This is a genomic window from Alteribacillus persepolensis, assembly GCF_900099605.1.
Lineage (GTDB): Bacteria > Bacillota > Bacilli > Bacillales > Marinococcaceae > Alteribacillus > Alteribacillus persepolensis.
In genome coordinates, this window is the sequence record NZ_FNDK01000001.1 from 403,699 (window position 1) to 461,369 (window position 57,671).

Annotated in this window: 49 protein-coding genes and 2 riboswitches (1 of these 51 running past the window's edge); of the genes, 10 read left to right on the forward strand and 39 right to left on the reverse strand. The window is 41.7% G+C overall.

The window, feature by feature from the left end; all coding sequences use genetic code 11:
• The 14 genes from BLT18_RS01980 to BLT18_RS02045 form a co-directional block, all read right to left on the reverse strand.
• Nucleotides 1–1,045: the 5' portion of a cobalt-precorrin 5A hydrolase gene (locus BLT18_RS01980; protein ID WP_091270696.1), read on the reverse strand. It extends 41 nt beyond the left edge of the window; only the first 1,045 of its 1,086 coding nucleotides appear in the window; the start codon lies at nt 1,043–1,045; its stop codon lies beyond the left edge, outside the window.
• Nucleotides 1,038–1,829: a precorrin-4 C(11)-methyltransferase gene (cobM, locus tag BLT18_RS01985; protein WP_091270698.1), complete on the reverse strand. Its 792-nt coding sequence runs from the start codon at nt 1,827–1,829 to the stop codon at nt 1,038–1,040. Before cobM ends, BLT18_RS01980 begins: the two co-directional genes overlap by 8 nt.
• Nucleotides 1,826–2,554: a precorrin-2 C(20)-methyltransferase gene (cobI, locus tag BLT18_RS01990; protein ID WP_091270699.1), complete on the reverse strand. Its 729-nt coding sequence runs from the start codon at nt 2,552–2,554 to the stop codon at nt 1,826–1,828. The genes cobM and cobI overlap by 4 nt, the downstream gene beginning before the upstream one ends.
• Complete coding sequence (gene cbiE / locus BLT18_RS01995) at nt 2,551–3,759, reverse strand: precorrin-6y C5,15-methyltransferase (decarboxylating) subunit CbiE (protein ID WP_091270701.1); 1,209 nt, start codon at nt 3,757–3,759, stop codon at nt 2,551–2,553. The genes cobI and cbiE overlap by 4 nt, the downstream gene beginning before the upstream one ends.
• Nucleotides 3,756–4,886 (reverse strand): cobalt-precorrin-5B (C(1))-methyltransferase, encoded by a 1,131-nt coding sequence (locus BLT18_RS02000; RefSeq protein WP_091270702.1) that lies wholly within the window; start codon nt 4,884–4,886, stop codon nt 3,756–3,758. The genes cbiE and BLT18_RS02000 overlap by 4 nt, the downstream gene beginning before the upstream one ends.
• Nucleotides 4,864–5,538, reverse strand: coding sequence for a precorrin-8X methylmutase (locus BLT18_RS02005; RefSeq protein ID WP_091270704.1), 675 nt, complete (start codon nt 5,536–5,538; stop codon nt 4,864–4,866). The genes BLT18_RS02000 and BLT18_RS02005 overlap by 23 nt, the downstream gene beginning before the upstream one ends.
• A complete protein-coding gene (gene cobK / locus BLT18_RS02010; protein ID WP_175487355.1) occupies nt 5,539–6,315 on the reverse strand; it encodes a precorrin-6A reductase in 777 nt (258 codons plus the stop codon). It abuts the gene before it with no gap.
• A gap of 17 nt (nt 6,316–6,332) precedes the next feature.
• Nucleotides 6,333–7,169 carry a sirohydrochlorin chelatase gene (locus tag BLT18_RS02015; protein ID WP_091270707.1) on the reverse strand — a complete coding sequence of 279 codons (837 nt, stop codon included), beginning with the start codon at nt 7,167–7,169 and terminating at the stop codon, nt 6,333–6,335.
• Nucleotides 7,170–7,181: 12 nt separating this feature from the next.
• Nucleotides 7,182–8,789 carry a precorrin-3B C(17)-methyltransferase gene (gene cobJ / locus BLT18_RS02020; RefSeq protein WP_281242322.1) on the reverse strand — a complete coding sequence of 536 codons (1,608 nt, stop codon included), beginning with the start codon at nt 8,787–8,789 and terminating at the stop codon, nt 7,182–7,184.
• A 194-nt stretch (nt 8,790–8,983) separates the two neighbouring features.
• A riboswitch (cobalamin riboswitch) is annotated at nt 8,984–9,181 on the reverse strand.
• A gap of 110 nt (nt 9,182–9,291) precedes the next feature.
• Entirely contained in the window at nt 9,292–10,155 is an 864-nt protein-coding gene (locus BLT18_RS02025; protein WP_091270709.1) for a 5'-3' exonuclease, read from the reverse strand.
• A 174-nt stretch (nt 10,156–10,329) separates the two neighbouring features.
• Entirely contained in the window at nt 10,330–10,527 is a 198-nt protein-coding gene (locus BLT18_RS02030; RefSeq protein WP_091270710.1) for a cold-shock protein, read from the reverse strand.
• Between the two features lie 452 nt (nt 10,528–10,979).
• Nucleotides 10,980–11,225 (reverse strand): YkuS family protein, encoded by a 246-nt coding sequence (locus tag BLT18_RS02035; protein WP_091270712.1) that lies wholly within the window; start codon nt 11,223–11,225, stop codon nt 10,980–10,982.
• Between the two features lie 65 nt (nt 11,226–11,290).
• Nucleotides 11,291–12,580 (reverse strand): glycosyl hydrolase family 18 protein, encoded by a 1,290-nt coding sequence (locus BLT18_RS02040; RefSeq protein ID WP_091270713.1) that lies wholly within the window; start codon nt 12,578–12,580, stop codon nt 11,291–11,293.
• Between the two features lie 102 nt (nt 12,581–12,682).
• Nucleotides 12,683–13,867 carry a helix-hairpin-helix domain-containing protein gene (locus BLT18_RS02045; protein WP_175487334.1) on the reverse strand — a complete coding sequence of 395 codons (1,185 nt, stop codon included), beginning with the start codon at nt 13,865–13,867 and terminating at the stop codon, nt 12,683–12,685.
• Between the two features lie 129 nt (nt 13,868–13,996).
• Between BLT18_RS02045 and BLT18_RS02050 the strand changes: the two genes are divergently transcribed.
• Nucleotides 13,997–14,287 (forward strand): hypothetical protein, encoded by a 291-nt coding sequence (locus BLT18_RS02050; protein ID WP_091270716.1) that lies wholly within the window; start codon nt 13,997–13,999, stop codon nt 14,285–14,287.
• Nucleotides 14,284–15,243: a UV DNA damage repair endonuclease UvsE gene (gene uvsE / locus BLT18_RS02055; protein WP_091270718.1), complete on the forward strand. Its 960-nt coding sequence runs from the start codon at nt 14,284–14,286 to the stop codon at nt 15,241–15,243. The genes BLT18_RS02050 and uvsE overlap by 4 nt, the downstream gene beginning before the upstream one ends.
• A 413-nt stretch (nt 15,244–15,656) precedes the next feature.
• On the opposite strand, the gene BLT18_RS02060 is transcribed toward uvsE, so the two are convergent.
• Both BLT18_RS02060 and BLT18_RS02065 read right to left on the reverse strand, forming a co-directional pair.
• Nucleotides 15,657–15,791 (reverse strand): anti-repressor SinI family protein, encoded by a 135-nt coding sequence (locus BLT18_RS02060; RefSeq protein ID WP_091270720.1) that lies wholly within the window; start codon nt 15,789–15,791, stop codon nt 15,657–15,659.
• Between the two features lie 122 nt (nt 15,792–15,913).
• Complete coding sequence (locus BLT18_RS02065) at nt 15,914–16,618, reverse strand: response regulator transcription factor (protein WP_091270721.1); 705 nt, start codon at nt 16,616–16,618, stop codon at nt 15,914–15,916.
• Nucleotides 16,619–17,030: 412 nt separating this feature from the next.
• On the opposite strand from BLT18_RS02065, the gene fdhD reads away from it, so the two are divergent.
• Nucleotides 17,031–17,819: a formate dehydrogenase accessory sulfurtransferase FdhD gene (gene fdhD / locus BLT18_RS02070; protein WP_091270723.1), complete on the forward strand. Its 789-nt coding sequence runs from the start codon at nt 17,031–17,033 to the stop codon at nt 17,817–17,819.
• Nucleotides 17,820–17,912: 93 nt separating this feature from the next.
• Nucleotides 17,913–18,518, forward strand: coding sequence for a molybdenum cofactor guanylyltransferase (locus tag BLT18_RS02075; RefSeq protein WP_091270725.1), 606 nt, complete (start codon nt 17,913–17,915; stop codon nt 18,516–18,518).
• Here the strand turns inward: BLT18_RS02075 and BLT18_RS02080 are convergent.
• From BLT18_RS02080 to BLT18_RS02090, 3 genes are all read right to left on the reverse strand, one after another.
• Entirely contained in the window at nt 18,506–19,309 is an 804-nt protein-coding gene (locus BLT18_RS02080; RefSeq protein WP_091270726.1) for a uroporphyrinogen-III synthase, read from the reverse strand. The genes BLT18_RS02075 and BLT18_RS02080 overlap by 13 nt on opposite strands.
• Before the next feature lie 353 nt (nt 19,310–19,662).
• Nucleotides 19,663–21,063 carry an MDR family MFS transporter gene (locus BLT18_RS02085; RefSeq protein ID WP_091270728.1) on the reverse strand — a complete coding sequence of 467 codons (1,401 nt, stop codon included), beginning with the start codon at nt 21,061–21,063 and terminating at the stop codon, nt 19,663–19,665.
• Nucleotides 21,060–21,965, reverse strand: coding sequence for a TetR/AcrR family transcriptional regulator (locus tag BLT18_RS02090; protein ID WP_091270730.1), 906 nt, complete (start codon nt 21,963–21,965; stop codon nt 21,060–21,062). The genes BLT18_RS02085 and BLT18_RS02090 overlap by 4 nt, the downstream gene beginning before the upstream one ends.
• Nucleotides 21,966–22,133: 168 nt before the next feature.
• Here BLT18_RS02090 and BLT18_RS02095 point away from each other — a divergent pair, with 168 nt between their 5' ends.
• On the forward strand, nt 22,134–23,735 hold the full coding sequence (locus BLT18_RS02095) for an ABC-F family ATP-binding cassette domain-containing protein (RefSeq protein ID WP_091270732.1): 1,602 nt from the start codon (nt 22,134–22,136) through the stop codon (nt 23,733–23,735).
• Nucleotides 23,736–24,030: 295 nt separating this feature from the next.
• On the opposite strand, the gene BLT18_RS02100 is transcribed toward BLT18_RS02095, so the two are convergent.
• Nucleotides 24,031–24,852, reverse strand: a complete 822-nt coding sequence (locus tag BLT18_RS02100; protein ID WP_091270734.1) for a S1 family peptidase — start codon at nt 24,850–24,852, stop codon at nt 24,031–24,033.
• A gap of 113 nt (nt 24,853–24,965) precedes the next feature.
• On the opposite strand from BLT18_RS02100, the gene BLT18_RS02105 reads away from it, so the two are divergent.
• Nucleotides 24,966–25,769: a YihY/virulence factor BrkB family protein gene (locus BLT18_RS02105; protein ID WP_175487335.1), complete on the forward strand. Its 804-nt coding sequence runs from the start codon at nt 24,966–24,968 to the stop codon at nt 25,767–25,769.
• Between the two features lie 504 nt (nt 25,770–26,273).
• On the opposite strand, the gene BLT18_RS02110 is transcribed toward BLT18_RS02105, so the two are convergent.
• The 6 genes from BLT18_RS02110 to BLT18_RS02135 all read right to left on the reverse strand — a co-directional run bounded on the left by BLT18_RS02110 (nt 26,274) and on the right by BLT18_RS02135 (nt 31,374).
• Nucleotides 26,274–26,477 (reverse strand): DUF6501 family protein, encoded by a 204-nt coding sequence (locus BLT18_RS02110; protein ID WP_091270737.1) that lies wholly within the window; start codon nt 26,475–26,477, stop codon nt 26,274–26,276.
• A 114-nt stretch (nt 26,478–26,591) separates the two neighbouring features.
• Nucleotides 26,592–27,803 (reverse strand): NupC/NupG family nucleoside CNT transporter, encoded by a 1,212-nt coding sequence (locus BLT18_RS02115; protein ID WP_091271147.1) that lies wholly within the window; start codon nt 27,801–27,803, stop codon nt 26,592–26,594.
• 847 nt (nt 27,804–28,650) lie between these two features.
• Complete coding sequence (locus tag BLT18_RS02120; RefSeq protein WP_091270738.1) at nt 28,651–29,139, reverse strand: hypothetical protein; 489 nt, start codon at nt 29,137–29,139, stop codon at nt 28,651–28,653.
• Nucleotides 29,140–29,251: 112 nt separating this feature from the next.
• On the reverse strand, nt 29,252–29,926 hold the full coding sequence (locus tag BLT18_RS02125; protein WP_245705145.1) for a type 1 glutamine amidotransferase domain-containing protein: 675 nt from the start codon (nt 29,924–29,926) through the stop codon (nt 29,252–29,254).
• An 86-nt stretch (nt 29,927–30,012) separates the two neighbouring features.
• Nucleotides 30,013–30,747 (reverse strand): SDR family oxidoreductase, encoded by a 735-nt coding sequence (locus BLT18_RS02130; protein WP_091270740.1) that lies wholly within the window; start codon nt 30,745–30,747, stop codon nt 30,013–30,015.
• A gap of 156 nt (nt 30,748–30,903) precedes the next feature.
• A complete protein-coding gene (locus BLT18_RS02135) occupies nt 30,904–31,374 on the reverse strand; it encodes a hypothetical protein (RefSeq protein WP_091270741.1) in 471 nt (156 codons plus the stop codon).
• A 321-nt stretch (nt 31,375–31,695) separates the two neighbouring features.
• On the opposite strand from BLT18_RS02135, the gene BLT18_RS02140 reads away from it, so the two are divergent.
• Nucleotides 31,696–32,031, forward strand: coding sequence for a CHY zinc finger protein (locus BLT18_RS02140; RefSeq protein WP_091270743.1), 336 nt, complete (start codon nt 31,696–31,698; stop codon nt 32,029–32,031).
• A 62-nt stretch (nt 32,032–32,093) separates the two neighbouring features.
• Here BLT18_RS02140 and BLT18_RS02145 read toward each other — a convergent pair whose 3' ends face one another.
• From BLT18_RS02145 to BLT18_RS02180, 8 genes are all read right to left on the reverse strand, one after another.
• A complete protein-coding gene (locus tag BLT18_RS02145; RefSeq protein WP_091270745.1) occupies nt 32,094–32,837 on the reverse strand; it encodes a ZIP family metal transporter in 744 nt (247 codons plus the stop codon).
• Nucleotides 32,838–33,240: 403 nt separating this feature from the next.
• Nucleotides 33,241–36,642 carry an AAA family ATPase gene (locus tag BLT18_RS02150; protein ID WP_091270746.1) on the reverse strand — a complete coding sequence of 1,134 codons (3,402 nt, stop codon included), beginning with the start codon at nt 36,640–36,642 and terminating at the stop codon, nt 33,241–33,243.
• Nucleotides 36,643–37,800: an exonuclease SbcCD subunit D gene (locus BLT18_RS02155; RefSeq protein ID WP_091270748.1), complete on the reverse strand. Its 1,158-nt coding sequence runs from the start codon at nt 37,798–37,800 to the stop codon at nt 36,643–36,645.
• A 12-nt stretch (nt 37,801–37,812) separates the two neighbouring features.
• The gene (gene addA / locus BLT18_RS02160) at nt 37,813–41,484 is read right to left on the reverse strand and encodes a helicase-exonuclease AddAB subunit AddA (protein WP_091270749.1); all 3,672 of its coding nucleotides are present in this window, start codon (nt 41,482–41,484) and stop codon (nt 37,813–37,815) included.
• Nucleotides 41,481–44,984 carry a helicase-exonuclease AddAB subunit AddB gene (gene addB, locus BLT18_RS02165; protein ID WP_091270751.1) on the reverse strand — a complete coding sequence of 1,168 codons (3,504 nt, stop codon included), beginning with the start codon at nt 44,982–44,984 and terminating at the stop codon, nt 41,481–41,483. The genes addA and addB overlap by 4 nt, the downstream gene beginning before the upstream one ends.
• A gap of 229 nt (nt 44,985–45,213) precedes the next feature.
• Nucleotides 45,214–45,522, reverse strand: coding sequence for a hypothetical protein (locus BLT18_RS02170; RefSeq protein ID WP_091270753.1), 309 nt, complete (start codon nt 45,520–45,522; stop codon nt 45,214–45,216).
• A gap of 328 nt (nt 45,523–45,850) precedes the next feature.
• Entirely contained in the window at nt 45,851–47,119 is a 1,269-nt protein-coding gene (gene odhB / locus BLT18_RS02175) for a 2-oxoglutarate dehydrogenase complex dihydrolipoyllysine-residue succinyltransferase (RefSeq protein WP_091270755.1), read from the reverse strand.
• A gap of 16 nt (nt 47,120–47,135) precedes the next feature.
• Complete coding sequence (locus tag BLT18_RS02180; RefSeq protein WP_091270756.1) at nt 47,136–49,979, reverse strand: 2-oxoglutarate dehydrogenase E1 component; 2,844 nt, start codon at nt 49,977–49,979, stop codon at nt 47,136–47,138.
• A 436-nt stretch (nt 49,980–50,415) separates the two neighbouring features.
• On the opposite strand from BLT18_RS02180, the gene BLT18_RS02185 reads away from it, so the two are divergent.
• Both BLT18_RS02185 and BLT18_RS02190 read left to right on the forward strand, forming a co-directional pair.
• Nucleotides 50,416–51,204, forward strand: a complete 789-nt coding sequence (locus BLT18_RS02185; protein ID WP_091270758.1) for an HAD family hydrolase — start codon at nt 50,416–50,418, stop codon at nt 51,202–51,204.
• A 215-nt stretch (nt 51,205–51,419) separates the two neighbouring features.
• Nucleotides 51,420–52,760, forward strand: coding sequence for a YjiH family protein (locus BLT18_RS02190; protein ID WP_091270759.1), 1,341 nt, complete (start codon nt 51,420–51,422; stop codon nt 52,758–52,760).
• Nucleotides 52,761–52,796: 36 nt separating this feature from the next.
• Here BLT18_RS02190 and BLT18_RS02195 read toward each other — a convergent pair whose 3' ends face one another.
• The 5 genes from BLT18_RS02195 to BLT18_RS02215 all read right to left on the reverse strand — a co-directional run bounded on the left by BLT18_RS02195 (nt 52,797) and on the right by BLT18_RS02215 (nt 56,575).
• Entirely contained in the window at nt 52,797–53,108 is a 312-nt protein-coding gene (locus BLT18_RS02195; protein ID WP_091270761.1) for a hypothetical protein, read from the reverse strand.
• Between the two features lie 146 nt (nt 53,109–53,254).
• Nucleotides 53,255–53,947, reverse strand: a complete 693-nt coding sequence (locus tag BLT18_RS02200) for a hypothetical protein (protein ID WP_091270763.1) — start codon at nt 53,945–53,947, stop codon at nt 53,255–53,257.
• A gap of 408 nt (nt 53,948–54,355) precedes the next feature.
• Nucleotides 54,356–55,522 (reverse strand): alpha/beta hydrolase, encoded by a 1,167-nt coding sequence (locus BLT18_RS02205; protein WP_245705146.1) that lies wholly within the window; start codon nt 55,520–55,522, stop codon nt 54,356–54,358.
• A 338-nt stretch (nt 55,523–55,860) separates the two neighbouring features.
• Entirely contained in the window at nt 55,861–56,253 is a 393-nt protein-coding gene (locus tag BLT18_RS02210; protein WP_091270767.1) for a type II toxin-antitoxin system PemK/MazF family toxin, read from the reverse strand.
• A 55-nt stretch (nt 56,254–56,308) separates the two neighbouring features.
• Complete coding sequence (locus BLT18_RS02215; protein WP_091270769.1) at nt 56,309–56,575, reverse strand: hypothetical protein; 267 nt, start codon at nt 56,573–56,575, stop codon at nt 56,309–56,311.
• A 209-nt stretch (nt 56,576–56,784) separates the two neighbouring features.
• On the opposite strand from BLT18_RS02215, the gene BLT18_RS02220 reads away from it, so the two are divergent.
• A complete protein-coding gene (locus BLT18_RS02220) occupies nt 56,785–57,294 on the forward strand; it encodes a hypothetical protein (RefSeq protein ID WP_091270770.1) in 510 nt (169 codons plus the stop codon).
• Between the two features lie 110 nt (nt 57,295–57,404).
• Nucleotides 57,405–57,592: riboswitch (Lysine riboswitch) on the forward strand.
• Nucleotides 57,593–57,671: the final 79 nt, after the last annotated feature.

Genomic DNA, 57,671 nt, shown 5'->3' on the forward strand with positions numbered 1-57,671 from the left:
CTTGCTTTTCTTTTTCAATCAAGAGTGTTTCATTCCCTGATGACAAAACCGCGGCCGGCTCGCTGACACCATAAGCACCAGTGTACTTATAAACCACATCTGATGGGTGCGGGATCGACACACGATTGAGTTCGTTGGGCGTGTAATAAACAAAAGGCCACTCGTTTTTCTCGCAAACTTCCAACAGGCCTTTCTCGTCTTTTTTCAAATCAATCGTGGCTATTTTTTTAATAGAAGCTGGACTGAGCTTCCACTTTTCCAGCGTTTTCCGAATCACAGCTTCGATTTCTCCCGCTTCTGTGCCGCGATTACAGCCAATCCCAATATGAATAACTTTCGGACGATATACGACATGGATATGCGGCAATTTATTTCGATCGCTGTCCGAAAGCATTCGATGTGTAATTACAAGAGCGCAGTGAGCCTCTTGCAACGCTTCTTCTTCCATCGAAGACACTACGCGCATCTGCGCTGGTAATGGTTTAGCAGAAGGCCACCAGCTTTTTTCCCCTGACTCCTGCAAGATGAGCAGCGGCTCTTCGTTGACCACTGCCGCACTGGCTCTTGTGACATGTGTAAAATCTTCAATGGTCCACCCGAAGGATTGACCAAAAATATCAACAGGAATCGTCCCTTGAACGTCTGAGGCGGTTGTAATGACGGGGGTTGCGTCAAGTTTAGAAGCCACTTGCCGTGTTAAATGATTGGCACCTCCTAAATGCCCGGAGAGAACACTAATGGCAAAGTCCCCATTGTCATCAATAACAACAACTGCTGGATCTATCTTTTTATCTTTTAATAGTGGACTGATCATACGCACAACAGCACCTAACGAAATGATTAAAACAATGCCGTCGTATTGTTCAAACCAAGTCGGCAGCTGTTTTCTCACAGATCCTTCAAATAAGGTAAATCCCTTTTCATCTTCATCTCCACGTGCAAATTTTTGCATGTAGAACACGTCTGCCGGCAGGCCTTCATGATAAAGCCTGCGCGCTAATTGTGTGCCATGTTTGGTAATGGCAGCAACAGCAATTTTATTCATAAGAAGGCACCCCTTTTCGGTAGCCGTGTGTGAATGTTTTATCATACAGCTTTGATTGATACTTGCCACTTTGTAACACACGCTCGTCAGCAGCTTTGCTGATAATAACCATGGCTTGTTTGGTAATTCGGTTTTTCCGCATGTCTTCATGGAGATTTCCAAGAGTTGTTCGTACGATTTTTTCGTCCGGCCAACTCGCCTTGTATACAACTACACAAGCATCATCTGCACTCCAGCCTGCTGTAAAAAACGCATCAACCACTTTTTTTATTAGTGCTGCACTTAAAAAGAGCGCCGTACTGCATTGGTGTCGGGCAAGATCCACTAATTTTTCTTTATCCGGCATTGGCGTGCGGCCTTCGGCTCTGGTCAAAATGACGGTTTGTGTTAACTCCGGGACGGTTAGTTCCAAACCAGCACTTGCGGCAGCGGCAAATGCGGAGCTGACACCGGGAATGATTTCCGTTTCAATCTGCTGTTCATGAAGCATTCTCATTTGTTCTAACACAGCACCGTAAACGGTTGGGTCCCCCGTATGCACTCGTGCTACATTTTTTCCCGCTTTCACTGCTTCAACCATGAAGGAAACGATCTCTTCTAATGCCATTCCCGCACTTTTTTGAACGACGGCCCCTTGCTTGATATGTTTAAAAAGAGCAGGATTGACGAGTGAATCGGTGTACAAAATGAGGTCTGCTTCTTCTATAATACGCTGTCCTTTCACTGTAATAAGTTCTGGATCCCCTGGTCCTGCTCCAACAATGTAAACAGTTGGCACACTCATTGCAGCACCCCCTCTTTCTGTTTTCGCACCATCAATAACGTTAAATATTCCAGCTCCGCCGTCTTTAATTCAGCGACATCTTTCCATATCCACTCGTCGCGTGAAGTTACTTTTGTCGCCACAGCTGCGGTATCAAGAAGGTTCAGCTCCTCTAATAGATCAATTATCATCGGGAGTACTTTTGCCACTTTGATAAAGACGACTCCGTCATGATCAAGCAATGCTTGTTTCATGCTGGCGCGATTATCTGTTGCGGGAACAACCGCCGTCCACTCATCCCCATCGGCAAGCGGCACCATCATTGTTGAGGCAATTGCTGTCATAGAAGAAATTCCAGGAATAGAGGCTACTTCTACTTCTGGATAATGTTTTTTCATTGTTTTCCACAAATGGATAAACGTACTGTAAAGCATAGGATCGCCTTCGGTAACAAAGACAATATCTTTACCTTGTTTGGCATGTTCAAACAACGTAAAAGCAATATGATTCCACTCTTTTTCTAATACTTCCTTGTCCTTTGTCATCGGAAAAACGAGACCGATTTTTTCTTTTATGACATTTTCATAAGGTTCTATAATTTGATAGGCATAGCTTTTGGCACCTTTTCGCTTACGCGGATACGCAACGACATCTGCTTCTTTCAACGCTCGGTATGCTTTAATCGTCAACAATTCTGGATCTCCTGGCCCAACACCAGTCCCAATGATTTTCCCAAAACGTGTCATGTCTTCCTCTCCTTTGGCCTAGCTGTCACAATATAAACAGGATTTAACCCTTCAAAGCGCGTCATATGTAAAATCGGTTTACTGCGCGCCAGCTGCGTCATGGTAATATCAACTTCACAGCCAAGTTGATGCAGCAAGTGTTTTGCTGTCGATAATGTCTCTATGGTAGCTGCATTTAACACGATGCGGCCACCAGGGTTTAATTTTTTTACACATAACAGGAGTAATTCCTCCATATCTCCACCAGTGCCACCGATGAAAACAGCATCGGGGGCCGGCCACTCTTCCAAGTAATCCGGCGCTTTGCCGTGATAAAAATGGATGTCACTTCGCAGCCGGGCAGCATTTTCTTTAGCATAGGCGATATCTTGTTCGTTTTTTTCGATCGCATATACTTGCCCTTGTTCGCAAAGGTGTGCCGCTTCAATAGCAACCGAACCCGTACACGTTCCAATGTCCCACACCGTACTATTTTTTTGCACGTTCAAAGCCGATAAACTTAACACACGCACTTCTTGTTTTGTAATTAACCCTTTATCAGGCTTTCTTTGTATAAACATATCATCTGGTATCCCAATAGAAGGCTTTGTTTGTGGCTTTTCCGCTTTTAAAATAACGACATTCAGCGAGTCAGCCTGGTAACCAGCTGCTTCTTCAAGAGAAAGCCACTGTACATGTTCTTTTTTCGTACCAAGCTGTTCTCCGATGCACATCTTGTATTCACTCATTCCAAAATAAAGCAGGTATCGGGCAATACGTGCTGGATTGTTGTGCTCATCGGTTAATAAACATACCTTTTTCTTTCCTGAAACTTTTTGAGCCAGCCCGTCCATCTTTCTGCCATGTACGCTAATAAACGCTGCATCTTGCCAGCTTTCATTTATTCTTGCAAACGCAAGTTGAATGGAGCTTAATGCTGGATGAATACTGACATCCTTTCGTTTTTTAGCTAGATATGCTCCAATCCCAAAAAAGAGCGGATCCCCGGAGGCAAGAACAATTGTTTCCTTTGATTCTTCCCCCCAGCTGTCAATCGTTTGTTTTAAACCACGTTCAAGAACGACTTTCTCTCCTTGGTAATCAGGAAAATATGCTAATTGCCGCTTTCCTCCCGCTAATCGTTCACTGTTATTAATCCAATCTTTATAAAGCGGCAACAGCCCTGACGGCCCGTCTTCTCCCATCCCAATCACTCTAATCGTCATATTTCACACCTCGCATTCTCTTTCCCCGGCCCTTTATAGACGGTTTGTGCCAACAATTCATTTTTCATTGTCATTAATACGACTTCTACTTCGATTCCACCGCCTATATGTTCGTAACCAGCTATGGCTGCGCGTTGAGCGAGCAACGTGAAAAATTCATCCAATTCTGCATCTTTCATCACGTTACCAGCTTCTGTCGCTGTATTTGCTTGCTCTACCTTTTCCAAGAGCACCTCATCTGCACCAGCTTGTTTTGCGATATCTTTTAAAAAACCAAAATCAACCGGTGCACTTTTGGAATGTACCATCATAATTCCTTGTGCCACTTTTGAAAACTTCCCCATCATCCCAACCAGTGTTGCTCTTTTGCATTTTTTCGCCTTCACTTGCTTTAAACTAAAACCTACAAAATCACCCATTTCTACAAATGCTTCTTGCTGCAGGTCAGGAAATAGTGTCATGGCATACTTTTCGCTGCGGCCGCCAGTGGAGAGAATAATGTGATCACAGCTGCTTGTTGAAGCCACACTGACAGCTTGTGCAATGCTTGCTTTAAATGCCGCTGTTGAAAACGGAACGACAGTGCCGCGTGTACCAAGAATAGAAATGCCCCCAACGATGCCAAGTCTTGCATTCATCGTTTGCTCAGCAATGGTCTCGCCTTCTGGAACGGAAATAATAATTTCTGCTCCATGATGTTTTGTTTCTCCTAATACATCCTTCACTGCTTCTGTAATCATTTTGCGCGGCACTGGATTAATCGCCGCTTCTCCAACAGGTACAGGCAAGCCGGTTTTTGTTACCCGTCCAACCCCGATACCGCCGTCTATTCGTAAGTCATCATGCCATTTTACCGTGGCAATAATTTCTGCCAGGTGTGTCGCATCTGGATCATCACCTGCATCTTTAACAATGCTTGCTTGTGCTGATTGCGTATCAAACGTAATATCTTTCATTTGAAACGATACCCGTTTTCCAATTGGCAAGGTGATGTCTACTTGCATCACTTTCGACTGTGTCGCCAAACTCAGTACAGCCGCTTTCGCAGCCGCTGCTGCATTGGCTCCGGTTGTGTAACCATATCGTAAATCTTTTGGATCTTTTTTAGGTGTTTGCTTGTTCTTCATAAGCCACCTGTTGTTCGGCAATGCGAATCAGCGCATTAACAGCCGCGACGGTTACCGGGCTTCCGCCTTTTCTTCCTAGGTTCGTAATATATGGGATGTCAAGCTTGGCGAGTTCCTCTTTGGACTCTTGAGCTGATACAAATCCAACCGGCATGCCAACGACAAGGCCTGGCTTCGCTTCCCCGCTTTTGACTAGCCGAATGAGTTCGAGTAAAGCGGTTGGAGCATTTCCTATTGCAAAAACAGCACCATCTGCTTCTCGAATCGCTTTACGTGTCGACACAATCGCACGCGTTGTGTTCAAACGCTTCGCCTCTTCCATGACATCAGGATCAGAAATGTACACGCGAACGTCCCCGCCGAACTGCTGCAGTTTCGGCTTGCTAATACCTGCTTGAATCATCTGCACATCTGCGACAATTCCTTTGCCGGAGCGAACAGCGTGAACACCTGCCCGTACGGCATCAGGGTGAAATTGAACACTTTTTCCTAATTCAAAGTCAGCAGAAGCATGAATAATGCGCTGTACAACAGGGTATTGCTCCGTTGTAAAAGAATGATGGCCAATTTCTTCTGTTATCAGTTCAAAACTTTTCCCTTCGATTTCGGCCGGCTGGACCGTCAAAGGCTTAAATTCAGTTGAAAAATCCATCTATTTCTCCTCCTTCATGTAAACTCCTTGTAAATAATCAAGCACACCGTGTACACCATGAGTCACCTTTTCATAAGCGACAGTCGGTCGTTTAATTAAAATAACGTCTAAACCTAAATCCAAAGCCGCCGTCACTTTCTCATCAAAAGAACCTTGTTTTCCGCTTTCTTTGGTTACTACCACATCGACATGAAATTGTTTATAAAGGGCTTGGTTCAATTCTTTGGAAAACGGTCCTTGCATCGCCACAATATCTTTTTGTTCAATGCCAAGTTCCTTACACTTTTCCATGTTTTCCATTCGCGGCAGCATTCTGCAAATCATTCGAACGTTTTTGTCATCCAGCAGTTCTTTGGCAAATACATGCAACGTTTTGCTTCCTGTTGTTAAAAAAACAGTGCCGCTCTTTTTTTTCGCTTTGACTGCCGCTTCTTCGTACGAATCTACCTTGAAAAGGTGAGAATCATATGTATGAATCGAGCTGCGTTCATAGCGAATATAAGGAACGTTCGCGTCATTCGCTGCTTGTATCGCATGTTTTGAAGCGTCTTCAGCAAAAGGATGAGAAGCATCCACAACAATACTTACGGCTTCATCTTTTATCACATTTACCATCTCTTGGGCGCTTAAACGCCCCACTCTCGTTGAAATACGATTTTTTTCCAGCTTCACAGCTGCTTCTTCTGTCACCACCGAGGCCAATACGCGGTAGCCGTTTTGCTGCACCGCTTCTGCCAGTTCTTTTGCATCACTCGTCCCAGCCAGCATAAAAATCATCATATCCTTCCTTTCTATTAGTGCTCGTGGTCATGGTGGTGATGTATGTCCATGTGCTCCAGTGCAAATAATCGGTACTGGCACACATCACAATTTAAGCTGGCTTTACCTTGAAGTGCTTCTTCTGCTCGTTCTCTTAAAATGATTTCAAGACGTGGATGAAATCCTATCGGCTCGGTCATCGAAAAAGCAATGTCTGGATATTCTTTTTCAAAGTCTGCTAGTTTTTCATCCGAGCGGTCGACTAAGATTCCGCTGAAAAAGAAATACGGAACGAGGATAATTCTTTTTTTGCGAAGAAGAGACAAGCGAGAAACAGCCTCTTCGACCGTAGGTGTTGTCACACCAATATAAGACGTTTCTACTAATTGATGGTCTAATTGTTCCGACAAAAGCCGTGCTAACTTATATAATTCACTATTTGCATCGGCGTCACTGCTGCCTCGTCCTACAAGAAGGATAGCTGTTTCTGAAGGCTCTTCACTCCGTAAGTTCGTCTCTGTTGTTAGTTTTTCTACGAGGATATGAACGATTTCTGGATGAATGCCAATTGGTCGTCCATAACGAAAGCGTACCCAAGGGTATGCTGCTTTTGCTTTATCTATCGCTTGCGGAATATGAATTTTGGAATGTCCGGCCGGAAAAAACATAATAGGAACAATCGCTACCTCATCAGCGCCTCTTCGCACACACGCTTCTATTCCGTCAGTAATGGCTGGTGCTGCAAATTCTAGAAAAGCTGTTTCTACAATTGGCACCTCTATGCTTTGTTTCATCGTTTCTACAAAATCGATAATATCTTGATTTCCTTTTTGCTTACGGCTTCCATGGCCGATAAATAGTACAGCTTTCATTGCTTCCTCCTTCTATTCACAAGGGTTGTTCACTTCGACAGGTTCAGGCATCTTTTGATACGCAAAGCCTTGGATTGTTTGTACACGTTTGAAAAATTTATGGAAACGTTCATTTGGCATTCCTTTTTCTTGATACTCTTCCACAATGGCTGTCATCGTTTCTACTAACTTTTCCGGCGGCAAACCTTCTTGGACGGGCTGGCCGGTATGTGCATTTCTTCCGGTTGTTTTGGCGCCTAAAAACAAATCAAAAGCACCTTTTCGATAAATAATGCCGATATCATCTGTTACAGCACCGTAGCAAGCCATTCCGCAGCCATTAAATCCAATGTTCAACACTTTTGGGACTTTTAAGCCGCCAAGTTTTTCTTGCAGCTCTTTGGCATAAGGAATGCCTCCAGTTTTTTCTCCATCACAAAAATCACACGCTTTCACATGAATCACATCCCCAACCGGTGTTACCAGCCAGCCGTCTTCTTCAAGCTTTGCTGTGATAGTAGTCGGATTATCTGTTTCTAGAGACACTTGCAAGTAATGACTTGTCGTATAGGAAACCTCTCCTTGATCGCCAATTATCTCGGCTAAAGAAGCAAGCTGTCTGGCATTGACCTTTTTGTTCCACACACCTGGGGAGACAGCGAATTCAAAAACAGCTTTCTGTTGGAATTCTGTTTGTACCAGCTGCTGTGTTTCTGCGCTTTCTCCTGTTACAGCTGCTAAGGCTTCCTCTGCTGTGTCAACGGCAGACTGCAGACGCGGTTTTGCTGCCGCGGCATCTTCGCTCTGCCCGCCATGCAGCGCCCACGGTTCTGCTTCACGTTTTAAACGCTGAGCCGGTTTTAATGGCTGCTTTTCTTCTCCTAACGTATACTTGCGTTGATATCCCCTCGGTGTAATCATTTTGCCGTCATAGTAAAACGTAGAATTATTCCCAATAATTACTGTAGTCAGCATCCCTATTTCGTAGTTGAGCATATTCTCTAAATCAGTCATCACAATGTGCTGTCTTTGCCGGTACGCACTTTTCACGAGACCAACGGGTGTATTGGGGTCCCGGTGCTGCAGTAAAATACGCTGGGTTTCTTCAATTTGTCGGGTGCGCTTTCCGCTTTTCGGATTGTAAAGAGCAATGACAAAGTCCGCTTGTGCTGCGGCTTCTACCCTTTTCATAATAAGGTTCCAAGGCGTTAAATGATCACTTAGGCTGATTGTACAGGCATCATGCATCACTGGAGCACCTAATAAGGATGCACAGGAGTTCAGCGCCGAGATACCTGGAATAATTTCAACTGCTATGCCTTCTTCCTCATGCCAGTCTTGCTCCATCAGCACTTCATATACAAGGCCTGCCATACCGTATAAACCAGCATCTCCGCTGGAAATGACCGATACCTTTTTACCAGCTTGTGCCTGCTTGACTGCTTCTTGTGCCCGGCTGACTTCCTCTGTCATACCGGTTCGAACAATTTCTTTTCCTTGAATTAAATGCTTTACTAAATCCATGTATGTTTTGTAGCCAATCACACTATCGGATTCCACCAGTGCCTCTTTAGCACGATGTGTCATATGCGCCTCATCACCAGGACCAAAACCGACAACAAAAACCTTTCCATCCGCCACACGCCTCATCCTTTCTTTCATCAACGTTTTAAGAAAAGCGCAGTATTTTCCTGCCAAGCATAAAAAAAGCATCTTCAACACTCCATAGCGAGTGTTAAAGATGCTTACCTTTTTCTGTCTTATCTGTCAGGTAGAGTCCAATGGATAAAAAAAGACCCACGCACTTTAACACCTCCCTATGACCCGTAGGTTGAACGGTGTTGTTGAAAAAGGCAGGTCTCCTGGCTTCTGGTTTTCCGTTTGCTGTCCTTCCCTTCGATTTTTCAATCCGAAAGTGGCTTGTTCAGCAAACAACCCAGTTACAGTGGCGGGACCGCGCCGGTCTTTCACCGGACTTCCCTTTTAAGAAAACAGCTGCAGCAACTGCTTCCACCTTTTCCCCATCTATGCATTTTTTTATTATCTTGCTTTCTTTATTATAACTTAAGAGTAGAGGATAATTTTTCATCTGTCAACAATGTTTTCTCTGTATGTACATGATTCATAATCACCTATTGATGTATCAAACAGATAGTGTGATATTGATGCCAAAGTGCTTCAAAGTGTTTACTGCTCGTTCTTTTTCCCATCGCCACATCGCATCAGACAACGAATATGTTAATGGGGCATCGAGCCTTATTTTGGCTAACTCTCTTGAAATATACAGCATCTCAAGATTATTTTCTATTTTTTTCTTTACCCCTTTTGGCAGCTCATCCAAGTGTTGAAGGATAGTTTCGACGGTTCCATATTGCCGTAGCAATGCACACGCTGTTTTCTCGCCGATGCCTTTGACACCCGGATAATTATCACTGCTGTCTCCCATCAGTCCCTTCATGTCAATGACTTGGTCAGGACGATAACCTTTTTTCTCAATAAAGGTCTGCTCTGTATGCATCTCATAATTTCCTATTCCTTTTTTCATTAATGCCACGTGTATGTGCGATTCAATAAGCTGCAGCATATCTTGATCTGCCGTTAATATAACAACATCATGCTCTGGCGTAAGCGCTTTGGCAATGGTGCCAATACAATCGTCTGCCTCTAAATCTTCTATGCCGATATTTGGCACCGCAAATGCTTCATCCATCACTGTTTTCGCCATAGCAAATTGAGGCAGCAATTCTTCCGGCGGTTCTGGACGTTTGGCTTTATATGCTGGATAGAGTCTGGTACGAAATGTGTGGCTAGACGTATCCCAACAGCACATTACATGCGTCGGCTGAAACGTATCAATAGCAGAAAGGAAATGCTTTATCATTCCGTACACACCGTTGGTCGGTACTCCTTGCTGATTGTACATATAATTGCCATACACAGATGTAGCAAAAAAACCCCGAAATAATAATCCCATGCCATCCATCAATAAAACCTTTGGCTGTGTCAACGCTTTATCTCTCCTTTTTGTTAAAGAAAACTTGACTAATCCCCTTTTGATACAAGCAATAGCTTTGCTGTTATTGTCCTAGCTATCATCATGATTTCACTGTCCTTTCAAGAATTAGAAAAAGCCGCCAAACACTTGGTTTGGCGGCTCCACTTATTTATTTGCCTGTATGCATTATTTTTGAACGTTTGCTGCTTGTGGTCCACGCTGACCTTCAACGATGTCAAAAGAAACGTTTTGACCTTCTTCTAGAGTTTTAAACCCTTCTTCTTGGATAGCAGAGAAATGTACAAATACATCGTCAGCGCCTTCTCTTTCGATAAATCCAAAACCTTTTTCTGCGTTAAACCATTTAACTGTACCTTGTTCCATGTTGCTTTTTCCTCCTTGTGTGTCTTTTGCACACAAATAAATTCTTAAAACTTGTTCCACTCTGCTACAAGATAAAAAGGGAAACCTTTTTCTTTCCATTCAAAGCATGAACAACCTTAAGTACGTCAACTATATCATTTTCAAATCATGAATACAATGGTATTTGTTTAATTTATTAAATCTTTATTTAGTATAAAAATACGGTACGTGAAATTTTTTATTTTGTATAGTAAGAGACTAGTCAAATCTAAAACAGGTCACCCAATCGCTGAACGATAACTGAACGATAAAAGAAATGACGCTGAGTCCTTATGGCAGAAACCGCTTTTTTTCTTTTCCTTTCATCATTGAACAAAATGCAGTTTTCTAAAAGCATAAGCAAATAAGCCGAACGATTCTTATGAATCACTCGGCTTATTCTGTAGTTTTTACGTTTTTAACTCAGCTTCTGTTTAATGCTGCAGCTTTTGTTCTACCTGTTCACATATTTCATTTGAATTGTACCCATGGGCATTTACAACAGACCCTTCCATGGCTGTATTTTGAATATTCATCATGTTTTGGTCCTGTCCTGTAATGACGCAGCAGTCACAGCCATTTGCATCTGATTCCTGCCGAAGTGCTACCACCTCATGTCCTTGTTCTTGCAGTTGCTGCTGTACATCTGTCAGAGATTCTTCTACGCCAATTCGTGCCATTGTTTTTACCTCCTTGTTCTGTTCTCTTCTTTAATATGTTCTGTTCCCATTTTTTCATGCATTGGCTAAATACGCTTATTCACATGGAAGTTATCTTCTATTAACAGCCAATTTTGCGGAAATTCAGAGCCTAGCACCCAATAATAAAATCCGCGCAGCTGATACTCTTTTACTAAATCAAATTTCGCTTGAATACTTCGTGCGTCATCAAACCAGACTTCGTGCTCCACCCCATTTTCATCGTAATACCTAAAAAATGGCGCTTGTTCTTCTTCATCGTATTCAATCGCGGCATTGTATCTGGCAGCCCGTTCTATTGCTTGTTGATGGTCGATCGATTCAGCTTGTGTTTCTCCTTCTACAAATGGCAATTCCCAATCATAACCATACAACGGAATTCCCATCATGATTTTGTCACCAGGCATCACGCTCAAGGCATATTCTATGACCCGCCTCACTTCATTCAGCGGTGAAACCGCGCGCGGAGGCCCTCCTGTCCATCCCCATTCATACGTCATGAGAAACACAAAATCTGCAATTTCTCCGTGTGCTTGAAAGTCATGCCCTTCATATAAAACCCCTTGCATTCCCGGTTCCACTTGCGGTGCTAGTGCACTGGATAAGAAATATCCTTTTTCATCAAGGCGTTGTTTTGCTTTTCTCATCAACTGATTGTATCTCTCTTTGTTTTCTGCTCCTAAATATTCTAAATCAAAATCAAGCCCCAAGTAGCCTTTTTCATCCATGATAGCTATTGCTTCATCCAAGAGCGTATTCTGCAGCTCTTCACTTTCTAAGACAGTAGTAGCAAGTTCAGTGCTAAATTGATCATCTTCAATATTGGTAATAACCATCAAAGGGACAATATTATTTTCATAAGCAGTGTTAATAATGGCTTGATCATCGATTGGAGTAAGTGTCGCATCAGCATTCAGCTGATAGCTGAAGACTTGAAGAAAGGTTAAATATTCTCCTATTTCATTCACCACAGCTGTTGACTCGTCACCTGTAATAGCTGGGTCAATATATGCACCAACATCGACAGACGGCTTTTGCCTCATGTCATCTGGAATATGGATGCCATAACCAACTGGAAGGTGCGGCATCATCGGCAGTTGATTTCTCATTAAAAGGTATTCAACAGGAATGTGATAACGCTGGCTCACGTGCCATATGCTTTCACCAGGGCTAAGTCTGTGAACGCGGCCTTCTGTCGGTATGACTAACGCCTGGCCCACAACAAGCTGACCGGGGTTAGGAAGCTTGTTAGCTTCTGCAATCTCTTGATAGGACACTTGATACTGGTTGGCTATCGCCCATAACGATTCTCCAGGGGAAACAACGTGTATTTGCACAAATTCATCCTCCTGCTCATATGTCTTCTACCTTACCCTATTATCGTAAGGTCCATGAAATAACCCTTCCTCTCATAAAAGACATAAAACAGGATAGCATTCTTACGTGGTAATATACTTTTTTATCTTTTTATACGTATGTTTTCCAACACCGTTCACCCGTGTTAATTCTCTTTTCGAACGAAACGGTCCGTGCTCTTTGCGGTAAGATACAATGAATTCGGCTGTTACCGGGCTTACATAAGGAATCTCCGTCAAGTCGTCTTTTGATGCTTTATTGATATTGACAGGCTTATCCATATCATAGCTCGGCTCTAAAGACTGCACGTTCCGGGGAACAGGTGTCGGAAACTTCCTGCCTTGTCCCTCCCACGGCTTTTTTGAAACATGTATATGATGGTTGTACAAAGACACTTGAATATGCCCTGATTGTTCCGTTGTAAACGTCTTTGCCCCAATATTTCGCAGCCGGTTCACAACACTGGCATTGGGATGACCGAACGTGTTGTCTTTGTCATACGTAATCACCGCTATTTCCGGGTGCACTTCCTGGACAAACTTCTCTCCTGTTGAAGTAAGCGAACCATGGTGAGCGACCTTCAATATATCTGCGTTTACGTTATATTTTGTCACCATTTCTTTTTCATTTAAAATTGTTGCATCCCCCGCAAATAACACCGACATATCTTTGTAAAACATATGAAGCACAATGGATGAGTCATTACGCACATCACTCTCTTGATAAGCATTTAACACCTGCAGTTTATCAGCAATATCCGTGTTCAAACGCTCTCCTTCTTCTGCGATGAACAAGTCGATGTCATGTTTTTTTATCGTGTTCCGGTAGGTTCGGTATGTTTTCGTGTCGTGTTCTCTGCCGCTGTCTAGCACCTTCTCCACATCCACACTTTCCAAGACGTCAATCAATCCCCCAATATGGTCGATATCAGGATGAGTGGCCACAACCCATTCCAGCCTGTCAATACCCAGCGTCTCCAAATACCGGACAATGTCATCTCCGTTTTCGGGTTTCCCCCCATCAATTAACATACTCTCTCCTGTAGGAGCCACAATCAATGTGCTGTCTCCCTGGCCTACATCCAGAAAATGAATATCAAGTGTAGGATGATCCTCAGCAAATGCTGCAAACTGTTTGTAACTGTCATACGTCGTTGTCTTTTTCGTATCTGAATGAAAAAAACCATCCGCTTGAAACGATAGACTCGTTTCCAAAGCAAGTAGTACAGCAAGCAGTAAAATGGTAGCTGTGTAACGAACGAGCCGCATCGCCATCCCTCCGTATTTATACTATGCCTCATGAGAAAGACATTTATGAAGAGATGATGGATGTACAAACAAAGGTAATTGCTTTACGATAAGCAAAGAATAAATATTCTTTTAGGGGGAACGATACACATGGATAAAAACATAGAAGAAAAAATAATAAAAAGCTATCAAGAAGATGAACAAATGATGATTCTCGTTTTTGCACAGTGGTGTATTAACCACGGGCTAGACCCACATGATATGTATAAAAGAGCGTACCCAAGTCAAGAAAAAAATGCTGCTCTAGACCAAGCAGCAGCTTTAACCGTACCGAAAGAAGAAGCTGGAGACATTGCCGATGATACTGTTTTAGGCGTGCTGTCTCTTTACGGTAATGATGAATTAGCACATGTTGTAGCAAAGGAAATGAAAAAGAAATGATTATTCGTATCGGTTATGTGTCTCATGCGACATCGCTGTGGGACGCATCCCCTTCTAAAACATTAACATTTACAAGATGGAAAAACATGAAAAAAGATGAGCGAAACCATGCTCTGCATGACATTACGCGAAAAAATTTACAGCATACGCTGCGGGCGCTCCACTTTAACATTGCCCATGAAATCCGCCTGTATCGTTTTTCCTCTGCCATCGTCCCATTAGCTACACATGAAGAAGTAAACTGGGATTATATCACTCCGTTTCGGTCTCTGTATAAAGAGATCGGTACATTAGTTCATCGTCATCACATTCGAACAAGCTTTCACCCAAACCAATTTACGTTATTCACAAGTGACAAACCCCATGTAACAGAAAACGCAGTCAATGATATGACATATCACTATCATCTGCTTGAAGCAATGGGACTGCTCGATACAGCCAATATCAACATTCACGTCGGCGGAGCGTATGGAAATAAGCAGGCTGCCGTAGAACGGTTTCATCAAAATCTTCAGTTACTTCCTGCACCGGTAAAACAGCAGATGACGCTTGAAAATGATGACAAAACGTATACAACCACGGAGACACTGTCTATTTGTGAAAAAGAAGGCATACCAATGATGTTTGATTACCATCACTATAAAGCCAACGCTGAACCAAACGAGACGTTAGAAACGATTCTGCCGCGTTTTTTTCACACGTGGTCACAGTCTAACAATCGTCCAAAAATACATGTGTCTTCACCGAAATCTGCACACGCCTACCGCAGTCATGCCGATTACGTTGATGCAGCATTTGTGGCTCCCCTCATTAACGCATTAAAACAATATGATGTATCCGTTGACATGATGGTAGAAGCAAAACAAAAAGACAAAGCGTGTTTGCAATTAACGAAGGATTTAGCCTCTATGCGAGGAATAAAACGGGCAGAAGGAGCTGTCTTACGCCTTTCATAAGACAATAAACTCAATAATTCAGCCGCGATTTTCCCCTACCAATAACCTCCGCACCAAAACTTCTCTTTGATGCGGAGGGATGAAAACAAGGTGCAGCCAACATGCACATATGTATCCCAGCGGTTTCCCTAAACGTTGGTCAGACAGACCATTTCTTTTCTCCGCTGCTCACCCCAACCGGCGAAATGTCCAGCTGCTGCGTTTGCCGCAGATGTCTTATCTAGTTACAAACGCATCTGATACCTATTTCAACACCTGGTATAAAACTTATGTTATGAAAAACCGTGGTTACTTGACTTTTTTATATGGACGAAAAAACATGAAAGAAAAAGCACAGTTAGACTGTCAAAAGAGTTCACCGCTCTTTTGACAAGCCTCGTGCTTTTCAACAACCCCCTCAAACATCCTGTTCGTTACATGCCGCAATGCTCTGTTTCTTTACATGTCTTTAAAAAAAGCTGAATATCTTCTTTTTTTAATCCTGCGGCTTTTGCTTGTTTTATTAATTCCACCCATTCTCTGTCTAGATCTTTCACTCCATCCTGCACACTATCCCCTCCGAATTATGTTGCTGTCAGCAGGACTATTCTCTAGAAGTCTTCTTCTAGGATAAAAGATGCAGGTTAAAAACAGGTTAAAATGATGAGATTTTTTGGAAAAAATTATATTTTTATGGTATAAATTTATACCCAAACCCTCTTACCGTAACGATGTGCACGGGCTTGGCTGGATTTTTTTCAAGTTTTTTTCGTAAGTTCCGAATGTGAACAGATACTGTTTTTAAGTCTCCTAAACGTTCCCGCCCCCAAATTGTGTTATACAAATGCTCAACGCTAAACACTCGGTGTGGATGTTCGACAAACAGCAGCAGCAACTGAAACTCTTTAGCATATAAGTGGATTGGCTCATTTTTTAATGTCACGGTATAGCTTTTCACATCAATGCTTACATCACCGAATGAGAGCAAATATTTGTTCGTATCCCCTGACTGTTTACTCTTCAATGACCGCTGCGTGCGCCGCAAGTGCGCCTTTACCCTGGCCATGACCTCTCTTGGATCAAAAGGCTTTGTAATATAATCATCGGCACCAAGTTCAAGGCCATAAATTTTATCTTCGTATTCTTTTTTTGCACTTAAAAACAAAATAGGTGTGTCCTCATCTTCCTCTCTCCATATTCTGCAAACATCTAATCCGTCTATCTCTGGCAGCAAAATGTCTAAAATAATAATATCCGGACGATGTTGTCTCATGAGTGACAAGGCTTCGTTTCCACTATCTGAAACGAGCACATGATATTCCGTTTCAAGGTACATATGCAAAAGATTTCGTATATCTTCTTCATCTTCTACGATTAAAACACTCTTTTTCCCCATGAATATCCTCCTCAATATGACGAAAGAACCTCTCTAATATTCAAATATACTACTATTTTACTAGATAAAAAAGTATTATTTTGGAAAAAATTGATAACAGGAACAAACTGCTCTTTCATTCACATCACTTTCAAGGGGTGTCAAAAAGCTGCCCTTTTCTACTGAAGGGTGTGGAGATTTGTTTTCGTTCGTTAAGAGAGCCGTGCAAGCGACTTGAAAGAAATTCGGCTAAGTTGAAGGAACTTTTTAAGGTACTTCTACTAAGAACGCACACATTCTGCGTCAAGCACAGAAGTTATCACTTCATGTGAAAGCACATTCTGTTCGCCTGAGCGGCCGAGTTTCTTTGGCCAGACGAAAAAACACCAGCTTTTATACTTTTTGCTATCCGTATTAAAAGGAGGGAGACAGTGTGAAACAGCCGATTAGTCTGCAACAGTCCATTGTCACTTACCAAAACGGGACTTTTTGCTCAAAAGATGATGACATTGTACGTGAAGTACCTCTAACGATTTATGTGAACAATGAAGAATTCGCAACAATGGTCTGTTCTCCTTCTTATTTTGAAGAAATGGTCATTGGCTTCTTAGCCTCTGAAGGCATCTTGTTCTTCATTGACGACATTAAAATGATGGACATCGATGAAGACACCGGTTTTGCCTATGTCACATTAACGAAAAATCGCGTCAAACATCCATCTTATTACGCAAAGCGTGTCATTGGTTCATGCTGCGGCAAAAGCCGTCAATTTTATTTTCACAACGACACGGTTACGAGCAAAACATCGCTAACAACAACCACTATCACAGCACACCAATGCATTCATTTAATGGAAAACATGCAGCAAAACAGTTTTTCCTTTAAACAAACAGGCGGTGTCCACAACGCTGCTATCTGCACCCCGCATGAACTATTAATCAGCCGTGCAGACATTGGCAGGCATAATGCACTAGATAAACTATATGGTTATTGTTTATTAAAACGGATATCCGTACGAGATAAAATTTTAGTGTTTAGCGGCAGGCTGTCATCAGAAGTGTTAACAAAAGCAGCAAAAATCGGGGTAGGCATTGTGTTATCAAAATCTGCTCCGACGGATTTGGCCGTAAAATTAGCAGACGATTTAAACATTACTGCAGTGGGATTTATACGTGGAACATCATTTAATATATACTCTCATCCTCACCGTATCGTGTCTTAGCACCATGTCGCTTCTTTCGTTTCAGCGAACCCGGCATGTTTACATGTGCACATTTTCACTGCTTACGCAGCAAAGAAAGGAAAACATTTACTTATGAAAGAGACAATCCAGACTCATACCATAGCCGGCCTTGTGTTAGCCGGAGGTCAATCATCCCGATATAAAGCTCCTAAAATGTTTGTTGATTATCAAGGGGTGCCGATGTATGAACATAGTGTACGAGCTTTTTTAAACGGCGGTATTTCTGCCATATGGATTGCGACAAACAATGAGCTGGCCCCGAGCTTTTCTTGTCCAAACGCGAGTATTCTCATCGAAGATAAAAAGCATCAAGGGCCTCTCTATGCCCTGTATTATGCACTCAAGCATGTATATGATAAAACAGCATGGGTGTTCATACTGCCAGCTGATACACCATTTGTATCGTCTATGTTCATTAAAAAAGCATCATCTATGGCTCTTCATTCTCTCTTTCATAAAGATGCACTCGTTCCTGTTTCTGGAGAGAAAATACAGCCCCTGCACGGTATATACCATCGACGCTGCTTTCCTGTCATTGAACGTCTCATCTGTGATAACCGAAAAAGCATGATGCCTTTATTACAGTCTATCACCTATGAGACACTTTCTTATCCTGCAGGCCAGCGCGATTTTGTCAATATTAACCGCAAAGAAGACTGGCCTGTTTACTTAAAATAATCAGACAGTGTCACTACCATTGCACCCATACGCTGATTTTCCGGTGAGATAATTCGGTTGACACCATACTCTTGCAACGCTTCGGCTGTTACTTTCCCAACCGCTGCCGCTACGGTTTGATTGTTCAACATCTGCCGCAATTCTTCTTGAAATCCTGCCTTATTGGCAAATTGAAAGAGAGAATGCACTTGCATTTGTGTCGTAAAACAAATGGCATCCAACGCCCCTTCGTACAGTTCCTCTTTCAGCTGGAAAAGAGTCTCTTCTTTTGGGGGAAGGTGTCTATATGGCATTAGTTCTGTGATGCTTGCTGCTTTTTTTTCTTCTAAAAATTTAGCCAGGCGCGGTAATTTCACGCCGTGAAGCTGAATGACAACATGTTTTCCTTGAAAATCAATGTCTTCCATTGCCTCTAATAAACTGCTTGTTGTTCCGTCTTCATCGCGGATAACAGGAGAAACATCTATTTTTTTTAATGTATTATAAGTTTTATACCCTCTGACAGCGACGTTCTTTGTTTGTAATAAATCCTTTAGTGCTTCTCTTGTTTTTTCATTCTCTGCTGCTCCTAAAACAGATTCTGCTCCAACCCCCGTTGTGAAAATGAACCAATCTGTTTCTTTTTCATTGATAATCTGCTCCACATCATTTTTTATGTCATCTAACGCATCAAAGGTTGTACCTTGAAGCGGACGTACAACGGCTTGGCCGCCTTGTTTTTCCACCAAGGCCGTCATCTCTTCTGTTTTTCTTGAAGCCGCCAACGCAACGGTTTTCTCCATTAACCCCATACTTGTCTCCTCCCTTTGCAAAACTTGTGTATGATTATACCAATAACCGTTATGTTTTCATAACCCGTCAGTCAAACACCTTCTGCTCATTATCCCGCCTCCTGTTATCAACATCCATCACTTGCCGCCCGCTGGAAAAACAGAAATCGCAAACAAAAAATCAATACACAAGGAAAACGTATCTAGCATGAAGCCTTCACATGCGGGTATTCTCGCCTCTTACGCATGCGACTGCCCTCAAGATGTTCACGGCAACGCTTATTCACCCATGCTGTCATGCTCTCTGTTTCTGTCAGTGTAGAAAAAGAAACCGCTCTTTTTGACAATCAGAAAAGAAGCGGTTTCTCATGTGTTTATGTCTTTTTCAAAAAGAAACTGAGCACTAAACCGATAACACCAAATACAAATGCTACCCAAAAGGCCATATTCACCCCGTGAATCAGTGCTTCAGTATCCATGCTGGGACTTTTCCCCATGGCTGTCGTTGTCATCACTGTTACTAATAGTGCTGTTCCAATGGAGCCTGCTACTTGTCTGAGCGTATTATTTACTGCTGTTCCATGCGGAATCAGATGCTTGGGAAGTACGTTTAAACCAGCTGTTGTAACTGGCATCATGACCATGGCAATACCTATCATTCTCAGCAAATACATCACCGTCATATACGTAAACGATGTCGTTGTCGTAAGGTCTGTGTACATAAAATTAGACACCGACATCAGCAAAATCCCGATAATGGCTAGCGTCCTTGCACCAAATTTATCAAATATCTTTCCGGTAATCGGTGACATTAACCCCATTAACGCTGCACCGGGAAGCATCATCAGCCCGGATTCCATCGCTGTAAAATTACGCATATCCTGCATATATATTGGCAGGACGGTTGCCGCTCCTATCATCGCGATGAACACGAGCATACCAATTGCGGTTGACAATGTAAACAAGCCGTATTTCAGGACGCGCAGTTCCAAAATGGGCTGTGTTAACCGCAGCTGGCGGATCGAGAAGAAAAATAATGTAATGATTCCAACGGACATCGTAATAATGACCGGCCAGCTTCCCCAGCCTGAATTGCCTGCAGTACTAAATCCATACAAAATCCCGCCAAAACCTAGTGTTGATAAAATAATAGAAGGTATATCAACTTTTGGGAATCGTTGTTCGGTTACATTTTTTAACACATAATAAGCGACAATGATATCAACAGCAGCTATCGGCAAAACGATATAAAATAATGTCCGCCAATGAAAATGGTCTACCATAAACCCAGACAATGTCGGCCCAATCGACGGTGCAAACGCAATGACAAGCCCAATAAATCCCATGGCACTGCCGCGTTTTTCAATGGGAAAGATGAGCAGAATAACTGTCTGCATTAACGGCATCATCACCCCTGCACCGCTTGCTTGAATAATTCTTCCAACCATCAGCACAGGAAAATTAGGAGCCACAGCACAAAGCAGTGTACCGATCGTAAAGGTCGAAATGGCCATTAAAAATAATTTTCTCGTCGTAAATGTTTCAATTAAAAAAGCTGTAATGGGAATCATAATCCCATTAACAAGCATAAAAATACTTGTCAGCCATTGCGCTGTGTTGGCCGAGATGTTTAAGTCTTCCATAATAGGAGGAAGAGCTGTTGCTAACAGCGTTTGATTGAGAATCGCTACAAATGCCCCAATTAACAGCACCGCCATAATCGGTATCTTTTTTATTTGTTGGGGTTGCTGCGTAGTTTCCTCTTTATTTGTCATGTTATACGCCTTCTTTTCGTTAAAGTTTCCAGTTCATTGATATACTCTTCAAACGATGACAGGGCTGACACAAAAACATGTTCTTTTACATACGCAGTTACAGCGCGCAATAAAAAGAGACGCGGGTTTGATGTGTGGCATTCCTTTTCAAGAGTGTCCACTGCATCGAACAATTCCGCTTTTTTATCAGCAGACAAAGAGGACTGTTTAATCCCCATCGTGATTTCTTCTAGCAGCTCATCGCGCCTTTCTTCGACGGTTTTTGTTTTTGGCTGCTTTGCTAATGTTTCAAGCTCTTGCATCACATCTTCTGTTAACAACGGTTCACACTGCTGTCCATGTGTGACCAATGTATTGATGTAACCGACTATTTTTCTTGCAGCTTCTTCTGTTGTAATCGATTGTTTGCTGTCATCCATCACCGCTACATATTCCTTTAAAGCCCCCTGTACAAATAAGACAATATCCCAAATATAGGGAGACGCCTGTTCTCCATACACTTCTAAAAGCCATTCTTTATGCCAGTTCAGCATCGCTGCTTTCGTTTTTTTCAACATGGGAAGCACCGCTTTATGATCTTGAAAGGAAACAACTTTTTGCAAAAGCAGGAAAAACTCCCGATTGTTGTGTAAACTGTTTAATTCTAACGCTAACTTCCGGATGAGCTGCTCTTTAGGCGTTAACGTATCATCTAATTGAACACTCTTTGCCCGAAGCAGCATTTGCTGATGGTTATAACGAAACACTTCAATTAATAAATCTTCTTTAGACCGGAAAAAATTATAAAACGTCCCCTTTGCAATGCCGCAATCAGAGACGATGTCTTGAACAGAAGTAGCATAATAACCTTTTTTTGAAAAATGTTCCATCCCGGCTATAATCAACTTTTCTTTTTTATCCACGATTCGTATACTCCTTCATCCACTATATGACCAATCGGTCATAATAAAACCGATCAGTTTTAAATAACTCCTATATTCTATATCGATAATGGGCGGCTGTCAAAAATATTGTTTACACAGGTATATATGTTATGATGGCAATAGTTTATAGATAAAGGATGTATGTGAATGATTACTTGTCAAAATGTCGGGCTTCGTTACGGAGACAAAAAATTATTTGAAGATGTTAATATTAAATTTACACCTGGCAACTGTTATGGGCTGATTGGAGCAAACGGTGCCGGCAAATCAACATTTTTAAAAATCCTTTCCGGTGAAATTGACTCTCAAACCGGACATGTTCATATAGATAAAGGCCAGCGCGTTGCTGTGTTAAAACAGGACCATTTTGCTTATGAAGAAGAACGGGTACTCGATATTGTTATTATGGGCCACACACGCTTGTATGAAATTATGCATGAAAAAGATGCGATTTACATGAAACCAGACTTTTCTGATGAAGACGGAATGAAAGCAGCAGAGCTGGAGGCGGAATTCGCAGAACTGAATGGCTATGAAGCAGAAACAGAAGCAGGACAGCTTTTAAGAGGTCTTGGTGTGCCAGAAGATTTGCATGAAAAAAAGATGGCAGAGTTGACCGGCCCGGAAAAGGTAAAAGTGCTGCTTGCCCAGGCTTTGTTTGGAAACCCTGATATATTGTTAATGGACGAGCCGACGAACCACCTTGATATTGAAGCTGTTCAATGGCTCGAGGAGTTTTTAATTAACTTTGAAAACACGGTTATCGTCGTCTCGCACGACCGGCATTTTCTTAACAAAGTGTGTACGCATATTGCTGATGTCGATTACGGGAAAATTGAACTGTACGTTGGAAATTACGATTTCTGGTATGAATCAAGCCAGCTTGCCCAAAAGATGGCAAAAGAAGCCAATCGTAAAAAAGAAGAGCAAGTCAAAGAGTTAAAAGAATTTATTGCACGCTTTAGCGCGAATGCTTCTAAATCAAAACAAGCGACATCAAGAAAGAAAACGCTGGAGAAAATTACACTAGATGATATAAAACCTTCTTCGCGGCGTTACCCATTCATTCAATTTAAACCAGATCGTGATTTAGGAAAAGATTTGTTAACCGTAGATGGCATCACAAAAACAATTGACGGCGTCAAAGTGCTTGATAACGTAAGCTTTGTATTGAACAGCCATGATAAAGTCGCTTTTGTTGGAGACCATGAAATTGCTAAAACAACACTATTTAAAATTTTAACCGGTGAAATGGAACCGGACAGCGGTACATTTAAGTGGGGACTAACGACATCACAGTCCTATTTTCCAAAAGACAATTCGCCTTATTTCGACGATGTCGATTTAAACCTAGTGGAGTGGCTCCGGCAATATTCAGAAGATGATCAAACGGAAACGTTTATCCGAGGGTTTCTTGGCAGAATGCTGTTTTCAGGAGAATCCGTGTTCAAAAAAGCCAACGTTCTATCTGGCGGGGAAAAAGTCCGCTGCATGCTCTCAAAAATGATGTTAAGCGGAGCAAACGTCTTAATTTTAGATGAACCAACGAACCACCTTGACCTTGAATCTATTACTGCTTTAAATAACGCTTTAATCAACTTTAAAGGTTCTGTTTTGTTTTCTTCACACGACCATGAATTTATTCAAACTATCGCAAATCGAATTATTGAATTCACTCCGGATGGATTTATCGATAAACGCACATCGTATGACGAGTATATTGAAGACAAAAAAACACAGGCAAAATAACCAAAAGAGGCTGAGACAAAGGCATAAGAACCACAAAATAATCCGAACGGTTTACAAAAATCAGTTCGGATTATTTTGTTTTGTTTATAGCAGCAATTTTTATCATTGCTCCGTCAGCATCCTTCGTGTTCTGCGGATACACCTCCGCTGACTCGGATACTCATACCAATTGAACCTTCGCCTCGTGTTGTCCCTACTGAAGCCTCCCCTCCGTATGTTGATAACGATTCACCTATTATTCATCACTTATGGTCCAGCTTTTGAATAACCTGTCTTAGATTTGATCCGTCCTCTTTCAGGGTTTTAAAAACTGATGCACATCATCAATAGGAACTGCTAATCCCACTGATTCTTGTTCTGGATGCTGGATCGTCTTTTTTGCATAAACCACTCCTGCTACTCTTCCGTCTTCACCAATAACAGGGCTGCCGCTGTTTCCTCGATAAATGGGTGCTGAAATACCTAAAGCACTAGTATTCGTAATCGCTTCATCCAATACCCGTCCTTCATTGGCTATCTTTGTAAACGAAAGCGGGTTGCCAATGACATAAATGTGTTCGCCTGTGTGAGCATTCTCTGTCTGTAAAGGCAGTGCAGCCACATTTTCTGAAGGATTTGTTTGAACAAGCGCAAGATCTTTCTCTTCATCACTTTTTACTACCTCCCCCTCCAAAATCTCCCCTTCTTCTGTATGAATTCCAATTACACGAAGGTCTTCAATCACATGGTGGTTTGTTAATAGAAGGCCACTTTCTTCAATAAAAAAACCTGTTCCTTTGGTACATCCAAACCTCCCTTCTCCTTGTACGGTAACTACAGCTTCTTTCCAAGATTGCACTTGTTCGTCTTGTGACAATGTATAGGAGGTTTTCAAAAAGTCAATCGCATCCATGCGAAATGTATCAAACAAGTATGCACCCGCTTGAAACACAAGCATTATCGCTAACAGTGAGGCCATTATCGTTACTCCGCGGCGTTTACGACGTTTCTTTTTTCTCGCACGCGGCGGTAATGGCTGCTGTTCTTCCTCTAACACTTCCAAAAATTGTTCTTCTGTCATGTCGTCATACTTTTCATCATATAACTCATCATCGCTGTCTTTTTTCCGCGCCGCCATGCTTCATTCTCCTTTTTATCTAACAAACAGAAATAACATCCTTTATTCTAACTATACTATATAAAGACAAGCAGAAGGCAATGGTTGGATGTACAACAGAGGAGGTTTTTTTTGTGCAGCTGCGATATATCCGGCTTTTCGTTCAACGATTGAGAGAAAATAAAATTTTTGATATATCTGCTCAGCTTGGTTATTACTTTTTAATGGCTATGTTTCCTCTCCTGCTTTTTATACTAAGTATCATCAGTTTCCTGCCAATAACAAGCAATGATGTCCTGCGTTTTCTCTCCCCTTATGTACCTCCAGGGACACTTCAAATACTCACTTATAACGTGCATACCATTATCGATGTCCAGCGCTTAGATACGCTGTCCTTTAGCTCTGCTGCAACCATTTGGCTGTCTTTATTAGGGACGTTTGCGATTATTCGGGCAATTAACCATTCGTATCACCTGACCAATCCACCTTGGTACAAAATGCTGGTTATTGGATTTGGACTAATGCTTTCCATTTTGTTAGCCATTGTACTATCTCTGCTTCTCCCGATATACGGCAGGTCATTTGGTTTGTTCCTTTTTTCCTTTATTGGTTTAGATCATTATTTTATCTATGCTTGGGAATGGTTTCGCTGGGGTGTTAGTTTTATCGTTATTGGCCTGGTGTTGTTTTATATTTTCTTATCTGTACCAAACCGAAAAGTGACAACAAAAGAAGCACTTCCAGGCGCTATTTTTGCACTAATAAGCTGGCAGGCAGCTTCATTCGGTTTTTTCTTCTATGTGGAACACAATGATTATTCAGCCATCTACGGCAGTCTCGGCAACATTATTGTGTTAATGGTATGGTTTTATATTTCCGGATTTTCCATCCTGGCTGGCGGACAATTAAACGCTATGATTGCAGAAAGACGGCCTTAATCATCCCGGTGTTATATTTAACAAAACATTAAAGTTATACTAAAATAACTTTCATAATATAATTTTCATTTTACTATATTAAAATAACTATAGAATATAATAAATATGTGTGCTTTATAAAATTATTTCTGTTGTGTTGTCCTTTCACAGTGTACATTTAAGAACCTGTTATATTTTATTTTTTATTTTTCAGTGTTACAGAAAAAGAGCTGTATCAAAACCTTCGCGGCGATTGGTTTGTGTTTTTGGCATAAGAGGTGTTGGAGATTTTTTCGTCACTATGTTTGGGTGACAGTCAGGTGAGACGCCCGCGGAAAAAGCAAGAGCTGAAGCCTTATCCCCTTCTCCGCGGCAAGCGGACCTGAAGAGCCATTCATACGAGAGAGAATACGTTAACCTTAACAACAAGCCTTATAGAATTGAAAAAAAAGGGGCTGTATCAAAAGGTCATGAAAAATGACCTTTTGATACAGCCCCTTTTGCAATGATAATTGCCATATACATTTACAATTCTTCAAAATAATCTTTTTTAAAGCCACCAACTTTTCCAGTGTTATCAATCACGAAATAAAATTCCTCGGTTTCATTTTTCACATCGTATGTTTTACCGGGAGTTAATACTCTGTCGACCTTATATTTTTTAGCATTTGCATGTACACACTTAATCTGTTTGATAACAGCAGAATCAGTCCACGTCTTATGTATCATTTCACATTCTCCTTTTCAGTTTTTATCTCCCCTGCTATCATATCACGAATCAATCTTTCGTTCATCAATACAAGAAGCCAGCTCCTCATTACTAAGAAGTCTGGCTCTTATACATTATACAAACATTCCTGCAACAGCTGCACTTAATAACGATGCAAGCGCACCTGCTGCAACTGCTTTTACTCCATGCTTTGCTAATTCTTTACGTCTTTCCGGCACAAGCGCACCAATGCCTCCTAAAATGATCGCCATCGAAGACAAGTTGGCAAAACCACAAAGTGCAAATGTAATCACTACTTGTGCTTTGTCAGAAAATGTTTCCATTTCCGGTGCAAATGACGCGTAAGCGACAAACTCGTTTAATACTAACTTTTGTCCGATAAAACTTCCTGCTTGCAGAGCTTCTGCCCATGGAACACCAACCATAAAAGCAACCGGAGCAAAAATGACACCTAGAATTAATTCTAAGGTTAAGTTTTCTGCACCAAACCAGCCGCCGACTAATCCCAGCAAGGAATTCACTACCGCAATCAATGCAACAAAAGCCAACAGCATTGCCCCAACATTTAATGCGAGCTGAAGACCTGTAGAAGCACCTTTTGCCGCTGCGTCAATGACGTTTTGTGATTCGGTGTCTTTTTCTATTTTAATCTCATCAGTGGTTGTCGACACTTCTGTCTCCGGCATTACTGTCTTTGCCATAATTAAACCGGCAGGAGCCGCCATAAAGCTTGCAGCGAGTAAGTAATCCAACGGAATACCGAGCGCGTGATACCCAAACAACACAGATCCCGCTACCGATGCAAGCCCGCCGGTCATTACCGTAAACAGCTCTGAAGACGTCATTTTCGCCAAATACGGACGAACGACTAATGGCGCTTCCGTTTGGCCAACAAAAATATTGGCAGCTGCTGACATCGATTCAGCCTTGCTTGTTCCCAGTACAAACGATAAAAAGCCGCCAATGATTTTTACCAGCCACTGCATAATGCCGATATAATACAACACGGCAATCAACGAAGAAAAGAAGATAATAACTGGAAGTACTTGAAACGCAAACACGTTATCTTCTTCAATGTTAAACAAATCTCCAAATAAAAATGCTATCCCTTCATTGGCGTTATTAATAACACTTTGAACAGCGACTGTAATTTGCTGCAAAGCTCCGCTGCCAGCTTCTGTATAAAAAACAATAAAAGCAAAAAATACTTGAAAAGCCAGTCCTCCTAAAATTGGGCGCCATTTAATATAGGACTTTCTTGAAGACAAGAGAAAAGCCAGGAATAAAACAAAAATAATCCCCATGATTCCCCATAAAAAATTCATGCATCCACCACCGCTTTCCATAAACTCCTCTGAAAACGCTTACTACACTGCGCTTGAGGGACCTTTGTTAATGTATCAAATAAAAAATAAAATGTAAATAGAAATAAACACCACTTTGATTTATTGCAGGTTTTTCTTATTCTTTTTTAAAGCAAAAAAATTATGTAACACTTTTAGGAAAGAAGGTGGAGGCGAATATACGATATGTATTATTCTGCCTGTCCCCTGTCTTGCGGTAACATAACCGGACAACGGCGAAGAAAAGCAGCAGCCGAAAATAACGCGCTGACTAAAAAAATAACAGCACTATCCACAGGCATCTCCCCTGACTGCCGTTAATCAGGTTATCGATTCTGTTATAAAGGGAAATGCTCCTGCAGCGCTAGAAACATACAATACATCCATTCCAACATTTGTATAAAAACTAGCACATTCAACAAGGAGCTGCCCCAAAAGGCAGTGGATTACGGCCTTTTGGGCGGCCTCTTTAACAGTTTTATAAAACTTCAGAAGTTGTAACCTCTTTCACCTGGGTGAATGGCTCTTCAGGCTCGCCTGCCGCGGGCAGCGCTTCAACGCACAGGGCCGTGCTAATGTCGTGTGGGCCGCACGATGCGGCTGGCCTTAGCCGACGTTACGGAGGCGTCTCACCTGATCGCCAGCAACTAGGCAATAGATAAAAAACCACAAAAACCCGCCTCATTTGCTAACATGTAGTTAAATTTAATCGAACAAATTCCAAAAGAAATGCATCGCCTAAACCATCAGAGCATTAAAAAATTTCCACCAGTATCATTTAAATGATACTGGTGGAAATTTTATTTCAGGACTTTTAAAACAGCCCCTTTCATTCAACGCTTAAGCGCAAATCAGGCAAATGATTAAGAATGAATTGTGATTTATCTACATCTGTTTTTACCGAGAACTGTCTGTAATACTTTAAGGCTGTCTCAAAATGAGCAGGCATATGCTGATACGCATCTAACACACGATCAAACACATCATACGCAAGCATCAGCGCTGAGACTAGTTCTGTTAAAGGGAGTACATACGTTTTTGAATCGTGATAAGGCGCAGTACAAAGTGTCATTTGTTCAACTTGATGATCAAAAAATGAAGCAGATTCCTCTATATATGGGCGATACAGCGGATGAACATGCTTAGCCGTCTGCTCAAAAAATGAGCGCCACTCACGACAAAAACTAATCATATATGGCAAATCGTCTCTATCTACAACGATGTCAAATCCTGCCTGCCTGATTCGGTCCATGCTCATCGGCTCCATCGTTTGGTGATTCGCTCCAACATAATAAAATTTACGACGATACGCTCTCATTTGGCACCCCGTCTTTCAAGTTTTATCTCATTCTAACTTTTACATATTGTAACATGTATATTTTATGTTTCCTATAGTTTTTATGCAACTTCTTTACATGTTCCATAACTCTTCAGCAAGGATGTTTCATACCCTCAATCTTTTCCAGAAATTTTTGAGCGGTTCGTATAGTGGATTGAGGATTTTGCCCCGTCACAACGTTTCCATCCACTTCTACATTTTCTGTAAAAATTGGGGCAGAAACAAATGTTGCTCCTAATTCTCTTACTTTCGATTCTAATAAGAAAGGCATTTGTTTGTCCAGATCCATTTCTTTTTCTTCTTGGTTTGTAAAAGTCGTTAAGCGCCTCCCTTTTAAAAATGGCGTACCATCCGGCATCACTAACCTTGTAAACCCGGCCGATCCATGACAAACCGCTCCAATTACTTTATTTGCTTCAGCCATTTTCTGCAGAACACGCTGCAGTGTATCACTTCCAGGAAAATCAAACATCGTGCCGTGGCCGCCAGCTAAAAAAACACCATCCAATTGATCGCAATCCACTTGGTCCAGCGAAACCGTGTGAAGTAATGCCTCTACGGCTCCCTCCCACTCTTTCATCATTACATGGCCTGTACTGGTTGGATCAATCGGAGCTTCCCCCCCTCTTGGACTGGCAACAATAACATGATGTCCTGCATCATGAAAGGCAAGGTAAGCCTCAGCAAATTCCGATAACCATACCCCCGTATCCTTGCCATTCATGATCTTACAGGCATTGGTAACCACCATTAATATGCTAGCCAAAGATTTTCTCCCCTTTCCATAGAACCATCTATCTCTATATCTCTTTATTTTAATAGAAACATAAACATGATACAAACTTTTCTGTACTAGCTGCCTTGGTGATTCGGCCGAACAACAATTTCATTCACGTCTACAGAGAGAGGTTGTGAAACCGCATAGTAAACAGCATCGGCAATGTTTTCACTGTCGAGTGGAGAAAACGGCATTCCTTCTTTCATGTTGTCTAGTATATCTTGATCAGTAATAGAATCAGTCAATTCTGTTGCTACTGCCCCAGGAGAAATGGCTGTAAATCGTATGTTTGTATGCGCCATTTCCATTTTTAAACCTTGCATAATCGCATGCACTGCATGTTTTGTTCCACTATATACCGCAGACCCTGGAAACACTTTATGCGCAGCATCGGAAGACGTCGTAATCACATGTCCTTCATTGCGCTCAAGCATGTGATCACTAACCGCAGCAAAGCCGTTTAACACTCCTTTTATATTTACATCAATCATTTGATACCACTCAGCAATTTTCTTATTTTTCATATAGGACAGCGGCATGACACCTGCATTGTTAAATAACACATCAATTTTGCCGTATGTTTTCAACGTGAATGCAGCAAGCTCCTGCATGTTTTCAAGCGAGGTAACGTCTGCTTCAAATACAAACACTTTGCCTTCGCCAGTTAACTCAGCCTGTAATTGACTGAGCCTTTCCTTTCTTCTTGCCGCAAGCACAAGATTTGCTCCATGTTGATGCAGCTTCTTCGCAGCGGCTGCACCGATACCGCTGCTTGCTCCTGTAATAATAATGGATTTATTTTGTATCATGATTATCCCTGCCTTTTATAATGAAATTTTTCCTATGTATATACTTTGCGCAGTATGTACATTTTAACCATGCTCAACTTATCACAACAACTATGTATAGAACAAAAAAATAAGCGCACCCGAGAAGGGTGACGCCCTGTGTGGTTTTTATTCAGTTTACAGGCAGGACCAGCGTCTTACATCACTTACAAATTCCATAATTTCACTGTTTCGAAACTCGGTACTTTCCAACTCGTCAATGTAAAGATAAATAACGACCGTGTTTCGATCCCTGTTATCAATCATTTCCACTCCGCTCTTGCCTTCATTTCCATTTACTAAAGGAAGGTGAAGACGTTTTGAGATTTCATCTGCAGATGATCTTCCTCGCGGTACATCTAAAACGAGTTTCAAATGATCATCCATGTCATCACAAATCATGCCCCACCGCTTTCCAAACCACGCACGACATCCCGTCATACTCACTAATGTAAACCCATAAGGCGGCGTCGGCACAAACTTTGTGCTCGCCCAACCTCTCAATTCCATTGCACTGCAAAGTTCCTTTGCTTTCGTATGCACAAGCGTTTCTTGATTTTCTTTAACCGTCATTTGAATTCCTCCTTCATCATGCTCTACACCGTGCATGAACCATCTCCTTCATGTAATGTAGAAAACTTTTCAAAAAATGCACAGAATAAACATACCACAAAACAGTGAGTTTGTCGACTAATTGATTGAAAATTCGAACTTTTGTCACAAATTTGTTGTTTATACGATGGCATGTTTATAATACTGTATTTGAATGATAACGTAACAATAGGTTTGACGTCAATGAACATTTTATGAAATAGTCATACAAAAACAACGAAAGGGTGTGTATTATTTACCACCTCTCTGCCTGTTTTAAACACTCTATTTTCTTATTTTTGTTACAATGTATTTAACAATCGAAAGGGGATAAAGACAATGAATGTTTTTATTGGTGAAGTACCAGTAAAGGGAGTACGTCCTGACAAACAAACTCGCTGTGCTCATTATCACAAAAAAGAAGATATCGTCGCTTTTCAATTTCAATGCTGCGATGAGTTTTTCTGCTGTTACAAATGCCATCAGGAACTAACAAACCACCCTATAGAGCCGCAGCCACTACGTCAACAAAATCATCTGAAAACAGTTCTTTGCGGTTTTTGCAAAACACTTTTAACAATCAAAGAATATTTACATTCCGGCTATGCTTGCCCGGTTTGCAGCACCTCCTTTAATCCAGGCTGCCAGCACCATTATCATATATATTTTAAATGAGCCGTTTTATGAACGGCGCTTTGACAAGAAAAGCGTTTCATGTTGCACTGTTTTGACACACATTAAAAAAACCAAGTCATTGCCACCATTAAGAGCAGCCCACCAGTAAAAGAGTATGTTGCACTTAGCGCATAGCCGTCTCCATGACTTTCCGGTATTAATTCTTTATACACGATATACAACATCGACCCCGCCGCAAACGCTAAACCAATCGGTACGAGCTGGCTGGCAAATGCTGTCAGCCAATAGCCGATAAATGCAGCTGCCCACTCCATTAAACCTGTCGTAAAAGCAATGAGAAAAGCATGTGTCTTTTTCACACCTTGTTCAATGAGAAAAAAAGCAATAATAAATCCTTCTGGTGCATTTTGCACACCAATTGCCAATGCAATTAATAAGCCTAAACCTTCCACACCGCTATTGTAGCTGACACCAACAGACAGCCCCTCTGGAATATTATGCAATGTGATTGCAATAATAATCAAAAGAGCTTTTCTGTCCACCATGTGTATCGTACGTCCGCTCGAGACATTGCCTCTTTCTATATGTTCATGGGGAATATTCTGCTCTAATAATGTTAAGGTCAACATGCCCAGGAAAATCCCGATAATGGCCGCTTCATACCCTCCCAAATTTAAACTTTCTGGAATTAACTCAAACGTTGAAGCTGCCATCATCATGCCGGCACTAAAGGCAAGCAGCACATCTTTGCCATGGTGCGTTGTATGACGAAACAAAATGGCTGGAATAGCACCTATCCCTGTGGCTATAGCAGATAACCCGCTCGCTATAATAAACTCTTGCATGGTGTTACACCTCTTTTTGGCTGCTTCGTTGAACAACAAATTCATTTGCAACTGTAATCACTCTATTGTTTCCACTTGTACACATCTGCTCGTATAACCAATGCATTGCGATATTCATGACAAAAAACATTTTATTTTCCCATCTTATGCTTTATGTGCTGAGTTATACCAAAAATATTGATGATAAATAAGAAAAGCGCAAGCGCCTTGAAAGAAGAACGTTCAGCTAAAACCGCCACGTTCTGAGAAAGCGCTGAAACCAGTCATGAAAAACGCCTGCTTTTATGCTTTCTTGTTTTCCACGATACATGCCAGCATGCCTTAAAACATCAACCATTATAAGTACAAATATCTATTTGCTTTCCTGAATTTTTTAGTTTACATAATAAAATTACCGTAACTTTTATGTTTTTTCGATATAAACCCTGCTTCCTGCCCCGCCAGGTTCAGCCGGCTTTACATATATTTTTTTCGCCAAACGCTCTTGCAATTCGGGTACATGGCTGATGACACCAACAGATAAATCTTCCATCTGCAATTTTTCCAAAGCAGTCATAACAGTATCAAGCAGCTCTTGGTCAAGCGTGCCAAATCCTTCATCTAAAAAGAAAAACTCTAAAGGATGCTCTCCCTTTAATTGGATAGAAAGGGACAGCGCCAGCGCTAACGCTAAACTAGTCAAAAATGTTTCTCCGCCTGATAACGTTGTAACGGGTCTTTTTATTCCACCGTTTGCGTCATCTCGAACAATAAATCCGCCGCCAGAGTCTACTTCAATCGCATAACGGCCATTTGTTAAGGCGCGCAGCCGTGATGACGCCAGCCGGCTGACATGAATCAACTGCTCTTCAGCTAAAAATTCAACAAATCCTTTTCCTTTAAAAACAGATTCTAACTTTTGATAATCGGTTTCTTTTTCTATCACAGATTGTTTTTGCTTTTCTAAGTGTTCGTAATGCTGATGTTTTTGTTTCAGTTCTTCTGCATAAGTGAAGGCAGCTCCCCGTTTTTCACGAAGCGAGTCGACTTGTTCATGGATGGCGTGTTGTTTTTCCTGCCACTCCTGCCATTCTTCATCCGAGACCGCGCGGCTGTCCAATTGGTCACACAATTCCTGATACTTCGCTGACCATTGCTGCCATTCTTTTTCGTACGTTTTTATTTTCTCTTCATACTCCCGCTTTTGCGTGTCACTTAATATTGCTTGTTCAACCTCATTTGGGTCAGACCATTCCGTTGTATGCTTCGTTTTATTTTCCCATTCCGTGCGTGCTGTTTCTAGACGGCGGGCCGATTCGTGATAAGCATGTTCGCTGACAGCCTTTTGTTGCTCTACTTTGTGTTTATGTGCTGTTATGTCGTCTAGATTTTCTTTCAGCAATTTCGCCTTGTTTTCCCACTGCCGTGAATGCTCTTCTACATAGCGTTTCCACTCATTCACCGTATCCCCTTGTAAGATATGCTCAAGTTCCTGATGTTTTTCTGTGACGCGTTCCTTTCTTTCATCCAGCTTCGCTTCCATGTTTGATGCCTCTATTTCCAGCTGCTGAATATGATTAGCCACTTCTTCTTGTTCGCTCACAAGACGTTCGATATATGTTTTCCCTTTTTCTATGCGCTGAGACAATATTTCTTGCTGTTTTTCATTTTCCAGCATTTGTTCATATTTCTTTTCTACTTCTTCATAACGAAATGCTGCAAACCGACGATGCCAGGCGGTTTGTAAATCCTGCTTTTTCTCTTCTAAAGGGGTAATTTTATCGAGCGTTCTTTGATATTCACTTAAGGCATGCTCATATGCATATTGTTTCTGTTTTAACCGCTCTCTTTGGTTTTGGTATTCCTGCAGTTCCCCTCCAACAGCTTTTGCCAGTGCTGCTATCGTTTTTTCTTCGCTGTCCCATTGTTTTATTTTTTGCTGCAGGATTGTCTGCCAATCATCATCTAATGAAAGTACCGGCACTTCTTCGTTCAAGTCCTCCGCAGAGGACAGCATATCACTATCGATCACGTTCGAAATCGAAGCGGCCTGCTGTTCAAGATACCACTCTCTTTGCTGAACAGTCATCAGATACGCTTCAAGAGACTTCTTCCAAGATTCTAGATTTGCTGAGTCCGTATGAGAGATACTTGTTTCATTTGAAGCATGCACCAACGCAGGGCTTGGATGCGACGTCGATCCGCAGACCGGGCAAGGCGCATATTCTGTTAATTCACGAGCTAACGTTTGGGACATGGCTTGTAATTTCCGGTGATTTTCTTTTTCCATTTCTTCTTTCCATTTTCGCTCGAGCAGCTGGGTTGTATCATTTAGCCATGCATGGTCTGCTCGTGCTTTGTTGTACCAATATGATAATTGAGAAAAACGGGCAGCCGTTTTCTCTTGTAACGAGATAGTTTTTTCTTCCGCTGTTCGCTTTTCCTCCAACAGCGTGTCAAGCTGTTGTTTTTGCTGATTTTTTTCGCTTATCAGTGTGTGTGATTGACTTATTAAATGCTCGATTTGCTGTTTATGTTGAATAGCCTCAATAAGCTGGTTTTTTTCTTCCCTCGTTGCTGCTAACGCATCGTATCGCTGTTCTAAAGCGGCTAGTCCATCTGTTGATGTCTGCTTCTTTTTTAAAAGCTCCTTTTGCTGTTCATGCCACTGATGGTTTTTCTGCTGTAACGCACGATATTCTTTTTCTAGAGCAGTTTTTTCTTCTTGATAACGCAAAAGTTCCTGCTGTAATTGCTCCGCTTGATAAATCATTTGCTGCACTTGGCGGATATGAGCAAGTGCCTTCTCTTGTTGTTGTTGAAACACATCCCACTCTTTTTGCAGATTTTCTTCCTGTACGACTGTGTTTTTCCACGCTTCTGTACGTTCTTTTTGGCTGGCTGCCCACTCTTTTGTATCACTTTCGGCTTGCAGCAATGCTTTGGCGAATGGCAGTAATGCCTCTGCCTCGTTTGATGTTTGCATGTCTGCTTGGTATGTGTGAATAACAGGTTCTCGTTCTTTTAATCGAGAAAGCCGCTTGGCCGCTGCTGCTTTTTCTTCTTGCCAGTACCTGATTTGTTTCATTTCTTCGAATGCACGGTCTATCGCTTCTTTTTTTGATACAGCCGACTCCAGCTCACGTTCCCAATACGCCAGGTCAGATTTCGCTTGTTGCACCGCTTCTTTAGAAGCATCTCCAAGACCGGTTTGTTCCGCTTCCATTTTTTCTCTTTCATGTTTTACGGCCTGCAGGCTGGATTTAATTTTTGTCATTAACTCATCACCGTATTTTTCTAAATGAAAAATACGCTGCAGCATCTTGCGCCTTTCAGTGCCGCGAAGTTTAAGAAAATCTGAAAACTTGCCTTGCGGCAGAACCACTGCTCTTGTGAAATCATCAATTGTTAAGCCAAGCAATGCTTCCACGCACTTATTCACATCGTTCGCTTTATCCGCTAATACGCTGTCTTCTTGTTTATGTTCTGTCAGCCGGCAGACTGATGTTTTAACATTAAACTCATGAGAACGAACGTAGCGGCGTTCTACCGTATAGCGGACAGATCGGCCTTTTTTTCCTAATTCAAATGTAAACGACACGTACACAGACTGTTCTGCCTGATTCATAATGCCTTGTGTATTATTGTAAGCACGCTCTACTTTTCCATATAGTGCCAGCGTCATCGCATCAAGCAAGGAAGACTTTCCGCTCCCTGTAGGCCCAAATATGCCAAACACTCCGCCTTGGCAAAGAGTAGAAAAGTCAATGGTCTGTTTTTCTCTGAAACTATGCAAGCCTTGTACAGTTAATGTTACCGGGCGCAATTAACTTTCCCCTCCTTCTGTCAGCTCCATAAACAAGCGAACGAGTTTATCATCAGGTGACGCCCCGCCAGTCTGGCGCTCATAATACTTTTTAAACAACACATCGATTGGGATATCTTTTCTTTTTTCCTCCTGTTCCAGCTGTTCCATTTCAGGAAATACCGGGCGAATATGTATAATACCTTCATGTGCTTTTCGTATGCGGTGAATCTCTTCCATGGAAGGAGTATCATTCAAATGCAGCTCCAGATCAATCCAGGCATGGCTGTCTTTTTTCTCCTCCATCCATTGGAATACTTCTTCCATGCCGTTCACTGCTTTCCATGTAATTAACGGGCGCCCGCATGATAACGGTATTTCTTTTACATCCGGCTGTTCGTTTGGATTTATGTCAATGACTGTCACCGATTTGCTGTATCCAGCTTCCGAAAAGCTGAGAGCTAAAGGAGAACCGCTGTAGCGTATCAGCCGATCGCCTTTTGTTATCGTCTGCGGGCGGTGCAGATGGCCTAGTGCAGTATATTGTACATTTGCTGGAAACGACAGAGGCGAGACGGTATATGCCCCGCCCACTTCTATTGGGCGTTCTGAATCACTTGCCGCCCCGCCCGCTGTGAACACATGACTCATGGCGATAGAAGCATAATCTTTCTTAAAAGATGAAGTTAACTGTTGAAAAATCTGTGCTATTTTCTCATTGTACGCATGCTGCAGCGACGTTTCTTCACTGTTATCTGATAAGACTGTCTGCATTCTTGATTCAGATGGGTAAGGAAGCGCTGCAACCTGCAGCACTTCACTTTTCACAGGAACGAACAAAGGTGCAGCATCAGGGTACCCCGCCATGTACACCCCTCGTTGTTCAGCCAGCATTTTTGTTGCTTGTAACCTGCCGGGATGATCGTGGTTACCTGCAATCACGATTATTGGCAGCTCATATTTTTGGCTTAACACCGCTATATTTTCATAAAACAGCTCTTCAGCAAATGCTGGTGGATTGACCGAATCAAAGACATCACCAGCCATACATAACACATCAATCTGCTCATCTTTAATAATGAGCTCAAGTTCCTCAAAAAATGCCACATGTTCTTGTTTTCTGCTTCTGCCTTCTAACGTTCGTCCTAAATGCCAATCGGCTGTATGCAGCACTCTCATCCTGTATCTCTCCTATTTCATCATATCTATCACACAATGTCCGTCAAAAATATAAAGATACGCTTCAGCAACCTCTTCCTGCCAAATCGCTGATAACGCTTGGCGGTACACATCCAGCTGTGATTGATATTTCTCTCTCATTGCGTATTCAGCGCGTTCCCTATTACCAGGGTATCTGCTTTGAAAAGCATCTGTTTTATAATCAATTAATACAAGCTGCCCCTCTTTATCACGAAATACGCAATCAACGGCCCCTTGTATCAAAACGGTATCCCCATCATCTGTCTGCATGCCATAACTGAACGGAATTTCTCGAAATACTTGCGCTGCTGATGTAAGACGTTTGCCTAAGGCAGAAGACAAAAACATCATGATATTTTCAGCATCTACCATATTCTTTTGATCTTCTGTTAACAATTCCCGCCCAACGAGTGTATCGATAAACATTTGGCAGTCCTCCACCGTTTCCATATTGAGCGGAAGGTGCTCCATTACTGTATGCACAGCTGTCCCTTTTTCCTCAGGCCTTGTGTTCTTTTCTTGCATAAACAGCGGACGCTCCGCATATTGCGCGTGAAATTCCGGCTGAAAAACCGGTTCACTGTATTCATCATGAAACGCTCTTTTAAATTCACTGACGGTTTTTTTCGAACGTTCAGTAACAGCAGCCTGATATGGATATGACCAGTTTAATTTTTCTTCTACTGCATGTTTGTATACACTCTCCTGCAAAACAGGCTTCCGCTCTTTTAAAGCTGTCATTGTTTCATTGTTTTCTAGTTCGTCCGCTTCAGTAATTTCTTTAATATCACGTTGTTCGACAAGCGTAATCCGCCAATTGACAGGATAATGATAGACATCTGCACAAGCAGACGGATGCATCGTGTCATACCAAGAATCTGCTGATTGATGGCGGAAGATGGCAGGGCCTATCCAATCAGCATAAGATGCTGCTTTCACGCGGTCTCTTTCCGGAAGCAGCCAGTCTTCTACGTCTTTATACTGCGCCCATTTCGCTAATGTCTTTTCCGGATTTTTAACCGTCCCTACTAAACACAGCTTTTCTTTCGCCCGCGTCATCGCAACGTACAACACACGCATCTCTTCTGATAAACTTTCCCGATGGATGCGGTGTTTCACTGCTTGCTGCGCAACAGAAGACTTCATGACACGCTTGATCGGATCAATCGTTTTTGCTCCAATGCCAAGCTCCTTATGAAGCAGTACGCTGCGATACGTGTCTTGCAGATTAAAAGACTTGTTCATGCCAGCAATAAAAACCACTGGAAATTCTAAGCCTTTGCTTTTATGAATCGTCATAATGCGCACAACATCCTCTTGTTCTCCCAATGCCCGTGCTGTGCCAAAATCATCGCCGCGTTCTTGCATACGTTCAATAAACCGTAAAAACCGAAACAAACCGCGAAATGACGTTTTCTCGTATGTCCGTGCTCTATCATACAGCGCCGTTAAATTTGCTTGCCGCTGTTTTCCTCCCGGCAGGCCGCCAACAAAGTCATAGTAGCCCGTCTCTTGAAATAAATCCCAAATAAACTTAGGAAGCGCTTCGTTTCTAGCACGCTCTCTCCACCTGCACAATTTCTCATAAAAAGCTTGTGCTTTTTCCTGCCATGCCTCATGATTCGTTGATACGGCGTGTGCTGCCTGCTTTAATGCATCAAAAAACATTCCTTTTGGGTCACATAAGCGAAGCTTGGCCAGCTCTTCCTCATCCATTCCGACAATCGGAGACCGCAACACCGCAGCAAGTGCAATATCTTGACGCGGATTATCAATCACTTGAAGCAATGACAACATAATATTAATTTCCACGGCTTGAAAATAGCCTCCGCTTACTTCCGCATATACCGGTAATCCTTCTTTTTTAAACTCGTCCATCATAACAGCCGCCCACGGCATCGAACGCATAAGAATCACAACATCGCGATATGTCATTTTCCGCACAGCTTTTGTTTCTTTATCCAGCACTTGATATCCATCTTTAATCATGTTTTTAATTTTGCGCGCGATCCAGCGTGCTTCTAACGATGCGGTATCACTGTCTTCCTGCTCTTCATCAGGAATGCTGGTGTTGATAGGATCTCCTTTGTTAATAAGTGTAAGCTCCGGCAAAGCCTCATCATTATCCGGATAATCGGTATTGCCCGTCTTTAATTCCGCTGTTTCATCGTAAACGATATCTCCTACTTTTTCATCCATTAACTGTTTGAAAATAAAATTTGAGGCTTGCAGCACTTCTTGGCGGCTGCGAAAGTTTTGGTCAAGATTCACTTTCCAGCCTGGCTGTCCGTCGGTACGATTATACTGTTTATACTTATCTAAAAAGAGACTGGGCTCTGCCAGACGAAAACGATAAATGCTTTGTTTCACATCTCCGACTAGAAACAAATTGTCGCCTTTCGAAATGTGACGGAGGATCGCTTCTTGTATCAAGTTGGTGTCTTGGTATTCATCGACTAAAACCTCATCAAACCGGCTGCGATACTGCTCGGCTGCTTCACTGCCTTCTTCTTGTAAAATACGTAATGTAAAATGTTCTAAATCAGAAAAATCAACGACTCCTTTTTCTGTTTTAGCTAGTTGATATCGATTGGAAAACAATGAGACAGTGGACACAAGCGCATGCACCGGCTCTGCCATTTCTTTTATATCACGCAGTAAATCAGCAGGAGAGGCTGTGAATGTTTCGGTTTTCATATCGGTCACGTCTTTTTTCACCGCATCGCGCATGTCTTTCACTCGTGTTTTTAATGTTTCATCGATGTCTTCACTTTTTTTCACTGTTTTTAAACGTTTAAACACCACATCTTGAAAACGTGTGTACAATGTATCCCAGTTTGTAGCTTGATACAGCTCTTCAAGCATTTGCTTGTCACCGAGAAGCGTTTCCTCATAAGCAAGCGGCCCGCCTTCTTCCTGACACAGCGAGATCGCTTGTTGCAGCATATCGATGGATGCAGACAGGCGTGTCTTGACGTTTTCCAGTACTTCTTTTCCCCAAGGGGTATCTTCCATTTGTGACACACCCGTCACCTCATAACAAGCTGCCATGTCTTGCAGCCATTTTTCAGGATCAGGATGTGCCTGTGAAAAGCGGTATACTTCACGTACTACTTGTTTAAAACCTTCATCGGATTTATCACCGCTAAACCGCTCACTTGCATCCAAAAATGCCTCATTATTTTCCTTGCTGTACTGGCTTTCAAATACACCGTCTAATATTTCTTCTCGTAACAGCTCTCCTTCAATATCGTCAATGATGCGAAATTTAGGGTCAATGTTTAATTTATAATAATACTTGCGTACCAAACTCATACAAAAAGCATGCAGCGTTGAAATTTGTGCTTTATTTAATAACGCCAGCTGCCTTCGCAAATACAGCGATCCTGGCTTTTCATTAATGGCTGCTTCCAGCGCTTCCGCTATTCGATTTTTCATTTCAGCAGCTGCTGCATTTGTAAACGTTACAATTAAAAGGCGGTCCATATCAACTGGGTGTTCCTGATCGGTAATTTTATGAATAATGCGTTCCACCAGCACTGCTGTTTTGCCGCTTCCAGCTGCTGCTGAAACCAATTGATTGCTGCCCGATCCAGAAACTGCTTCCCATTGGCTGTCCGTCCAAAATGCTCCTTCTGGTTTTTGTTTCCACTTTAGCTTCATTCTGACTGCTCCTTCTCCGCTTCTTTTGCAAACATTTGTGTTTCCATCTTTTCTTTGCTTTCTGATAAGAGGCGGTAATCATTGGCAGCAAATGACGTGTCAAACTGGCATACCGGTTTAAAAGCACAAAACGTACAAGCTGTCATCTGCTGGCTTTTGTAAGGATAAATATCCGTTTGACCCTGTATGATACGTTGGCCGATATCTTGTAATTTTCGTCGTATAAATTTCCGCAGCGCCTGAAAATGGTCTGTTTGCAGAACAGACGAACTGTTGTAAAATGTTCCATCTTTTTTTATGGCCGCCGGCACCACTTGTGAGTGACCCGATGTTAAGTTTTGGTCCATTAAACGAACCGCCTGCTCGTCTGCTAGTAACAAGCCTTTCATTTTAAATCTCTTTAACAGCTCTTGTTCAATGTCTGTGTCACTAAGATGGGCTTTCGCTTGAATAAACGGATTATGCACATGAAAATACAGCATGCCAGCTGGAGCAGCCTGCTTGTCCAGCCACTCTTGTGAAAAAGACAGGACCACATCAAGATAAACCAGCATTTGCAGGGCTAACCCGTAATACACATCGCTCAAATGAATATCTTTGCTGCTCGATTTGTAATCAATAATTCGCACATACACACCATCGCTTCCCGAAGCCGTATCGACGCGGTCAATTCTTCCAGCCACTTCCATATCCACTCCTTGCGGCAGGGAAAAACGAAGCGGCGGCAGCTCTTCGTTTGGACCAAACCCTACTTCTACACCGTACGGGGAAAAACCAGAAACAGCTGCCTGCTGACGTAAAATGTCCGAGGCTTTCGCGACAGTATCCTCTAATTTTTTCTGTAAATACTTATACCGATCCGAGCTTAGTAAAATTTCACGTTGAATACGAGGACCAAGTGACTGAACACTTTGTTTGGCAAGCTTGCGGCATTCTTCAGCAGAAAGGCCGCTCCAGTCTTTATGGTTTTTTCGAATGATTTCGGTCATCTCTTTTAAGGCAGCATGAAACAATTGCCCAATATCTGGAGCCTCTAACTTATAAACCTCTCTTTCTTTTAAACGCAGACCATAAGAAGCAAACTGCGCAAAGGCACATGCTTCATATTGTTCTACTCGTGAAACACTAGCCTTTAATGTCCTGCCGTATAACGCTTTGCTCGTTTTTGCTGACAGCTTTACCGGCTGATTCGTGTAAAACAAGCTCTCTAGAACAGATGGAATGGCCGCTGAACGGTCCTGCTGGACATAATGATTATATACATCCCACCACACAGAAGATATTGGGTATCCTTTTTTCCAATGCTGCAGCTGTGACGTTAAAAACGATAACGTTTTGCGGTGTGCCCCGATAAAGTGCATTTGGCCGCTGGCGGTATACTCGTGCGGGTCATTGAACAACAGCTTTTCTTCTAAATCAGGAAATGTTTCTTTTAACTGTTGAATAACGACAGAAGGCTGCAGTGATTTGCCTTCTTCATCCGCAAGCGGATAACTAACCCATAACTTTTCTTCTGCTAAAGAGAATACACGATAAATAAGAAATTGTTCATTCAATAGTTTTTGCGAACTGTCTTCAGCAAGTTCTAGCCCCTGCTTTTGAAACCAATGCCGTTCCTCATCATCAATCATGCCGTCTTCATCAAGCGAAGCAGGCAGAGTGCCTTCATTAGCTCCTATCACAAACACCATTTTAATATTCGCCAGACGAGAGCGTTCCATATCGGCCGCTGTCACTTGATCAATAGCTGGAGGGACGATGCGGAAGTTCATCGATTCCAGCCCTGTTTCTACAATCTTATAAAACGAGGATAAACTCACTTCATCGTCTCCAGCCATTTCTACGACTTGTTCAAGCAAGTCAACGACCGCTCCCCACACTTGTTCATGTTCTCTCGCCTTTTCAATGTCACCTATTTCTACTGCCTTGTTTCGTAGTTTCTCAATTTTTTGGGGGATATAGAGTTCTTCTAAAAACTGAAACAGTTCTGCCGCATATTCTTTGATTGTTTTCTTTTTTTTCATTCTCTTTTCAAATTGCAGCAAAGCACTGCTGTACGTATCTCGTAAGGTTTGAATGCGCCGTTCAAATGCTTTTTCCTTCTCCCCTTGTACTTCTGTTTTATCGGCCACTGTTCGTTTGCTGTATGTCCACGGCTGTGATTGTTTCCAGTGCTTTTCTTTTATCCCATAAGCTAATACGTAATTTTCCAACTCATCGATTTGTTCTCTTGCTTCCTCCCAATCCTCTTCAATCGAGAAGAACATATCTGTTTTTAATGCGCGAAACAACGGCTCATAGCGCCAATGTTCCGTTATTGTCTCCAAACAAGAACGGATGCATTCAATGACAGGATGGTTTAGCATTGGGCGTTTTTGGTCATTAAACAGCGGAATATCATAATCGGCAAAGATTGTTTCCAGCATTTCCGTATAATCTTCAATGTTTCTACCCAAAATAGCGATGTCTTTATAGCGGCAGCTGTTGCTTTCAACCAGCCTGCGTACTTCTCGAGCCACAGATTCTACTTCAGTGCGTTTGTTGACCGCAGCAGAAATCGAGATACTATTATCTGGATCCGCCGTTTTCACAGGACGCTTTTCAAAATGCTGTTCTAAATGCATAAGGTTTTGTGATGCATACTTTTTGGAATCACGAAAAAGAATTGTTTCAGTGCTTTCACAACCTGCCGCTTCACACAAAGCATGTAATTTTTGATAGGAAGTACCTGTTTGTTGAAATAAATCAAGCATGTGCGGCGGCTCTTCGTCATAAGGGCGGTCAAGAGTTAGCGCAAATGTCATATGTTTTGCATGTTTCAATAATTCCCCAATAACGTGCAATTCTTGTGGAGTGAAGGAATGGAAGCCATCTACATAAATCTCCGCTCCCTCTAAAAAAGAAGACAGCTCTACTTTTTCTGCTAATAAACGCAAATAATCTTCTGTGCCGGCATAACGATCTCCTAGAAGCTCTTCTACTCCTTTCCATATGTGAACGATATCATGCAGCTTGTCGATAAACACTTGTCCCTGCGGGGCCGCTGTTTCCTGCGTACTGATTTCGGTATACTTCTGTTCAAGCGCTTCAATAGAAATCACTTGCTGTTTGAATTCTGTTAACAGCTGTTCCATCTGCTCGATAAAACCGTTCTTATCTACTGCTTGTTTATACAAACGCAGACGGTTCTTTTGCTCTTCCACCACTTTTCGCACGACCATTTGCATCCCGGTCTGCTGCAAGTATGTTTTCGTAATTCCCCCTGTCTCCTTCAGTACCCGCCATGCCATTCGGGAAAAACTAAGTACATGTCCTCGTGTCATCCCGGACTGGGTGCGCTCTAGTAAATCATATTCCGCTTGAAAGGTCATTTGATCAGGTACTAAATAGATAACTGCTTTGCCATCTGCCGGTGCCTGCAATAATGTATCTTTGATTTCTTCACGAATCGTGTAGGTTTTCCCCGTTCCCGTTCGACCTATGTAAAAAACTGCCCCCATATGTTATCTCCTCACTTTTTATAATCCACCATCATCCGATGCTCACTATCTATTTATTTTATTACACAAGCGCCCAAAAGATAAAGCCACACTCATGCAATAATAAAAAAAGAGACTGTTATGTCCGGACAACGCGGATAACAATCTCTTAGACGGGAGGACTCATAAATGAAACCTCCTTGTATTTTGTATTCTTTTGTATCAAACAAGAGTCCTTTTTTTCTGAAAACTATACGGCTGTACGCTTGCGAAAATGTTTAATGCCGCTGCAGCTCAAATGCTGGAATGGCCCAAATCCACTAATGCGGATTTTTAATTGGTTCTTTATATGAAGGTCTTGATGAATGTAGATGTGAACACCTTCAAATGGAATAGCCTCAAAACAGCTGTCATCATCTGGCTTATCAAATGTCAGCAATACATCCACTAAACCGCGTTGTTTTTTCTCACTAAACGGATAAAAAGGATGAAGCGTTACAATGCCTCCATTTTTTTTAATCCAGCTTATTGTTTTTTTATCCATGTGAATGCGATTCATGCATATCCCTCCCTGAGATAATAATAGGAATGATAATGTTACAACCACATTATAAAACAAGATATATATATTTATCAATAGATACAAAGAGATATTAGTATATAATTTTAACAAACACTTTTATATAGATGCACAAACAAAATAATCATCATATAAGGTGTTTTTTTGATATATCAACAAACTTTTAAAGACAGCTTAGCCAGCATAAACACTAATCTTCAAATAGATTAATGCCCCCGGCCGCTTATCCTTTATTGCAGAGCTGCTTTTTCTGCATAATAAAAGCTTTCCTCTGCCACAGCAGAGGAAAGCAAGCAACTACTTCCTATTATCCTTCTAGCAACAAGGATTCAGGGTCTTCTAACAGCTCTTTTACTTTTACTAAGAAGCTGACAGCTTCTTTCCCATCAACAATGCGATGGTCATAGGACAGAGCGATATACATCATTGGACGGTTTTCCATTTTTTCTTCATCAATAGCTACTGGACGCCATTGAATCTTGTGCATTCCTAGAATACCAACTTGCGGCCCATTTAGGATTGGGGTGGAAAGCAAGGAACCGAACACACCGCCATTTGTTATCGTAAAAGAACCACCTTGTAAGTCTTTCAATGTTAATTTGTTATCACGTGCCTTTTTCGATAAGTCGACAACTGCTTGCTCTAGTTCTGCAAACGATTTTTTGTCGGCATCACGAACAACAGGCACCACTAAACCATCATCGGTAGAAACAGCCATACCAATGTCATAGAAGTATTTTTGAACGATCTCGTTACCTTGAATCTCTGCATTGAGCAGCGGATAATGCTTCAATGCTGCAATAACAGCCTTCGTAAAGAAAGACATAAATCCTAAGCGTACATCATGCTGTTCTTGAAATGCCTCTTTTCTTCTTTTTCTCACGTTCATGACAGCCGTCATATCGACTTCATTAAAAGTCGTCAGCATGGCTGATGTTTGCTGGACATCGACCAAACGATTCGCGATAGTTTGGCGGCGGCGGGACATGCGGATACGCTCTACCGGTTTTCCTTCAAATTCATCTTTTGGCGCACTAGCATTTTCTTTTTTCGGTGCTTCTTTTGGTGTTGCCGCTGCTTTATTTTTCTCATAATCTTCTACGTCTTCTTTTCGGACGCGTCCAAGCGGATCTCTTGTTGGTACGTCGTTCAAATTCAATCCTTTTTCTCGAGCAAGCTTTCTTGCTGCTGGAGAAGCTACCGGACGATCAGACGGCGTGCTTTCCTGCTCTTTCGTATCACCTTTATTTTCACTCTTTTCAGCAGTTGTTTTTTCCTCAGCTGCTGGCTGTTCTTCTTTTTCCGGAGAAGCTTCTTGTTTCTCACTGCTGCCTGCTTCACCGTTTTCGTCGACTACCGCAATCACATCGCCAACTTCAACGGTGTCGCCTGGCTCTTTCAGCAGTTCTTGAAGCACACCGGATTTCTCTGATGTAATTTCAACGTTTACCTTATCTGTTTCTAATTCCGCAATATTTTCTCCTTGCTCTACTTGATCACCTGGTTGTTTTAACCATTCTGCAATCGTACCTTCTGTAATAGATTCTGCCAGCTCCGGTACTTTAATTTCAGCCATGATGAATGAATCCTCCTTATTGGTTTACTGTAAGTGCTTCGTTGATAATTCGGCTTTGTTCTTTTTTGTGTACTTTCGGATCACCCTCAGATGGACTAGAACGACGTCTTCTGCCAATGTATTCAGTCGTTACATTTGCTGGAGCAATATCACGCAATAGCGGCTGAATATAATTCCAAGCCCCCATATTTTCCGGTTCCTCTTGTACCCACTTAAATTCTTTCACATGCGGACAGGCTTGAACAACTTCTTTTATCTCTTGTTCAGGGAATGGATATAACTCTTCGACCCGTATAATGTGCAAATTATCTACTTGGCTGTCCTCTTTGATAGCTTCATGTAAGTCGACTGCCATTTTCCCTGAGGCAAAAACAATTCTTTCCACTTTTTCTTTTTCTTTTCCAGTTTTCGGCTCTTCAATCACTGGTGCAAACCGGCCCTGTTCAAATATTTCCGGTGAAGAAGCAACGTTTTGATTTCGAAGCAGACTTTTTGGCGTCATCAATACGAGCGGCCGTACTTCTTCTGTACCAAGTGTTGCTGCCTGCCTGCGGAGTAAATGGAAGTATTGAGCAGAACTAGTTAAATTAGCGACATTCCAATTATTTTCCGCAGCAAGCGTTAAGAAGCGTTCCAGCCTTGCACTGGAGTGCTCTGGACCTTGGCCTTCATACCCGTGTGGCAATAGCAGAACCATGCCGGATTTTTGACCCCATTTTGCCCGGCCGGCAGATACAAATTGATCGAAAATAACTTGTGCTGCGTTAGCAAAGTCACCAAATTGCGCTTCCCATAACACAAGAGTTTCCGGAGCGTGAACATTATAACCATACTCAAACCCAACAATCGACCCTTCTGACAGCGGGCTGTTATGCACCGCAAACGATGCTTTTGCTTTTGAGAGCGTGTGAAGCGGTGAATAAATATCACCGTTTTTATGGTCATGCAGCACAATATGACGATGCGCAAATGTCCCTCTTTGTGAATCTTGTCCAGTGAGCCGTACTGGTGTACCATCTGAAACGATCGTTGCAAACGCTAACGTTTCTGCATGAGCCCAGTCTACCTTCCCGTTTTCTTCCAACGCATCTTCTCTGCGTTCCAAAATCTTTTTCAGCTTCGGAAAGACACTAAACCCTTCAGGCCACGTAATTAGTTCCTTATTAATCTGTTTTAATTCGTTTAAGTCGTAGCCAGTATCTACATCTGGCAGCCTTTGTTCTACTTCCTCCGGTATGGCCACTTGTTCTGGCTCAGTCGATTTCTTATCTGCTACTTTGTCATACTGAGAAGATAAGAACTTGTTGGTATCCTCTTTCATTGCTTTTGCTTCTTCTTCCGACAAGAGACTATCATTTACGAGCGATTTCGCATAAAGGTCTCTTACCGTTGGATGCTTTTTAATAATACTGTACAAGTATGGCTGTGTTGCGACTGGCTCGTCCATTTCATTGTGTCCAAACCTGCGGTAGCCGATCAAATCAATCAAAAAGTCTTTATTGAAACGGTGGCGGTATTGATATGCCAAGTGAATAGCGGCCATACAAGATTCTGGATCATCGGCATTTACATGAACGATTGGGATTTCATAACCTTTCGCCGGATCACTGGCATACGTTGTCGATCTGGAATCATGGGTATCCGTTGTAAAACCGAGCTGGTTATTGGCAATAATATGAAGCGTACCACCGGTTTGGTACCCTTTCAATCTGCTCATATTTAACGTTTCTGTCACAATTCCTTCACCTGGAAACGCCGCATCACCGTGAATGAGCAATGCTACGGATTTATGGGTATCTTGCTGCGGGAACCCAGGTTGGGAACGGTCATCTTGAGCCGCCCTAGCATACCCTTCTACCACCGGGTTGACAAACTCAAGGTGGCTTGGGTTGTTTGCGAGTGTAATCCGGGCATCAAACGACTCTCGTTCTACTTTTTTATCTGCACCAAGGTGGTATTTCACGTCACCAGTCCACCCGTAGTTAATACCAATCGATCCTTCCGAAGGAACTAACTCTTTTTGCGGTGCATGTTGAAACTCTGAAAAAATCAAGTCATATGGTTTTCCTAAGACATGAGCTAATACACTGAGACGACCTCTGTGCGCCATGCCTATCATAACATTTCTAGCTCCGTCTTGAATGGAATCTTGTGCAAATTCCTCAAGCATCGGAACGAGCGTATCCACACCTTCGATAGAAAACCGTTTTTGACCAACGAAGGTTTTATGGAGAAATTGTTCAAAGCTTTCTACTTCCGTTAAGCTTTTCAGGATTTTTTTTCTTTTTTCTTCCGAGAGCGCCTTGTACAATTCCCCGGATTCGACTTGCCGGTTTAACCACTGATGTTCTTCCACATCATGAACATGGTCAAATTCAAACGCAATAGATTTTGTATACATTTCTTTTAAATGATTGATAGCTTCTAGCCCGTTGGAAACAGATGGCGGAGCATCTGGACAAATGACGCTGACAGGAATCTGCTTTAAGTCATCCTCCGTTAAACCATATTCATCAATTTTTAAAAAGGATGTTTCACCGCTTGGTTCTTGCAGCGGATTTACATCAGCCGATAAATGACCGTGAATACGGATGTTTTCAGCAAGCTTTACGGCTGCCGCAATCTTTTTAATCGCATCTGCATTTAATGCTGGTTCTTCATGAGATACAGGCGCGGTGCCATTAACAGGGGCTGCTTGTTCCACTTGAGGAGCCCCATGCTCGTCAAACCATTGTTTAGTCTCGGGTTCTAAAGCTGTTGGGTCTTCTTTGTATTGTTCATAAAGGTCCATTAAATAGCCTAGATTAGGACCATAAAATTCTTGCCAGGGCTCATCATGCTTGGCTGAATTTTTACTCATCAGGTTCTACCTCCAACTGCTAATAAATATTTGGTAAGGGTTGAAAAAATATGTACCATTTGTCTCTCTAAATAAACACTTTAAATCCTGTGAAAAGCTTTTTCAACCACTCCCCCTCAGGAATTATACCTGTTTAAAATACTGTCTTTATATCACTTTATAATTTTATTTCTCTGTGTCTTTTATTTTAACACGTTGTAAGCGCGTTCTCAAAAACTTATAGCTTTAAAACGACAGTATATGACAAGCAATATAAATATGTAGAAACAGATATAAAAAAATTATTTTTTTATGAATAAAAATGTATCAATGTGCCGACCTTCATTGTTATTGTACAACAAAATTCCGTAAATAAAAGTGCTTATGCACAATTTCTTTAATGCTTTCTCTTCTTGCAGCAGGTATAATATCGATATGGAAGAAAGGAGAGATACATATGATAAAAGCACTTATTTTTGACCTTGACGACACATTGTTATGGGATAAAAAAAGTGTAAAAGAATCATTGAGAATGGTGTGTATAGAAGCAGAAGCTAAAACAGGGATCAACCACAAGACATTTGAACAAACGATTCGCAAAGAAGCTGCTTCGCTATATGCTTCTTACGACACGTATGACTTCACTAAAAAAATTGGTATTAACCCATTTGAAGGATTGTGGGGAGACTTTACAGACAAACACAACATCGGCTTCCGCCGTATGCATGCAATGATTTACGACTATCAAAAAAAAGCGTGGACTAATGCCCTTAACGACCATGACATCGACAGTCCAAGCCTTGGTGAAGCACTGGCTGAACGCTACCGTTTCCACCGCCGTACACTGCCTTTTTTATACGAAGATACATTGGAAGTATTGACACAGTTAAAAAAAGACTACCGTCTCTTTTTATTAACAAACGGCGCCCCTACCCTGCAAGACGAAAAGCTGAACATGACTCCTCAGCTCCCCGGTTTTTTTGAATACATATTAGTTTCTGGAGCGTTTGGAGTCGGAAAGCCGGACCCCAGCATTTTTCACCACACTCTTCAACTATTATCGGCCACAGCAGATGAAGCGGTTATGATTGGAGATAACTTACACACGGATATATTAGGCTCTAATCGAGCGGGAATAAAAAATATATGGTTAAACCGGGAAAATAAACAACCGGATTCTGGTATCCCTTATACGTGGGAAGCTTCTCGTTTATCTGATATTCCTTCATTATTACAAAGCCGCTAAATATTTGATACGTTCAAAACGAAAGAGCTGACAGCTCTTTCGTTTTTTGTCGAATAATGTTTGAAAATTGATTTTATTATTTTTATACTTTATAAAAGATGCAAATGATGTTATTTTTATAAATACAGTTTTCGTTTTTATACATTTATTTTATGTTTAACGGTACAAAAAACCTGTATTAACCGTTATAAAAGTTTAATGAAAGTGGTGACGACATGAATAATTATTCAAATACAGACAAAGGATCATTTATTCGCTTTCTCCTTCCATCACTTCTAGGAATCTTTTTGTTTATGATTCCGATTGTTGTGGATGGAGAATTAACTATCCCCATTGCTGTGATGGCAAGTTTTCTCCAAACTGCGGCCGCTGATTACCTGCCTTTAGCAGCAACGATTTTTATTATTATTGCTTTTTTTGGGTCCGTCATTGTAAAAATCACTGGCAGCAAACATCCCTTTATTAAATCGTTGTTTGATGTATCTTTGGGATGGCTTGCCGTTCGTTTTTTCGGATCCGTTTTTGCCGTGCTCGTTCTACTCCAAATTGGACCGGAATGGTTGATTTCTCCTGATACCGGCGGGCTGTTATTATTAGATTTAATCCCACTGCTCATTACTGTATTTTTATTTGCCGGATTCTTTCTGCCCTTGCTCTTAAACTTCGGCCTGCTTGAATTATGCGGTGCTGTATTAAACCCTGTGATGAGACCACTCTTTACATTACCTGGACGCTCGTCCATTGACAGCGCTGCTTCTTGGATGGGAGACGGAACAATCGGCGTGCTCCTGACAAACCAGCAATATGAACAAGGGTATTATTCTAAGAGAGAAGCTGCCGTCATCGGTACAACGTTTTCGATTGTCTCTATTACATTCAGTATTGTCATATTATCTGAAATGAACCTTATGCAGTACGTCCTTCCGTATTATGGGACTATTTTGATTGCTGGTTTTATTGCTGCAATTATTATGCCGAGAATACCGCCATTATCCCGCAAAAAGGATACCTATTATAACAGCCAGGAACAACGTCATTCTCAGCCAAAGCCGTCCCATCTCAATCCGTTTCAATGGGGAATACTAGAAGCGTCAAAAAAAGCAGCTCAAAATAAAGCTTCGTCCATCATAACCGGCGGGATTAAAAATGTGTTAGATATGTGGATTGGTGTTTTACCTGTTGTGATGGCTTTGGGGACAACCGCTGTCGTTGTAGCAGAGACAACGCCATTCTTTGAAATGATCGGCCTGCCTTTTGTTCCCTTACTGCAGATGCTGCAAGTGCCAGAAGCAGCAGAAGCTTCTCAAACGATGTTAATTGGCTTTGCCGATATGTTTTTACCCGCTATTATTGGTTCCGGTATAGAAAGTGAATTAACACGATTTGTTATTGCTGCTTTATCGGTGACTCAACTCATTTATATGTCCGAAGTGGGCGGGCTGCTGCTCGCTTCGAAACTGCCGGTGTCATTTGTTGATCTTGTTGTCATCTTTTTAGAACGAACAATCATTACACTGCCTGTAATTATCGGCTGTGCACACCTTATTTTTTCATGAGCATAAAAAAGCTGGACGCAAGTGCGCCCAGCTTTTTTATGCTTCTGTGCGTTTTTTTCCATACCAATCGTCTAACACTTTTGCATCCAGTACTTTCTTTTCGATAAAACGCTGCTGTTCTTCCTGAAATTCCTGCTTCCAGTTGATATCCATTTCCTCTGCCAATTTAACCACAGTTAAAAGCTCTTGCCACGCCACATACCGTTTGTACCAAAAAAACTGAGGCTGTTCACTCATATAAGGATACAAGTCATCAAACTCCGTGTGCTTACAGTCAATCGTGCGTTCAAACTGCGTCTTGGCTTCTTGGAGCTTTCCTTTAAAAAAACCAGTAATATCTTTACTCATATCGTCTCCCCCTCTATACAGAGAATTCTTGCTTGTTTTTATTTTGCCACAAATATAGTGTTACGTTAAGTAAATTGCTTGAGAGGTTTGTGTTTATAATAGAAAAAACTCCCCGTATACCTTTTTCCGTATACGGGGACCTATACTTATCCAATCTCTTGCATTCGCTTTTCAAGCTTGCTGATTTTATATTCATCAGCATACATTTTATCAAATGATTTCACTAGCCTTTTCATTTTCTTTCTAGAAAAATCAGATGATAACAGCCCTTTATTAACCAAATACTTATGCAGAAAATCCAGGCGGCCACTGTCTATTTTATTATAATCTTCTACTCTCTCCAAGTATTGATACATTGCATCTTGTAATGTGTGATGGCTTTGTACAAAATCACCATAACGTTCGATATACATACGATAGTTGTTTTCACTCAATTTATTTAATAGCGCTGTCAAAAAACGCTCTTCATTTCCTTTCAACTGAAATCCTTTCTTCTCTAACAAACGGATAAAAACAGACAAATCCGTATTGTAAAAGTCTAACGCGAGACGCATTTCACTCGTTACATGAAGCGATACGGAAAATCTCCCTTGCGAACGTGCAATGAGCCGGTTATGAAGAGCGCGCACGACATCCGGGTTTAAGAGAAACGAAGGATGAATCGTATATAAATATTTTTCAATCTCTTGATGCAATAATTGATTAATCTCTTCTTGTTTTTTCATATAGCGCAAAGACGCTAGCCGCTGCTGTTCTGCGTACTCTTCAATTCGTTGAGCCGTTTCTTGGGCCCAGACATTTCTTTTTTGGTTAAATTTTTCTTTCATTGCCTTCAACATAGGAAAGCCTCCCTCCATCTCTTTTTTATGCCCGGCACAGCAGGCTTCTTTCTCTCTTTTTCGCTTTTCCACTGAAGAGTTTATCACATCCCATCTAAAAAGAAAATAGAGTATTTAAAAGTTTTTTTATCTATTTTGGACGTAATTGCACATATCATAAACTAATCCTTTCATAGAATCTCAAATCGTTTATATTTACGTTAAATTAATAAATACTAAAGAAAACGAGCATGAAAACAATAGAGACATATACGATACCAAACATTTACTAGCAATAGGTGAGTGATGCAATCACAAAACATTGCACTCCGCACATAGTCGAATGCTAAAACATGCATGCTGCATTTATATCCTTCATGCACTTATAAAAAAAACGCCCTGTTCACTCAAACAGGACGAAAAAATAAATTACGGTATCAGTGTAGTTAATGTACGTTTACCGACTAAAAAAGCAGCAATGGCAAAAGCTTCTGCTTCTTCTCTTACCCGCTGCATACCAGCGGGTACCTTTTGAACAGTAAGCGAAAACTCATCATCATATACGATCTCATCTGCCGCTGCTTTATCTAAAAATAATTCTGATTCATTTAATGCCATTTCACCGCTTTTCATCACTTCAAAAAAAGATACAAACCCATGCATCACTCCATTATACCGCACCGCTTGTACAGGAACCCCGGCTTCATGGAGTTTCTCTGCGTACAGCTCCCCTTCATCCCGCAGCGGATCATACTGTGCTGTCATAATCATTGCAGGCGGCAGACCATCCAGGGTATCTGCTTCTAGAGGGGATGTGTACGGGTTATTCCACATGTCTTCCTTTGGCGTGTAGGCATTCCTTGCTTTTAACATTACTTGCCTTGATAACAGATAATATCCGCTGTCATATGCCGTCCGTGACTCTAATTTCACATCTTTGAATGTGGTAAGAGGATAATAAAGAAGCTGCGCAATAATCTCTGGACCATGTAAATCCCGTGATTTCAATGCGGTTACCGCTGCTAAGTTCCCACCGGCACTATCACCCGCAACAGCAATTTTCTCAGGATTTCCTCCCCATTTTTCGGCGTTTTCATATACCCACTTTAACGATTGATAACTGTCATTGACAGCAGTTGGAAACACATGATCCGGCGCAACACGATAACCAGGACTCACAACAACTGCTTCCGTTTTTTCTGCAAGAGCACGCACAATGTTATCATGCGTATCAATACTTCCATACCCTTCTAAAAAGGCACCGCCATGGAAATACAAAATCACTGGCGCATGCTCCAGATCTGCATAATGGTATATTCGCACAGGAAGCGTATAATCACTGTCTAATGGAATTGTCGTATCTTCGCGAATAAGCTCTCGCTCTTCGGATTTTTTCGAGGCGGATAAAAGAAAACCCGGCGGCTCGATATCCGCATCAACCGTGACTAAATTATTATTAACGGCATGGAGAATGACGGCTGTTTTCGAAGGCAGCTTGCCTTGTGCAGTATGAGACCACTCTTCCATAAACCATGCGATCATTAAACTGACAATAACGTTCAATACGACTGTTACAGTCAGCAGTTTTTTCCACACCCCGTATCCCTCCCCCAACAAATCATCCTTTATGTACAGTATAACAAACATTTTTTAAATTTCTTCACTTTTTTACATATTTTCACATAATTGTACGTGCAGCATACTACACACCGCTCTGCGAGGCTCCTGTTGACACAAACAGCAGTTCAGAAATAAGAATAGACCGCTAAAGAAGGATGCCTCCGAATAGTTTCATTAATATACAAACTGCTTTCTTCTATTTGCATTTCCAAGTGCTTAGATACTGAACACTTCCCCTCTTTCTTCTCTCTACTAAAAAAGCATGTCCAAAAAGGACATGCTTACTACTTATGTACAATATTCATTGTAAGTTATTATACTTCTTTTAAACCCAGACTGATTTCAAGCGCCTCTTTCACTCGCTCCATCGTATCTTCATCCAAATGAGTGATTTTATCGGTTAAGCGCTGTTTATCAATTGTTCTGATTTGTTCTAAGAGGATAACACTATCTCGGTCAAATCGGTGCTTTGCGGCATCAATTTCTACGTGGGTAGGAAGTTTTGCTTTCTTTATCTGCGCTGTAATGGCAGCAACAACGACGGTGGGACTAAACCTGTTTCCAATATCATTTTGGATAATCAGCACAGGTCTTACACCGCCTTGTTCTGAACCAACTACCGGTGAAAGATCAGCAAAAAAAACGTCTCCACGCTTTACAACTTTTTTGGATTGTTGATAATTATGCGTATCACTCAACTCATCCATTCACCTCCTTCACCGGTTCCGTTAACAGGATATGCCGAAAAGAGCCGTCTTATTCCTACTCTTTCGCAACAATAAGACGTTCTCCTATACGCAAGGCTTCTTCTTCTGCTTGTTCAAACTCCTTGCACAGCTCGATATTAATTTGAGCCATCTCTAAATAACCCTGTTTCATTTGATTTTCTACATCAGATGATTTTCTTTGTTTGATTTGTTCTTGTAACACCTTACGAAAGAAAGAATTTTTCTCTTCTTCCGTAAGGTGCTCAATTTCAGAATATATATCCTCTGGAAGTTCTACTGCTATTTGCTGAAATTGAGACATACCTGGACGGCCCCCCATGCATGGTTTATTCCCACCCACCATTATATATGATTTTCTCACAAGAATAAAATACATTTTTAGAGGAAATGTATGATTCCTCGTATCTAACAAATGAAAAACGCACGAATAAACCCCTTCTTTTTTGCCTTATACTACATAATGCCACTTTATTCGTTCGTTTATGACGCTAAAAGAAAGGAGCACCATCATTGTATAAATTTTTTCTCTTGCTCATAAGTGTCATTTTGATTGCCGGATGTACTGACACCAACCAGCCAGAAGAACAAGGCGCAGATACAAGGGTCACTCCTGAACCAAATTCCTATGAGCAAAAAAAAGCAACGCCAAAAGACCCTGAGCTGCATGAAGCCGCTGCCGCTTACGGCGATTATCTGAAATATTTTCATCGTTCCTTACGGCAGGTGCATGAAGAAGTGAAACGAAATGACATCAATGAATATTGGGTAGAAAAACAGCTAGAGGATATGATTCGTCAAACAGAAGAAACGGCTGAACAGGCCCCTGAAGCATTTGCACCATTAAAAGAAGTGCAGCAAAGCACCTCTTATGAATTAAAGATGGCCAAGTCAAATGCCGATAACTGCTTTCACTCCCGAAGCGGCTGTGACACTATGCAAACGCATCTTAATAATTTATACCATGTTGATAAAATTATGGATGAAACGTATAAAGATGTGCTTTTTGATCATGGCATTTAATCACTTTTGAAAAATTTTCGGTAAAACGTCCAAAAACGATTGCATTTCTTTATCTCCTTTGGTAAAGTTTTCAGTACAGACAATTAATATTTTCCTACTTCTTTATAAGAAGTGAGGATAGAGGCGCAAAGACCATGAGTAAGCAGATGGAGGAACATGAGGTCCTTTGAAATTTGCTGAAAGGGGGATTTGCCGAAGCAGTCAGCCGCTCATGAGTTGATTGCTGGTTTCGTATTGAACAGGTACGGAACTGTCATATGGCACGTTCACTGGTGCTATATGGAGGGCTATCTCACGCATAAACGGTTCTGTTTACAGCTGGAACGTTCATGCAACAATGAGAGTCCTCTCATTGTTGTTTTTTTGCGTAAAACTGA

Excerpts from the sequence above, each read along its gene's own strand:
- cobM (WP_091270698.1), bottom strand. The coding sequence starts at position 1,829 with ATGAGTGTGCCAACTGTTTACATTGTTGGAGCAGGACCAGGGGATCCA.
- cobI (WP_091270699.1), bottom strand. The coding sequence starts at position 2,554 with ATGACACGTTTTGGGAAAATCATTGGGACTGGTGTTGGGCCAGGAGAT.
- cbiE (WP_091270701.1), bottom strand. The coding sequence starts at position 3,759 with ATGACGATTAGAGTGATTGGGATGGGAGAAGACGGGCCGTCAGGGCTG.
- BLT18_RS02000 (WP_091270702.1), bottom strand. The coding sequence starts at position 4,886 with ATGAAGAACAAGCAAACACCTAAAAAAGATCCAAAAGATTTACGATAT.
- BLT18_RS02005 (WP_091270704.1), bottom strand. The coding sequence starts at position 5,538 with ATGGATTTTTCAACTGAATTTAAGCCTTTGACGGTCCAGCCGGCCGAA.
- cobK (WP_175487355.1), bottom strand. The coding sequence starts at position 6,315 with ATGATTTTTATGCTGGCTGGGACGAGTGATGCAAAAGAACTGGCAGAA.
- BLT18_RS02015 (WP_091270707.1), bottom strand. The coding sequence starts at position 7,169 with ATGAAAGCTGTACTATTTATCGGCCATGGAAGCCGTAAGCAAAAAGGA.
- BLT18_RS02030 (WP_091270710.1), bottom strand. The coding sequence starts at position 10,527 with ATGGAACAAGGTACAGTTAAATGGTTTAACGCAGAAAAAGGTTTTGGA.
- BLT18_RS02035 (WP_091270712.1), bottom strand. The coding sequence starts at position 11,225 with ATGGCACGAATTGGCGTAGAAGAATCTCTGACAGATGTACAGCAGCAA.
- BLT18_RS02045 (WP_175487334.1), bottom strand. The coding sequence starts at position 13,867 with ATGCGGCTCGTTCGTTACACAGCTACCATTTTACTGCTTGCTGTACTA.
- BLT18_RS02050 (WP_091270716.1), top strand. The coding sequence starts at position 13,997 with ATGGATAAAAACATAGAAGAAAAAATAATAAAAAGCTATCAAGAAGAT.
- uvsE (WP_091270718.1), top strand. The coding sequence starts at position 14,284 with ATGATTATTCGTATCGGTTATGTGTCTCATGCGACATCGCTGTGGGAC.
- BLT18_RS02065 (WP_091270721.1), bottom strand. The coding sequence starts at position 16,618 with ATGGGGAAAAAGAGTGTTTTAATCGTAGAAGATGAAGAAGATATACGA.
- BLT18_RS02075 (WP_091270725.1), top strand. The coding sequence starts at position 17,913 with ATGAAAGAGACAATCCAGACTCATACCATAGCCGGCCTTGTGTTAGCC.
- BLT18_RS02080 (WP_091270726.1), bottom strand. The coding sequence starts at position 19,309 with ATGGGGTTAATGGAGAAAACCGTTGCGTTGGCGGCTTCAAGAAAAACA.
- BLT18_RS02085 (WP_091270728.1), bottom strand. The coding sequence starts at position 21,063 with ATGACAAATAAAGAGGAAACTACGCAGCAACCCCAACAAATAAAAAAG.
- BLT18_RS02095 (WP_091270732.1), top strand. The coding sequence starts at position 22,134 with ATGATTACTTGTCAAAATGTCGGGCTTCGTTACGGAGACAAAAAATTA.
- BLT18_RS02100 (WP_091270734.1), bottom strand. The coding sequence starts at position 24,852 with ATGGCGGCGCGGAAAAAAGACAGCGATGATGAGTTATATGATGAAAAG.
- BLT18_RS02110 (WP_091270737.1), bottom strand. The coding sequence starts at position 26,477 with ATGATACATAAGACGTGGACTGATTCTGCTGTTATCAAACAGATTAAG.
- BLT18_RS02115 (WP_091271147.1), bottom strand. The coding sequence starts at position 27,803 with ATGAATTTTTTATGGGGAATCATGGGGATTATTTTTGTTTTATTCCTG.
- BLT18_RS02120 (WP_091270738.1), bottom strand. The coding sequence starts at position 29,139 with ATGAGAGCGTATCGTCGTAAATTTTATTATGTTGGAGCGAATCACCAA.
- BLT18_RS02130 (WP_091270740.1), bottom strand. The coding sequence starts at position 30,747 with ATGATACAAAATAAATCCATTATTATTACAGGAGCAAGCAGCGGTATC.
- BLT18_RS02135 (WP_091270741.1), bottom strand. The coding sequence starts at position 31,374 with ATGCACGGTGTAGAGCATGATGAAGGAGGAATTCAAATGACGGTTAAA.
- BLT18_RS02140 (WP_091270743.1), top strand. The coding sequence starts at position 31,696 with ATGAATGTTTTTATTGGTGAAGTACCAGTAAAGGGAGTACGTCCTGAC.
- BLT18_RS02145 (WP_091270745.1), bottom strand. The coding sequence starts at position 32,837 with ATGCAAGAGTTTATTATAGCGAGCGGGTTATCTGCTATAGCCACAGGG.
- BLT18_RS02155 (WP_091270748.1), bottom strand. The coding sequence starts at position 37,800 with ATGAGAGTGCTGCATACAGCCGATTGGCATTTAGGACGAACGTTAGAA.
- addA (WP_091270749.1), bottom strand. The coding sequence starts at position 41,484 with ATGAAGCTAAAGTGGAAACAAAAACCAGAAGGAGCATTTTGGACGGAC.
- addB (WP_091270751.1), bottom strand. The coding sequence starts at position 44,984 with ATGGGGGCAGTTTTTTACATAGGTCGAACGGGAACGGGGAAAACCTAC.
- BLT18_RS02170 (WP_091270753.1), bottom strand. The coding sequence starts at position 45,522 with ATGAATCGCATTCACATGGATAAAAAAACAATAAGCTGGATTAAAAAA.
- odhB (WP_091270755.1), bottom strand. The coding sequence starts at position 47,119 with ATGGCTGAAATTAAAGTACCGGAGCTGGCAGAATCTATTACAGAAGGT.
- BLT18_RS02180 (WP_091270756.1), bottom strand. The coding sequence starts at position 49,979 with ATGAGTAAAAATTCAGCCAAGCATGATGAGCCCTGGCAAGAATTTTAT.
- BLT18_RS02185 (WP_091270758.1), top strand. The coding sequence starts at position 50,416 with ATGATAAAAGCACTTATTTTTGACCTTGACGACACATTGTTATGGGAT.
- BLT18_RS02190 (WP_091270759.1), top strand. The coding sequence starts at position 51,420 with ATGAATAATTATTCAAATACAGACAAAGGATCATTTATTCGCTTTCTC.
- BLT18_RS02195 (WP_091270761.1), bottom strand. The coding sequence starts at position 53,108 with ATGAGTAAAGATATTACTGGTTTTTTTAAAGGAAAGCTCCAAGAAGCC.
- BLT18_RS02200 (WP_091270763.1), bottom strand. The coding sequence starts at position 53,947 with ATGTTGAAGGCAATGAAAGAAAAATTTAACCAAAAAAGAAATGTCTGG.
- BLT18_RS02210 (WP_091270767.1), bottom strand. The coding sequence starts at position 56,253 with ATGGATGAGTTGAGTGATACGCATAATTATCAACAATCCAAAAAAGTT.
- BLT18_RS02215 (WP_091270769.1), bottom strand. The coding sequence starts at position 56,575 with ATGTCTCAATTTCAGCAAATAGCAGTAGAACTTCCAGAGGATATATAT.